The organism is Tardiphaga sp. 839_C3_N1_4 (assembly GCF_051811045.1).
Lineage (GTDB): Bacteria > Pseudomonadota > Alphaproteobacteria > Rhizobiales > Xanthobacteraceae > Tardiphaga.
Map to the genome: position 1 here is coordinate 5,479,175 of NZ_JBPWQD010000001.1, position 56,204 is coordinate 5,535,378.

Genomic DNA, 56,204 nt, shown 5'->3' on the forward strand with positions numbered 1-56,204 from the left:
TGCCGTGAATGCGGAACAGCGTGTCCTTGTTGCCCTGATAGAGATAGAGGGCGCGGGCACCGAGCGGATTATCGACGCCGCCGGGCACCGAGGCCGGCAGGCCTTCGATGCGGGCGTGAATGTCCTTGGTCGGGGTCCACTTCGGCCACTCGGCCATGTTGCCGACGCGCGCAACGCCCGAGAACGCCAGCGCTTCTTCGCCGACGGTCACGCCATAGCGGATTGCTTTGCCGCCGTCCTGGACGAAGTAGAGATAGTGGTTGTCGGAATCGACCACGATCGAGCCCGGTGCTTCCTTGCGGTGGAAGTCGACGATGGCGCGGCGGAACGGCTCGGCGACGGCAACCTTGGCGTAACGCGCCTTGGCGAGCTGCGCCTTGTCATTCGGCTTGAGGCTGGCTTCCGGAGCGGCCTGGAATTGCGTGGCGGTCTGCATGCAGCCCGACAGCATCAGGCCGGCGGCGACAATCAAACCAAGCTTAATCTTGAGCGGCGACATGTCATTGTTCCAATTGCGTGAGGTCCGAATTCAGACAGGCTGGTGCAAGGAAACGCACCCAAAATAGCCTGCGAACGCCACGATTCCGTTAAAGCTACTATCGCTGAAATCCGCTGCAATTCCAGCGGTTAGATGCGCTGCGCATCATGCAGTGCACAACCTGTGTCATATTTGCCGCAGAATTTTCGACCCTCCGGCCAAATCCTGTGCAGAACCGCAACGCCTCGCGAAGCCGTGATGCGCGCGTGACAATTTTGTCAGATCGAGACCATGGAACGCGCGATCTTGCGGGAAAAATTCCCCGGGTTTGGGCGGGGTTGGCGCGCCGCACAAAGGCTGTCATGACGGCTGCATCCGCATCGGTCATGGTCGGTCGCCCCTGCCGATTCTGTCCGGATCGTCCGTATTGCAGTGTCCCGCCTTTTCAATGTCCCGGAGTTGCCATGCTCGCTGTCTTCACCCCTGCCGATCACGCCTTGAGAAAATCCGAGCCGACCGATCTCGAAGCGTTGCCGGACAATGCGGTGTGGATCGACATGGTGAAGCCGTCGCCGGCCGAAGACAAGGCGGTGGAGAAACTGGCGGGGGTGGAAATTCCGACCCGCGAAGACATGCAGGAGATCGAAATCTCCAGCCGTCTCTATATCGAGAACGGCGCCCGCTACATGACCGCGAGCTTGATGTGCGGCTCCGACACGGAGTCGCCGCGGATTACGGCGGTAACTTTCATCCTCACCCGGCAACGGCTGGTGACGGTGCGCTACGACACACCGCGTCCGTTCGCGTCCGTCGAACTGAAGCTTGGCCGCAACGCGCCGCCCGGCGCCAATGGTGAAACCATTCTGCTCGAACTGCTCGACGCCGTGATCGATCGCTGCGCCGACATTCTCGAACGCGTCGGCGCCGACGTCGATCAGGTCAGCCACGACATCTTCGAGCCGGATGAGTCGCTGCGGACCGGCCATGCCAAGCGTTATTCCGAAATTCTCATCACCATCGGTCGCAAGGGCGACCTGACCTCGAAAGTGCGTGAAAGCCTCGTCTCGATCGGCCGCGTCGTCACCTTCATCACGGCGGAAGCCGAAGGCGTGAAGTGGTCGAAGGACATGCGCGCGCAGCTCAAGACCATGCAGCGCGACGTGGTCTCCCTGACCGATCACGCCTCCTATCTGTCGAACAAGATCACCTTCACGCTCGATGCGATGCTCGGTGTCGTCAATCTCGAACAGAACAACATCATCAAGCTGTTCTCGGTCATGGCCGTCGTGCTGATGCCGCCGACATTGATCGCCTCGGTCTACGGCATGAATTTCAAGGCGATGCCGGAACTGCAATGGGATGTCGGTTACCCCATGGCGCTGATCATGATGCTGTTCGCCGCGGTGCTACCCTACATGTTCTTCAAGTGGAAGAAGTGGCTGTAGGGCGCGTAGGAAGGCACTAACCTCTCATTTGTCATTCCGGGATGCGCCCGGCTGGCGTAGCCGGCTGGGGGTAGGCCCGGAATCCATACGCGCGATCGTGGTTATGGATTCCGTGCTCGCGCAAGAGCGCGCCCCGGAATGACAGTCGAGAGGGTAGAACTTAAACATCTTTTCCTGCTCACTATTGGCAATATACCTAGAAGGATTATCCTCCACATATCCGGTTCACGATGGGCGCTTCATGAGGCGTCTTGAAGTGGGGCAGGATGTGGCGCCTGCGGGTGTGGGGTGACGTACCCTGCTCACTCGGGAGGCCTTGGGTAGCCGTCCGGGCCCACTACGGGGCTCTGCCGCTTGCGGCTGGACGGGTGCGGGCAAAGGCGGCGAAAGCTGCCGGATCAGCGAGCCGAGGCTCGTGCCCAGTACCCGGAAGCACGGCCCCGGGGACAGAAAAGCCGCGGTGGCGCGCCTGATGGCGTTGCGTGGTTGCAGCTTCGTCGCCGACGGCGAAGCGGATCGCGAAAATTACCACTATTTGCGCCGTCAGGCGCGCCGCCACCCCTCATGTTTCAGGAGGGGACACCACTTCGACAACCTGGAGCGCTGGCTCGCGGGACCATAAATGCGCGGATGTCTGAATCTTTTTCCAACTATCAAAACGCATTCATGATGCGTGTTCGAAAAGCCCAATGATCATAGGCTTCGCGCGATTCCCGCCACAATTTATCCGGTAAAATTCGAGCGTTCCGCTGAACGGTTGCGCTAATGGTTGCTGTCATAACGCTGTCAGAAGCGATGAGGACAGCAATGGTTGACAAAACAGAAACATCGGGACGGAACGTCGTCGATCTCAGGTGCTATCAACAGGCGCGCATGGCCAACGGTCGGGCGCAGGCGATGTCTGCGCGCACCTGTCGGCATTGTGGTGCCGGGTTGATGGATGGCGAATCCGAAGACGATTGTTCCAGCGCGGGGATCAGCGCGGCTGCGCCGATGCCGCGGAAATTTTACGCGGACTAGAAAATCCCGCGCTTTTCGAGGAGCGCCAGAATGGCGCGGTCCTCAGCATGACTATTTCCCACCCGTTACCGCCGATCAGACGTGCTGGCCGCCATTGATGTGGATCTCGGCGCCGTTCACGTATGAACTCGTTTCCGTACACAGCACATAGATGATCTTGGCGACTTCGTCGGGCGTGCCGAGCCGATGCAGCGGGATCTGCTGATCGACGATGGTCTGCGTGCCCGGCGACAGGATCGAGGTGTCGATCTCGCCCGGCGCGATGGCATTGACGCGGATGCCGAGGCGGCCGAAATCCGACGCCATTTCGCGGGTCAGCGACGCCAGCGCCGCTTTCGATGTGGCATAGGCCGCACCGGCAAACGGATGCACGCGCGAGCCGGCGATCGAGGTGACATTCACCACCGAGCCTTTGGCCGCCTTCAACTGTTCGATCAGCCCGCGGGCCATCATGATCGGCGCGAAAAAATTGACGTTGAAGACGTGGCTCCAGGTTGCGACGTCAGTATCGATGGAACCCATCCGCGCGCCGCCTTCGGCCTTGGGTGAGATCGCGGCATTGTTCACCAGCGCATGCAGCGCGCCGCCGTTCAGCCGTTCCTTGATGTCGTCGATGGCGCGGACAGTGTCGTCATGATCGGCGAGATCGACCTGGATGTGATCTTCGGGGCCGGCATCCCATGGGCAGACTTCCGGAAACGGATGCCGCGAACAGGTGAGCACACGCCAGCCGGCACTGGAAAAGCGCATCACGGTGGCATGACCGATGCCGCGGCTTGCGCCGGTCAGCAGCATGGTGCGCTTGGGCGCGTTCGATCCTGGATGGTTCACGTGTCTGGTTCTCGTCTCGTTGTCGGCGTTCACGGATACAGTCTCACCTTGGTCCAGGACGTATCTGCTGCCGAGTTGTCGCGGCGGAATTCAATGCGGTCGTGCAGGCGGAACGGCCGGTCGTGCCAGAACTCAAAACGAACAGGCGTGATGCGCCATCCGCTCCAGCCTGGCGGACGCGGAACGGCGCCGATCAGGTGCTTGGCGCCTTCCTTGGCGATGGCCTGTTCGAACGCAAAGCGGCTTTCCAGCGGCTGTGACTGTTTGCTCGCCCAGGCGCCGATCTGCGCCTGTTTGGGGCGGGTCGCAAAATACTCGTTGGCCTCGGCATCGGTCACGCGGGTGACGGGACCGCGAATGCGGACCTGCCGGCGCAGCGACTTCCAGTGAAACAGCAGCGCGGCCTTGGGATTGGCGGCGAGCTCCTGACCCTTCTGGCTGGCAATGTGGCTGTAGAACACGAAACCGTCGGCGTCATAGTCCTTCATCAGCACCATGCGGACGTCCGGCAGGCCGTCGGCGTCGACGGTGGCCAGCGCCATCGCGTTGGGATCGTTGGGTTCTGAGGCCTTTGCCTCGGTAAACCACTCGGAAAACAGCGCAAATGGTTCCGCAGCGGCCGTAAAATCACCTGACGTTAACGGAGTTGAGTCTTTGATGGGAGAGGTCGTGTCGGTCATGTCCGGAGTTCCGCTTGCGTTGGCCTGTTGTAGAGAGCTTGCTGCTGCACCTGCATAGGCAAGACCTATATAGGATACGGCAACGCATTGGCCTATCGGCCATCTGCCCGCTCGGTGCGGCTTTGACAGCAATTCTTATCGGCAGCACCCTCGGTGGTTGCAGTATGGGCCGAAACGAGTCCGCGCTGGCCAGGATGGAAGGCGGCGATGTCACCGGCTCCATTTCGCCGGCATCGGTCCAGGCCACCAATTACGAGCCCACCGAAGCCGATCTTGTCCTGACGCGCACTGCGGCCTCCGACGTCCTCACCAAGGGCAGCAAGGATTCCAGCCAGCCGTGGGAAAACCCGTCGACCGGGGCGCGCGGATCGGTGACGCCTCTGTCCAGTGCCTATGTCGCGGAAGGTCGCACCTGCAGGGATTTTCTGGCCAGCTATGTCAACGGCACCAGCGAAAGCTGGATGCAAGGTGCGGCCTGTAAGGGTGAACGCGGCAGCTGGGACGTGCATACGCTGAAGCCGTGGAAACGGAGCTAGTTTTCACCGGCCGGCCGCTTGCGGCCGAGTTGCAAAAATGACACGAAGTCACCAGATGAAGAGAGAGACGGGTTTCGGCCTGCAAATTCAACATGCGGGCCGGTGGCCCGCCTTTTAGTTACCTGAAGGAGAGACGACGGATGCGCGACCCCTATGAGGTCTTGGGGGTGCAGCGGGGCGCCAGCGCTGCGGCGATCAAGAGTGCCTATCGCAAGCTCGCCAAGAAGCATCATCCCGACAGCAACAAGGACGATCCGAAAGCCGCCGACCGGTTTTCGGAATTGAATGCGGCCAACGAGATCATCGGCGACGAGGACAAGCGCAAGCAGTTCGACCGCGGCGAGATCGATGCCGAGGGTAAAGCACGCTTCCAGGGATTTCCGGGCGGCGGCCGCGCGGGCGCGTCGCAGCGTGGCTTTGAGCACGCCTTTCGCGGCGGTCCCGGTGCGCAGCAGGGCTTTCCCGGCGGTGCCGGTGGCGGTTTCGAGGATATCCTCAACAGCATGTTCGGTGGCGCCAGCCCGCGCGGCGCGCGTCCCGGCGCGCAGGGCTTTGAATTCGACACCGGCGGCTATGCCGGCGGGATGCCCGATCTGGATCTGAACGTCGCCATGACGGTGACGCTGGAAGAATCCGTGAAGGGCGCCGAGAAGCGCGTACGGCTGCCGTCCGGCAAGGAATTGAACGTCAAGATACCGGCCGGCGTCACGTCGGGCCAGCAGATCCGGCTCCGCGGCCAGGGCGAAAGCGCGCCAGGACATCGTCCCGGCGATCTGATGATCACGGTCACCGTCGCGCCCCACGCCCACTTCAAGGTGGATGGCAACGACCTGCGCGTCGATCTGCCGATCACGCTGTACGAAGCCGTGCTGGGGGCCAAGGTGCGCGCGCCGACACTCACCGGTGCCGTGGAGCTTTCAATTCCGAAGAACACGTCGAGCGGACGGGTGTTTCGCCTGAAGGGCAAGGGCCTGCCGCTGGCCGGAGGCGCCGCGGGCGATCTCTACTTCACCATCAGGATCATGCTGCTGGACGGCAACGATGCCGAGCTGGAAAAGCTGATGGAGAAGTGGCGCGACGGGCACCCGTATCATCCAAGAAGCGATCTGGGGTGAGGCGAGCAGCGATCAGCTCGCTGTCTCATCCCCCCACCTTCTCCGTCTGATCGTAGATCTGGCGCGCGACGTTGTTGAGCCGGTCCTTGTCGGTCGGGCCTGACACGACATAGCCGACGCCTTTGTCGGCCCAGAACATGGCGCCGTCCTTGTCCTGCGCGGCATAGCGCATCTGGGTGGCGTCGGCTTTCGCCGCACGCGAAGTGTAGAGCGTGTAGCGCTCGCCCGACGGGCTCTCATACATGAAGAAGGCCGCAGGCGCTTCGGGGCCGGGCAGCAAGCGTCCGCCGACCAGCTTCAATCCGGCCGCATCGAGTTCGGGCGCCTTGATCTCATAGCCAACGCGCTTCGATAGCCACTGCTGCAGATGTGCACGTTCATTGCCTGCGACTTCGACGGGATGGCGCACTTCGACCACATAGAGCCGATGCGCACCGAGTGCATCCACGGTGAAATTCTGGAACGCTGAGGGCGAAGCTGATACGCCATGTGCGAGCCAGCCGACGCTGCCACCTGCAACGAAGGCTACCAGCGTTGCGGCGATCGCGCCATAAAGCCATGATCGCGGCTGCTGAACCAGTCGCTCGATCTCCAGCCGCTTTGGCACGGCCTCGTCGGCGATCGCATCGTAACGGGCATGCAGCAGTTCGGCCATCGCGCGCCATGATGCGACGCGCTCGGCATCGTCAGGATGTGTCGCGAGCCAGGCCTCAACATCGGCGCGGCGCTCGGCCGGCAATTCATTGTCGACGAAGGCGTGCAATTCGTCTTCGGTCACGGGAATGTTCGGTCCGGTCATTATCATCTTCCCTTTAAATCATTTGACCGCGCGCAGCGCCGGGCGCTCGCCGTCGAGATAGGCTTTGACATGGGCGCGGGCGCGGGCGAGGCGTGACATCACGGTGCCGATCGGCACGCCCTGGATGTCGGCAACTTCGCGGTAGCTCATGCCTTCGAGCATCACGAGCAGCAGCACCGAGCGCTGCTCTTCGACGAGGGCGGCGAGGGCGCGCGAGATGTCGCGCCCTTCGGCTTCAGTCCCGCTGGCATCCGGATTGTTGTCGAACAGCTCGGTAAAGACGGGTTTGCGTGCCAGCGACCGGCGGCGGTTGCGGTTCAGATTGGTCAGGATCGTATAGAGCCAGCTTCTGAGATCGCCGCCGATGAACAACTTCTCCGAGCGCAGCGCGCGCACGAGCGTGTCCTGCACCAGGTCATCGGCAATGTCGGTGTCACGTGCCAGCGCTCGCGCATAGCGGCGCAGCGCCGGAATCATGCTCTCAACGCTTTCGCGAAAGGCGCTCATTGGGCTCGTGCCATCCGTTGCAATCCTGACGGTATCTTGGGCGGTCCGCAATTGCGCCGCATCTATCATAACACCTTGGCGGACCGTCTATTCCGGCGTTAAGCCCGGACGGTAAACAGCCGCATAACCCGGCTTTTGGGCTGTACCGAACGCAAGTGCTGGTGTACCCCAAGCCCAGATCGGCATGGACTGCCAAGGCTGTCAGCCAAGCAAAACAGGATGCGACATGAGTGAAGTTTCAGGCCTGATGAAGGGCAAGCGCGGCGTTATTCTCGGCGTGGCCAATAATCGTTCCATTGCCTGGGGCATCGCCAAGGCGTGCCAGGCGCAGGGCGCGGAGATTGCGCTGACCTATCAGGGCGATGCGCTGAAGAAGCGTGTCGAACCACTGGCCGCCGAGCTCGGGGCCGAGTTGCTGGGGCATTGCGACGTCACCGACGCAGCCACCATCGATGCGGTGTTCGACCGGGTAAAGGAGAAATGGGGCAAGATCGATTTTGTCGTCCACGCCATCGCCTTCTCGGACAAGGACGAGCTCGAAGGTCGCTATGTCGACACATCGGCCGAGAATTTCAGCAAGAGCATGCTGATCTCCTGCTACTCGCTGACGGCCATCGCACAGCGCGCCGAGAAGCTGATGACCGAGGGCGGCTCCATTGTTACGCTGACTTATTACGGCGCCGAGAAGTGGATGCCGAACTACAATGTGATGGGTGTCGCCAAGGCTGCGCTAGAAGCCAGCGTACGCTATCTGGCGGCTGACCTGGGCGTGAAGGGCATTCGCGTCAATGCGATCTCTGCCGGCCCGATCAAGACGCTGGCCTTCGCAGGGATCGCCGACTCCCGCTATCTGCTGAAATACAACGAGGTCAACGCGCCGCTGCGCAAGAACGTTTCCATCGACGAAGTTGGCCAGAGCGCGGTGTATTTCCTGTCCGATATGTCCACCGGCGTGACCGGTGAAGTGCATCACGTCGATGCCGGCTATCATGTGCTCGGCACCAAGGTGCCGGATGCGCCGGACATCAGCATGAGCGGCAAGGACTGATTGCTGACGTCCATGCCGAAGCCAACCATCTATTATATTCGCCACGGTCAGACCGAGTGGAACGCCGCCGGTCGCTTTCAGGGCTCGAAGGACATCCCGCTCAACGATCTTGGCCGGGAGCAGGCGGCGCATGCCGGCACCGTGCTGAAAGACCTGCTGGCCCGGGACGGGCGCACCAGCGGCGATGTCGCGTTCGTCTCCAGTCCGCTCGGCCGCGCGCGCAACACCATGGAGCTGGTGCGCGGCAAGCTCGATCTGCCGCATGACGACTACGGCCTCGACGATCGTCTACGTGAGATCGGCTTCGGCCACTGGGAAGGATTCACGCTGGCCGAGCAGGAAGCTGCGCATCCCGACATCTTTGCGGCGCGTCTTCTAGACAAATGGAGCCTGCCGGCGCCAGGCGGCGAGAGCTACGCTGAGGTGCAACTCCGCATGCGCGAATGGGTTGAAGGCCTCACGGGCGATACCGTCGCGGTGGCGCATGGCGGCACGGCGCGCGCTCTGATGGTGGCACTGGGCTTTGAGACGCCGGACGGCGTCAGTGAGCTGCCGATCCAGCAGGGCGCGGTTTACGTGTTCGGCGAAGGCGGGTTGGAGAAGTTTAGCTAGAACTCCGTCATGCCCGGCCTTGTGCCGGGCATCCACGTCTTGAGATGGCGTTAAGGCGTGGATGGCCGGGACGCGCCCGGCCATGACGGAGTTTGCGATTCCGGCCACTTGTCGCTACGACAAGTGTCGATTTTGTCTGGTTTTGCGATCCCGGAACTCCCATGTCCCACAACACCTTCGGCCACATGTTCCGTGTCACCACCTTTGGCGAGAGCCACGGGGTAGCGATCGGCTGCGTGGTCGATGGCTGTCCGCCGCTGATCCCGCTGGATGTGGCCGAGATCCAGGCCGATCTCGATCGCCGTCGTCCCGGCCAGTCGCGCTTTACTACGCAGCGGCAGGAAGCTGACGCGGTCAAGATCCTGTCCGGGGTCATGGCGCATCCGGAAACCGGTGTGCAGGTCACGACGGGGACGCCGATTGCGCTCTTGATCGAGAATACCGACCAGCGCTCGAAGGACTATTCGGACATCAAGGACAAGTTTCGGCCGGGCCATGCCGACTTCACCTATGAAGCCAAATACGGGTTGCGCGATTATCGCGGCGGCGGCCGCTCGTCAGCCCGCGAGACGGCGACGCGCGTGGCCGCTGGCGCCATTGCGCGCAAGATCGTGCCGGGCATGACTGTGCGTGCGGCGCTCGTGCAGATGGGACCGCACAAGATCGACCGCGGCAACTGGGACTGGGATGAGGTTGCGCGCAATCCGTTCTTCTGCCCGGACAAGGACAAGGCTGCGTTCTTCGAGGGCTATCTCGACGGTATCCGGAAATCCGGCTCGTCGATCGGCGCGGTGATCGAAGTGGTCGCTGACGGCGTGCCCGCAGGTTTGGGCGCGCCCATTTACGCCAAGCTCGATGGCGATCTGGCAGCGGCGCTGATGAGCATCAATGCGGTGAAGGGCGTCGAGATCGGTGACGGTTTTGGTGCGGCGGAATTGTCCGGGGAAGACAATGCGGACGAGATGCGCATGACCAACCACGGCCCGTCTTTCCTGTCGAACCATGCCGGCGGCATTCTCGGGGGCATTTCCACAGGCCAGCCGGTCGTGGCACGTTTTGCAGTGAAGCCGACATCGTCGATCCTGTCGCCGCGCAAGACCGTCGATCGCAATGGCGCCGATACGGATATCCTGACCAAGGGCCGCCACGATCCCTGCGTCGGCATCCGTGCGGTACCGGTGGCGGAAGCCATGGCCGCTTGTGTGCTTGCCGATCATTTCATTCGGCATCGCGGGCAGGTCGGCTAGACTTGAATGACTGACCGAAGCCCGCGTTCGCGCGAGTTCGAAAGTGCCAGCCGTGTTGCCCGATAAGCTCAGAGAGATCATCGATTGGCTCAGTGACGGTGCGCGATCCGCGCCGACGCCATCGCGCATGATGGCGGAATGTTGTGAACGGCTCGTCGCTGCGGGGCTGCCGCTATACCGCGTGGGCATCTTCATCCGCACCCTGCACCCGGAAATCTTTGGCCGCAATTTCATCTGGCGTCCGGAGACCGGGGTGGTCCTCAGCTCGGTTGATTTCGACATTCAGGAGGCGCCGGAATTCCTCAGCAGTCCGCTTGCGCTGGTCTTCCGTGAAGGTGTCGAGGTTCGCAGTCGACTTCATGAGCCATCAACCACACCCTTTCCTTTTTTCGACGATATGCGCGCTGAAGGCGTTACCGACTATATCGCGATCCCGCTCACCTTCGTCGACAACATGCTCCACGCATCGAGTTGGACCACGAAGCAGCCTGGCGGTTTTACGGATGAGCAGCTGGCCGCCTTGAAAACGGTACTGCCGACATTGGCGCGGTTGATCGAGGTCATCGGCATACGACGAGTGACGGTGACACTGCTCGATACCTATGTGGGCAATCGCGCTGGCGGACGTATTCTCGGTGGTCAGATCCGACGCGGCCATACCGAGACCATGCGCGCAGCGATCTGGTTGTCGGATCTGCGCGGCTTTACGGCGCTGTCGGACCGATTGCCGCCGGAAAGCGTAGTCGAGATTCTCAACCACTACTTCGATTGTCAGGTGCCTGCGATTCTCAAGCATGGCGGCGAAGTGCTCAAATTCATGGGCGATGGTCTGCTGGCCGTGTTTCCTATTGCCGAGGATGATGCGGATCGTTCGACGGTTTGCGGCCATGCGCTGGAGGCCGCGCGTGAAGCCAGCGCTGCCGTCGAAGCGCTGCGCTGGTCGGATGCGACAGGTGCCGAAGAGCGCTTTCGCTTCGGTCTGGCACTGCATGTAGGCAAGGTGCTTTACGGCAATATCGGCGGCGGCAACCGGCTCGATTTCACCTGTATCGGCCCCGCGGTGAATCTCGCCGCACGTCTGGAGAAGATCGCCGGCAAACTGCATCGAACTGTGGTCGCGTCGACCGCTTTTGCTGATGCGACACGCGCCGACTGGGCCGATCTCGGTGAATTTCCCATCGCCGGCTTCGCCAAGGCCGAGCAGGTCTATGGATTGGGCGATGAAACCGCGGTCGCCGGCTGAGATCAGTCGCCGCGCAGATGGGATTGCTTGAGGGCCGCGGTCAGGATCATCAGGGTCACCCAAAGCCGCAGCATCGCGAAGCCGAAGATAAAGACGAAGAAGATCAGGTTTCGGATGAAGGTGTTCGTCGTCGGCGCCTGCCCGTAGATCGCAATCGCGTTGCGAACGAGACCCTGGACAAAACCGAGGCCGAAATAGGCGGCGGTCAGGACCAGAAGGCCCACGCCGAGCCAGGCGCTTCGCCTGGCGAATTCACGGCAAGCCGCGAAGAAACGAACCCTGTTGTCATGGCGTTCGACGCCGACGATCATCAGCAGGATCAGCGTGGCGATGGAGGCATTCCAGATCTTGCCGACCGCCGTCGGCTGATCGAACGCCATGCCATCGATGCCGCCCATGAAGTTCAGGTCCAGCGGCGAGATCCCGAGCGATACAGAGATCATGCTTGCTGCAAGCATCAGCGCGCCGATACGCGCCAGAATGCGCAGCGATAGTCGGAATTCATCCTCGAACGTCATCGCTCCGAGATGGGTCTCGCCGTCGGCAAGTTCGATCGACCGCCGCGCGGTCACCAGAAACGCGAGAAGAACGGCAACCGTGGCGACGAAGATGGCCGGCAAGGCGATAACGCCGCCGCTGAACGCGATCACGCGCATTCCCGCTGCCAACACGAGCCAAGGCAGGCATTCGATGAAGCGTAAAGGCCCGAACGACAATTCCGGCCGGGATACATATTGCTTACGGAGTGCAATCGACATCTGGCGATCTTGCCAGATGCCGCCCAACCTCGGATTGAACCGATCGTTAAATTTTTATCGTTTTGGTGGCTAAAGCAGAAGCGCCGCGTCCTATTCTTCAGGCTCGGTCGTGAACAGAAGCGGATAGCCCTTGGCGCGGCCGGCATCTGTTGCGCGGGTCGCCTTGGTCTCGGCGACGTCACGGGTGAACACGGCGACGACGCAGACGCCGCGCTGATGCGCCGTCATCATTACCTTGGCGGCTTGATCCTCGGACATGCGGAATTCCGCTTTCAGCACCCGCACGACGAATTCGCGCGGCGTGAAGTCATCATTGACGAGGATAACCTTGTACAATTTCGGCCGCTCGACCTTCGGCTTGGTCTTGGTCTGCGGTGCGGTGACACTCTCGGGCATGCACACTCATCCGGACGATCGCGCTCTGTGGCGGCGACGCGACAATGATCAGTCGGCCGGGCAATCCTTGAGGCGTTGCACGGCATCCTGATCGCCGCGCTGCACGGCTATTGGCTTCAGTTTACAGGCTCCGGGGACATCGCGAAACTGCGGGTTCTGCGATAGTTTGAGACCGATCAATGCGGCGAGCGCGTCAGGCTCGCCAAGTTCCGCAGCCTGAATTGCCTCATATAGAACGATGTTGAGCGAAGAGATCTGAACCTGCGGATGGCTGGCCAGCAACCGCAGGGCCTTCAGCCGGGAGTCGTAATCCCAAACCCCGGCAGTGATCAGTAAGTCGATCCCCTTTGGCACGTCGCGTGGCACCAGCTTTCCATCGAGATAAAGCTGGCCGAGCAGGCCACTCGCGCTCGCCTGATGGCGTTGGCTTTGCAAGATCGACAATGCGCGCTTTGGATCGGCCGGGCCGCCTTCGCCATCGAGCAGCATCTGCGCCAGCTCGGTATCGCCTCCCAGATGATCGCGCGCAGCCTCTTCAAATAGTTTGCGGGCGCGCACGGGATCGCTGGGACGCGTGGCTGCAGCCAGCGCCGCCTTGGCGCCAAAGGAGCCGCCTTGGGCGAGACGTTCGAGTAAATCCCGGCCGCGGGTCTGCTCGTCCGGCTGCGGGGATTGCGCGAGAAGCCGGGCAAGCCTGATTTGCTGGTCTGCGCGGGTGACGTTCTCCGGCAGCGGTAACCGAAGCGCGCGCTCGGTCCAGTATCGTTCGGCAGAGGGGTCCCGCTTCACGATGCCGCCACGGCCATAGAGGATTGCGAGCCTGTTTACCGCTGACGAATTGTCCAGTTCGGCTGCCTTGATCAACGCGCGCTGTGCCTCGTCGCGCGCAATCATCTGCGGGCGATCAAGATGATAGTCCCATGAATTGTGCGACTCATAGATTGCGTAATTTGCCTCGCCACCGTTCTGGGCTGCGGCCTCGCGCAACAGTGCGACCGCCTCGGCGCGCCGTTCATACGGCAGCGATTGAGCAAAGGCTACCTTGTTGCGGACGTCGTCCGGAGCTCTAGCGAACGCTTCGCTGCAGGCGGCCTGGCGCATCCGGTAACGCAGCTTTTCTCGTTGCTCGGGGAGGTATTCGGTGGCGTTCCGCAAAAGACGGTGGCATTCGTCGGCTGCGTTTGCGCCGAACGGCCGAATAGGTTCGTCCTGTTCGGCGGCCACTGTCTTGCGCTGTTCGGCGGGTGCTGAAACGAACAAAGCGATCGCTGCGCCGATGCAAGCGAGCAGTACGGCCCACACGATTGCGTGCCGCGCTGTGGGCTGGCGGCCACCGTTCATCGGCGCGTTGAAGGCGGCACTCATCTCGGCCCATTCCGGTCGGCAATGGTGGATGTGGCGTTGGCGACATCCTGCGCTAGCTTTGTCGCGCGAGCGTGCAAACCGTTCAAATCCGGGGCAGGCGCCCGTTAACTCTGCCGCAGCGGCAGAGCCGCCATGACCGGATTGTGAACATGCCCACAGGTTCCTGCTTTGCGGCTCGTCATTTGCATGTCACCATTCGATTCTCAACGGGAGGGCCGCTATGCGCTGGTGTGTCTCGATTGGAGCGGTACTGGTCGCGGGAGCGATGGCCGGCGGCGATGTCGCGAGCATGGCGGCGACGGGCCCGAAAGCGCAGTTTGCCCAGAGCAAGCAGGACCCCGTAGTTGATGTCGAACTGGTGCTGGCGGTCGACGTCTCCTATTCGATGGATATGGACGAGCTGGCGATCCAGCGCGAAGGCTATGCCCAGGCCATCGTCTCCAAGGAATTCCTTACCGCGCTCAAGAGTGGCCCGACAGGCAAGATTGCGGTCACTTATTTCGAATGGGCGGCATCGTCAGACCAGAAGCTGATCATTCCCTGGCGTGTCATCGATGGTCCTGAATCCGCCGACGCGGTGGCATCCGAAATCATGAAGACGCCGATCCGCCGGGCATCGCGGACCTCGATTTCGGGCGCGATCTATTACGCCATGCCGCTGTTCGATGAAAATGCGCTGCACGGTCTGCGCCGGGTCATCGATATTTCGGGTGATGGGCCGAACAACAATGGAGGGCCGGTGACGGTCGCGCGCGACGAGGCAGTCGCGAAAGGCATTGTCATCAACGGCCTGCCGATCATGGCCAAGGAACTGTCCTACTCGACCATGGATATCGAAAATCTCGATCTCTATTACGAGGACTGCGTGATCGGCGGCGCGGGCTCCTTCGTGGTGCCGATCAAGGAGCGCGACAAGTTCAAGGAAGCGATCCGCACCAAACTGGTATTGGAAGTCGCTGGATTGATGCCCGAGCCGCGCGCGATTCCTGTCGCCAACACGACGAAGGAGCCGCGCGTCAATTGCCTGATCGGCGAGAAGATCTGGCAGGATCGCTGGGGGCGGTGAGATTTCTTTTGAATGCAAAGCACCGGCAGCGCACTCCCTCGCCCCGCTCTTGCGGGGAGAGGGTGGGGTGAGGGGCTCTTGCGATCCGCAATTTCTGTTCGTGAGGCTAAGCCATTGCCTTGCCCCTCACCCGGCGCTGCGCGCCGACCTCTCCCCGTAAAGAGCGGGGAGAGGTTAAGACGCTATAAGCTGACCCGCGCAATCGCGTGGAAAAACGTGCCGGTGACACAGCCGCGCCGTCCGCCGCGCTCGGCCATGGGTTCGGCCTGCGCGTTGCGGAGATCGACCAGCGGGTCGTCGCTGCCTGGATCAATCAGTGACGCGTAGTGGAATTCGTGGCCACGGATGAGCGATCGCTTTGGTCCGATAGGGCTGTCGGATAGCAATTGCGCCTCGCGATAGCCGAGATGCAAGCGCCGCTTGTGGAAACTCGTCGTGTGGCTGAGCAGCCCCGTCATCACATGCCGGTTGCCGTCGGCATCCTCCAGGCCTTCGCCGAGCACCATATAGCCGCCGCACTCACCATGGACCGAACGTGTCTGTGCGAAGCGTACCAGCCCGTTGCGGAATTTTTGCGCAGAGGCAAGCGTCGCCACGTGAAGTTCGGGATAGCCGCCCGGCAGCCAGCAGCTATCGCAATCATCTGCCGGTGCTTCATTGGCGAGCGGGGAGAAGCGCACGATCTCCGCGCCCGCATTGCGCCAGCCATCGATCAGGTGCGGATAGATGAAAGTGAACGCGGCATCGACGGCAAGCGCAATACGCTGACCAGGCGGTGGCAATGCTGGCGTGGCATTGAGCGTGGGCTGCCGCTCGATGGGGGCGGCCAGCGCGATGATGGCGTCGAGATCGAGGTGCTTCTCCGCCATGTCGGCGAGAACGCCTATCCGCGTGGAAAGGTCGCCGTGTTCGCCGGCCTGGATCAGGCCGAGATGACGCTCTGGCAGGGCCAGTGCAGCATCCCGAGGAATGGCGCCGACCACGGGGATGCCGAGCGGCGCGATGGCATCCGTGATGAGACGGCGGTGCCGGTCGCTGCCGACGCGGTTCAGGATCACGCCGGCGACAAGCACGTCAGGATGATGACTGGCAAAGCCGCGCACCATGGCGGCGGCGGATTGCGATTGCGCGGTCACGTCGAGCACCAGCAGCACCGGCAGCTTGAAACGCGCAGCGATGCTGGCACTGCTGCCGTCGCGGTCGGCGACGCCGGGCACGCCGTCGAACAGACCCATGACGCCCTCGACCACCAGCATGTCGGCTGCAGTTGTGGCATCGGCCATGAGTGCATGCAGCAGGGCCGGCGGCATCGTCCAGCTGTCGAGATTGATGCAAGGCGCGCCGGTAGCGACCGCATGAAAGGCAGGGTCGATATAATCGGGCCCAGCCTTGGCCGCGCGCAGCACCATGCCGCGCCGCGCCAGTGCCGCGAGCAGGCCGAGCGTGACCGTGGTCTTGCCCGCGCCGGATCGTGCTGCGGAGATCAACAGGCCGGCGGTCATGATGAATGGACGTGCGACATCGCGGCGGATTAGCGCGGCGATTGCGATGCCGCAAGAGCGAGCGCTAGGCCGACGCTTTTTCCTTCTTCGGCCAGTACTTATCGCGCAGGTGCCGCTTCACCAGTTTGCCGGTCGGTGTCCGCGGCAATTCCGGCTCGAAGTCGATGCTCTTCGGACATTTGATCGGCGACAGATGCTTGCGGCAGTACAAGATCAGTTCGGCTTCCAGCGCCTTGCCGGCGCGGCTCATGTCGTGCGGCTGCACGACGGCCTTGACCTCTTCGCCCATCTCCTCGTTCGGCACGCCGAACACCGCAACATCGGCGATGGCGGGATGCGTGATCAAGACGTCCTCGGTCTCCTGCGGGTAGATATTCACACCGCCGGAAATGATCATGTAGGACTTGCGGTCAGTGAGGTAGAGGAAGCCTTCGTCGTCGAGATAGCCGACATCGCCGAGCGTCGACCAGCCGCGCGCGTTATAGGCGCGCTTCGTCTTCTCGGGGTCGTTGTGATAGCTGAATACAGGCGTATCGGCGAAATACACCGTGCCGATTTCGCCGGTCGGCGCTTCCTGGTCTTCTTCATTGACGATCTTGACGCTGCCGACCACAGCCTTGCCGACGGTCCCGCGATGCGACAGCCACTGCTGCGAGTTCGACACGGTGACGCCGTTGCCTTCGGAGCCGGCGTAATATTCGATCAGGATCGGTCCCCACCAGTCGATCATGCGCGCCTTGACGTCGACGGGGCAGGGGGCTGCGGCATGGATCGCGCCGTTCAATGAAGAGACGTCGTATTTCAAACGGACTTCATCCGGCAGCTTCAGCATGCGGACAAACATGGTTGGCACCAGCTGCGACTGGGTGATCTTGTGCTTTTCGACAAGCTTGAGGAATTCCTCGGCGTCGAAATGCTCCATGATCACCGACGTGCCGCCAAGCGTGATCGCCATCATGTTAAAACGTAACGGAGCCGCGTGATACAGCGGCGCCGGCGACAGATAGATCGAGTCCTGTGTCATGCCGCACATGTTCGCGCAGAGCAGTTTCAGGAACGGATTGGGCACGTCGATCGGATTGTTCTCCGAGGCGCGCTTGATGCCCTTGGGACGCCCGGTGGTGCCGGACGAATACAGCATGTCGTAGCCGGCAACCTCGTCGGCAATCGGCGTAGCGGGCTGAGCGGCGAGGACACTATTCCAGTCGCAGAAACCGGTGCGCGAACCGTCAACGATATAGAACATCGGCTCGGCCGCGTTGGTGATCAGCGGCGCAACCACATCGGCGCACTTCTCGGAGGTGATGACGACCCGCGCGCCGCAGTCCTTCACGATATAGGCGATCTCGTCCTGCGTCAGGTAACGGCTGATCGCCGTGTAATACAGCCCGCTGCGCTGTGCAGCCCAGCAGATCTCCATGAAGTCGAGCCGGTTCTCCATCAAAAGCGCGACGTGATCGCCGGCCTTCAGGCCCAGCGAGCGAAACAACTGCGCGCCGCGGTTGGAGCGTTCGTCGAGTTCGCGATAGGTGAGCGCCTGGCCGGAGCCGGCCATGCGGTAGGCAATCTTGTCGGGATTGGTCTTCGCGTGGATCGACGGATGCGTCATGGGCGTTTCCTCTGAAGGCCGGCGGATTTTCCCGCTCGTGGTGTGTCTTTCCCCTCGCCTCCGGACACGGCGTAGCCGCGGCTGGTGGGAGAGGCTGGATCGAACCGCGAAGCGGTTCGAGACGGGAGAGAGGGCACTTCGCCGGAAGCAAAAGCCCTCTCCCGCCTTCGCTTCGCCATAGCCGATGCCTTGCATCGGCGTCTCTTTTTCAAGAACGGCGGCCGGAGGCCGCCTACGCACCCTCTCCCACGGCGCGCTGCTGCGCAGCGCTGGGGGAGAGGGGAAAAATCAGAGCCGCTCCACGATCGTCACATTGGCCATGCCGCCACCTTCGCACATGGTCTGCAGCCCGTAGCGCTTGTTGCTCTGTTGAAGCGCGTGCACCAGCGTGGTCATCAGCTTGGTGCCGGAGCCGCCGAGCGGATGGCCGAGCGCGATGGCGCCGCCATTGATGTTGAGGCGCTTCGGGTCGGCGCCGGTGGCCTTCAGCCAGGCAGTGGGGATCGAGGCAAAGGCTTCGTTGACTTCGAACAGATCGATGTCGTCGATCTTCATCCCGGCCTTTTCGAGCGCGCGCTTGGTGGCGGGCAGGGGCGCTTCCAGCATGATCACGGGATCGCCGCCCATCATGGTCATGTGGTGAATGCGGGCCATCGGTTTGACGCCGAGCTGCTTGAGACCCTTTTCGTTGACGACCATCACACCCGATGCGCCGTCGCAGATCTGGCTGGCTGAGGCGGCGGTGAGCTTGCCGTTCTCGGCGATCAGCTTGACGCCGCGAATGCCGTCGAGCGTCGCGTCGAAGCGGATGCCTTCGTCGATGTGATGCGTATCCGTCGTGCCATCCGCGCGGGTGATCTGCAGCGGGATGATCTCGTCCTTGAAGCGGCCGGCTTCGGTCGCGGCAATGGCGCGCTGGTGGCTTTCATAAGCGTACTGATCGAGTTCATCCTTTGTCAGACCGTATTTCGCGGCGACCATCTCGGCCCCGGTGAACTGATTGAACTGGATGTTGGGATAGCGCGCTTCCATGCCGGGGCTCTTGTAGTGGCCCATGCCGGCCTTGGACGCGAGAATGCTTGGCGAGCCCATCGGCACGCGGGTCATGCTCTCGACGCCGGCGGCAATCACAATGTCCATGGAGCCGGCCATCACGGCCTGGGCGGCAAAATGCAGCGCCTGCTGCGACGATCCGCACTGGCGGTCGATGGAGGTGCCCGGCACGCTTTCCGGCAGCTTCGAGGCCAGCACGGCGTTGCGTGCGACGTTGACGGCCTGCTCGCCACCCTGGCCGACACAACCCATGATGACGTCTTCAACCGAGGCGGGATCGGCGCCGGTGCGTTCAACCAGCGTGTTCAAAACCGAGGCTGCGAGGTCGGCCGGGTGCCAGCCGGCTAAGCGACCGCCTTTGCGGCCACCCGCGGTGCGTGCAGCGGCGACGATATAGGCCTCAGCCATGCGTGATCTCCCTTTGTTTGCCTTGTTTGGCGGCGTTTTTCGTGGCGTTGAATGCGCCGGATTTAAGTGTCCGCGGAGAGTTTAGTCAATCGGTCAATTAACTCTTGAGTGCGGCCGATTGTTCGTATTATCTGCGCTCCGAATGGCACCGAATTTGAACCCCAGCACCTCTGTGAAAACCGCCGCTGCCCGTAATCCGACGGCCGACAAGCTGTTGCTTGCGGCGAGCGAGCTGATGATTGCCAGCAACTCCATCGAGGTGTCGCTGAGCGAGATTGCGCAGCAGTCCGGGGTCAATGCGGCGCTGGTGAAATATCATTTCGGCAACAAGGATGGCCTGCTGCTGGCGCTGCTCGCGCGCGACGCCGCCACTGAGATGACCAATCTCGAATATCTGCTGGCGCAGCCGATCTCGGCCACCGCAAAACTGCGGCTGCACATCGCCGGCATCATCAAGGCCTATTACCAGTTTCCCTACATGAACCGGCTGATCCACTATTTGCTGCACGAAAGCAGCAACGAGGCAGCCGACGAAGTCTCGAAGTTCTTTGTGGGGCCGCTACTCGGCTTCCATCGCCGCCTGCTGGCCGAGGGACTTGAATCCGGCGAATTTCGCAAGGTCGATCCGGTGTTGTTCTACACCAGCCTGATCGGCGCCTGCGACAACCTGTTCTTCAGCCGTCATGCCATGTCGCGCGCCATCGGCGTCGGCCCGGTGACGGATGAAGTCTGCCGCGACTACGTCGCCCATATGGAAGCGATGCTGCTCGGCGGGATTCTAACAAACAAGAAGGCCGCCAAGGCCTGACATCACGAGCTCAGAAGAAACGGCCCAAGGAAAACTGCCAAGAAAATCCAAAAACGTCGGGAAACGCCCAAGGAACTAAATTCAAGAACCAAAAATAAGAAACGCCCAAGGATCAGTTCGCCCAAGGATCAGTTCCAAGAACAACAACCAAGAAAACGCCCAAGGACCACTTCTTCTTTTTCTTCTTCGTCGCGACTCAAAAATTCAAGAAACGATCAGAAACGCCCAAGGAAAGGCTCTATCCATGCAGCTTAAAGACGTAGCCGTATTCATCACCGGCGGTGGCTCGGGACTGGGCGCCGCAACCGCGCGCGCAATGGCTGCCAAGGGCGCCAAGGTTGCCGTGTTCGATCGCGCGCAGGACAATGCCGAGAAGGTCGCCGCCGAAGTGAAGGGCGTTGCCACCGTCGGCGACGTCACCAGCGAGAATGACGTCAAGGCGGCGCTCGCCAAGGCAGCGGCTGCGCATGGTACCGCGCGCGTGCTGGTGAACTGCGCCGGCATCGGCGGTTCGCAGCGCATTGTCGGCAAGCAGGGCGTCTATCCGCTCGAGAAGTTCACCAATGTCATCATGGTCAACCTCGTCGGCACCTTCAACTGCCTGCGTCTGTTTGCCGAACAGCTCGTCACCCAGGACGCCATCGGCGAAGAGCGCGGCGTCATCATCAACACCGCCAGCGTCGCGGCCTATGAAGGCCAGATTGGTCAGATCGCCTATGCCGCATCGAAGGGCGGCGTCGTCGGTCTGACCCTGCCGGCCGCGCGCGATCTGTCGTCGCAGAAGATCCGCGTCAATACGATTGCGCCGGGCCTGTTCCTGACGCCCCTTTTGATGGGCCTCAATGAAGAAGCGCGCGCCAGCCTCGGTGCCCAGGTTCCGCATCCGGCCCGCCTCGGCGACGCCTCGGAATACGGCAACCTCGCGGTCCACATCGTCGAGAACCCGATGCTGAACGGCGAGACCATCCGTCTCGACGGCGCCATCCGCATGGCGCCGCGGTAGTAGTTTTCCTTCCCCTCTCCCCCAGCGCGGCGTAGCTGCGCGCCGCGGGAGAGGGTGCCTGAGCGAAGCGAAGGCGGGAGAGGGCTCGTTGTGGCACCCCTCTCCCAAGCGAGTTTGTTTCTGACTCCTGCGCTGCCCTCTCCCGCAAGGGGAGAGGGCACGGCAACGAGCGTCGGCAAGGCGCCAACGAGTGAAACGGGAGAGCGCTTGTGTCTAATCCACTGCTGATCGAACACGACGACGGCGTGGACCGGGTGACGCTCAATCGCCCGGAGAGTCTGAACGCGCTTGACCCAACTCTCATCGACGCACTGAACGCCTATTTCGAAAGCCTGCAGCGCAATCGCAAGACGCGCGTCGTCGTCCTCAAGGGCGCCGGCGCCAACTTCTGCGCCGGGCTCGACCTCAAACATGCGATGGCCGCGCGCTCCGGCCAGAACGCACCGCGCACCATCACCGAATCCCTGGATTCTCAGCGCCGCATCGCCGACATCGTGATGCTGATGCGCCGCTGCCCGCAGCCGATCGTGGCGTTGGTGCAGGGTGCCGCTGCTGGCGGCGGTTTCGCGCTGGCGCTGGCCGCAGATATCCGTATTGCCGCAAAGTCGGCGCGGATGAACTGCGCCTTCATCAAGCTCGGCCTCGGCGGCTGTGACATCGGCTCCAGTTATTTTCTGCCGCGTCTCGTCGGCGTGTCCGTTGCGTCCGAATTGATCCTCACCGGCCGCTTCATTCACGCCGATCGTGCGCTTGCCGTTGGGCTGGTGTCCGAAGTGGTCGATGACGGCCAGCTCGGGGCCGCCGCCGCGCCCTATGTCGAGGCGATGATGACGGCGTCGCCGGTTGGGCTTCGGCTGTCGAAGGAATGCATCAACATGTCCGTCGATGCCGGCTCCATCGAAGCCGTTATCGCGATGGAGGATCGCAATCAGGTGTTGTGCAGCCGCTCGGAAGATTTCGAGGAAGGCATCCGCGCATTCATCGAGAAACGAAAGCCGGTTTACGTCACACGTTAAAGCGTGATCTCACGCAACGAACACAAGGTCCGACAAACGAGACCATGGTTCGACAAGAACGGTTTTGGGAGAAACCACATGAACGCCCAGGCTGCCGCGGTGCTGACAAAGCCCGCCTTCCGCAAGATCCACTGGATGGAGCGCGACATCGATGTCGAGCGCCGGCCGGATGGTGTCATCGTCATGAAGTCGCTGATACCGTTGATGGCTTATGAGACGCATCTGCCGGCGTCGCTGGCGAAGTGGGCCAAGGAACGTCCCGATCACACCTGGCTGGCGCAGCGCGCCGGTGCGGACCGTCAGTGGCGCAATCTCAGCTACGCCGAGGCCAAGCGCACGGTGGATTCGCTGACCCAGGCGCTGCTCGACATGGAGCTGGAGGCGGATCGCCCTATCGCAATTCTCTCGGGCAATTCCATCGAACACGCGCTGATGACCCAGGCTGCGATGCAGGCGCGCCATCCGGCAGCACCCGTGTCGCCGGCCTATTCGCTGATGAGCCAGGATCACGCCAAGCTGAAATATCTGTTCGACCTCATCAAACCCGCCGTGGTGATGGTGCAGGACGGGCCGAGCTTCCAGAAGGCGCTCGATGCGCTGGATCTGACGGATATCAAGATCGTGCATGTCGGGCGCCCGCCCGAAGGCATCGCCAGCATCGCTTATGCAGACATGGCCGCCACCAGGGTGACGCCTGCGGTCGATGCCTCACTTGCGCAGATCACGCCGGACACCGTCGGCAAGCTGCTGTTCACCTCCGGCTCCACCGGGATGCCGAAAGCCGTGATCAACACCCAGCGGATGATGACCGCCAATGCCGCGATGATGATGCAGACGCGCCCGCGTGATGCGCATGCGCAGCCGCCGGTCTATCTCGACTGGATGCCGTGGAACCACACCATGGGTGGCAATGCGCTGTTCCACCCGCTGCTGATCGAAGGCGGCACGCTCTATATCGACGACGGCCGGCCGATGCCCGGCATGATCGATGAGACGCTGCGCAATCTGCGCGAGATCTCGCCGACCTATTACGCCAATGTTCCCGCCGGTTATGCTGCCATCGCTAGCGCGATGGAGAAAGACGATGCGCTGGCGCGCTCCTTCTTCAAGAACCTGAATCTGATGGCCTATGGCGGCGCGCGTCTCCCGGACGATCTTTATGACCGTATGCAGGCGCTGGCCGTACGCGCCACCGGCGAGCGCATCGTGTTCTATACCGGCTGGGGCTGCACCGAGACGTCGCCGACCTCGACCGGCACCTATTGGGACACAGAGCGCGTCGGCCTGATCGGTCTGCCATTTCCTGGCGTCGAGCTGAAGATGGTGCCGGTGGATTCGAAATACGAATTGCGGCTGCGCGGCGTCAACGTGATGCCGGGCTACTATCGCCAGCCGGACCTGACCAAGGCGGCCTTCGACGAGGAAGGCTTTTACAAGATCGGCGACGCCGGCATTTTCGTCGACGACAATGACCCCCTGCAGGGCCTGATCTTCTCCGGCCGCGTGGTGGAGGACTTCAAGCTGACGACCGGCACTTTCGTGCATGTCGGCTCACTGCGCACCGACGTTATCGCCGCGGCGACACCGGTGGTGCAGGATGCGCTGATCACCGGACAGGATCGGCCATATATCGGCGTGCTCGCCTGGCCCAACCTGCCGGCCTGCCGAATCATGATCGGCGAGCCCGAGGCGACATTTGCCGATGTGGTGAAACATCCTGCGGTTCTTGCCTGTCTGAAGAAGGGGCTGCAGGCACATAATGCGTCGTGCGAAGGCGCCAGCAGCCGGCGCATCGCGCGCGCGATGTTCATGGTCGAGCCGGCCTCCATCGACGGCAACGAACTCACCGACAAGGGCTACATCAACCAGCGCGCCGGCCTTGAACGCCGCGCGGCACTGGTCGCCCAGCTTTACGCCGAGCACCCCGGCGAAGACGTCATCATCCTCAACTAGACTTTCATCGATCAGAACAGAGTACACCGCCATGAACTTCGATTTCTCCGACGACCAGAAGCAGCTCCGCGATGAGGCCCGGCGTTTTCTCACCGAGAAGTGCCCGCCGAAAGCCGTGCGCGCCGTGATCGACGGCAAGGCGCCGTATGATCGCGAGCTCTGGAAGGGCTTGGCTGACATGGGCTTCCTCGGCGTCGCCATCCCGGAAGCCTTTGGCGGCTCGGGTGCCGGTCATCTCGAACTCTGCGTGATCGCCGAGGAAATGGGCCGTGCACTCGCGCCGGTGCCGTTCTCGTCCACGGTTTATCTCGCCGCCGAAGCGCTGTTGCTCGCCGGCTCCGATGCGCAGAAGCAGAAGTGGCTGCCGGCGATCGCGCAAGGCAATGCCATCGGTACGCTGGCGCTGTTCGAGGGCTCAGGCAATCCGTCGCCGAAGGCGATCAAGCTCACGGCGGCCAATGGCGTGCTCAACGGCACCAAGAAGCCGGTGGCCGATGGCGCTATCGCTGACTTCGCCATCGTCGCCGCACGTACCGGCTCGACGGGCCGCGACAGCGACATCGCGCTGTATCTTGTCGATCTTACCAGCGAAGGCGTCGAGGCCAAGGCGCTGACCTCCATCGATCCGTCGCGCAATCAGGCCGAAATCTCCTTCAAGAACGTCAAGGCCGAGTTGCTCGGCGCCGCCAATGAAGGCTGGAGCATCCTCTCGCAGGTGCTCGATCGGGCCGCGGTACTGATCGGCTTCGAACAGGTCGGCGGTTCTGACCGTGCGCTGGAAATGGGCCGCGACTACGCCCTCGACCGTATCGCCTTCGGCCGCCAGATCGGTTCGTTCCAGGCGGTCAAGCACATGCTCGCCGACATGTATGTCTCGGCGACGCTGGCGCGCTCGAATTGCTATTACGGCGCATGGGCGCTTTCGACCAACGCTTCCGAACTGCCGGAAGCCGCCGCTGCAGCACGCATCAGCGCGACGCAGGCGTTCCAGCACTGCTCCAAGAACAACATCCAGGTTCATGGCGGCATGGGCTTCACCTGGGAGTTCGACTGCCATCTCTATTATCGCCGCTCCAACGCCGTCGCGGTGGGGCTTGGCTCGCTGTCCTATTGGGAAGATCAGTTGATCGAGCGCATGCGCCAGAAGAATGCGGCGTAGGGATCAATCGCGATGAATTTCGATGACACCCCGCAGGAGGCTGCGTTTCGCGCCGAGGCGAAAGCCTGGATTGCGGCCAATGCGCCCAAGCAATACGAAGACGAGCTGAAGAAGGCCGCGCTCGGCCGCATCCAGCTCAAGAGCGCGAATATCCTTGAAGTCGCAAAAGCCTGGCAGAAGAAGAAGGCCGATGCCGGCTGGGCCGTACCGCACTGGCCGAAGGACTATGGCGGCCGCGGCGCCTCGCCGATCGAGCGCGTGATCTGGCAGCAGGAAGAGGGCGTGTTTGGCAAGCTCGGCGCGCTGTTCATCATCGGTCACGGCATGTGCGGCCCGACCATGATGGCCTACGCCGCCGAGGAGCATAAGCGACAGTATCTTCCACCGCTGGCATCCGGCGAGAAGATCTGGTGCCAGCTGTTTTCCGAACCGGCAGGGGGATCCGACGTTGCCGGCCTGCGCACCCGTGCGGAGAAGGACGGCGATGACTGGGTGATCAACGGTCAGAAGATCTGGACCTCCGGTGCGCATTATTCCGACTATGGCATCCTGATCACCCGCACCGATCCCACCGTGCCGAAGCACAAGGGTCTCACCATGTTCTTCCTGGACATGAAGAGCCCAGGCGTCGAGGTGAAGCCGATCAAGCAGGCCAACGGCCAGGCCGAATTCAACGAGGTCTATTTCACCGACGTGCGGATTCCCGATGCACAGCGGCTCGGTGCCGTCGGTGACGGCTGGAACGTCTCGCTCACCACGCTGATGAACGAGCGCATGGCGATCGGCGCCAATGTCGCCACCGGCTTCCCGGAACTGTTCGAGTTCTGCAACAGCCTGATGCTGGAGGACGGTCCGGCGATCGACGATCCCGCCGTGCGCTCCAAGCTTGCCAACTGGGCGGTGCGCGCCAGCGGGCTGCGCTACACCGCGTTTCGCTCGATCTCGGCGCTGTCGCGCGGCGAGCGGCCGGGGCCTGAAAACTCCATCGGCAAACTCGTCGCCGGCGCGATGCTGCAGGACGTCGCGACATACGCGCTCGACCTGCAGGGTGCGGCCGGCGTGCTGAACGGGCCGGAGGACGCGGAAGTCGCTGGCAAGTTCCAGGCGATGCTGCTGCGTTCGCCTGCGACGCGGGTCGAGGGCGGCACTGATGAGATCCTGCGTAACATCATCGCCGAGCGCGTGCTCGGCCTGCCGGGCGACATCCGCGTCGACAAGGACGTGCCATTCAACAAGATCCCGACCAAGGGACGATAAGTCAGCCTGTAGGATGGGTAGAGCGCAGCGAAACCCATCAATGTCCGCGCAAGCCCATTGATGGGTTTCGCAAGGGCTCTACCCATCCTACGCTTTCTTTTCTCATTAAGGACGACTGCCATGAATTTCGATGACACGCCGCAGGAAGCCGAATTCCGCGCTATCGCGCGCAAGTGGATCGATGCCAATGCGCCCAAGCATCTGGAAGCCGAGCTGACCAAGCCGTCAGCCAAGCGCGCCAGCGAAAAGCGCGACGCGATGCTCGATGTCGCCAAGGCCTGGCAGAAGAAGAAGGCCGATGCCGGCTGGGCCTGTTTGCATTGGCCGAAGGAATATGGCGGCCGCGGCTCGACGCCGATCGAACGCGTGATCTGGCAGCAGGAAGAGGGCGTCTATGACAAGCTCGCGCGGCCCTTCGCCATCGGGCAGGGCATGTGTGGCCCCACCGTGATGGCCTATGCCTCCGAAGACCAGAAGCGCAAATATCTGCCGCCTCTGGCCTCTGGCGAGAAGGTCTGGTGCCAGTTGTTCTCCGAACCCGCCGGTGGTTCGGACGTCGCAGGTCTGCGTACCCGCGCGGAGAAGGATGGTGACGACTGGATCGTCAACGGTCAGAAGATCTGGACCTCCGGCGCGCATTACTCGGACTACGGTATTCTCATTACCCGCACCGACCCGAATGTGCCCAAGCACAAGGGTCTCACCATGTTCTTCCTCGACATGAAGAGCGAAGGCGTCGAGGTGAAGCCGATCAAGCAGGCCAATGGCATGCAGGAATTCAACGAGGTGTTCTTCACCAATGTGCGGATTCCGGATAGCCAGCGACTCGGCGCTGTCGGCGACGGCTGGAACGTCTCGCTGACCACGCTGATGAACGAGCGCATGTCGATCGGCTCGCGCGTCGCGACGGGTTTCCCGGAGCTGTTCGAGTATTGCAGCAATCTGATGCTGGAAGACGGCCTCGCCATCGACGATCCCAATGTGCGTTCGAAGCTGGCGGGTTGGGCGGTGAAGAATTCCGGCCTGAAATACACCAGCTATCGTTCGATCTCGGCGCTGTCGAAGGGTGAGCGTCCGGGCCCGGAGAACTCCATCGGCAAGCTGGTCTCGGGCATGATGATGCAGGATATCGCGATGTTCGCAGCCGACCTGCAGGGCGCCTCCGGAGCCTTGGTCGGCGCCGATGCGGAAGCGGCCGGCGAATTCCAGGCGACGATTCTGGGCTCGCCGTCGATGCGTATCGCCGGCGGTACCGACGAGATCCTGCGTAATATCATCGCCGAGCGTGTGCTGGGTCTGCCCGGCGATGTTCGCGTCGACAAGGACGTGCCGTTCAACAAGGTCCCGACCAAGGGACGGTAAGGTTTGCAATGACTGCTCCCATCGATACGCTCGAAACTCTTCTGGCGTCACGTTACTCCTGCCGTGCCTACAAGACCGAGCAGGTGCCGCGCGCCATCATCGACCGCATTCTCAATGCCGCGCAGAAGACCGCGTCCTGGTGCAACAGCCAGCCATGGCAGGTGACGATCACGTCGGGTGAAGCCACCAAGAAGTTTCGCGACGTGCTCTATCCTGTCGCGGCCGCGGGCACGCCGAATTCGGGCGACTTCCCGTTTCCGCGCGAATATCGCGGGGTCTATCTGGACCGCCGCCGCGAAAGCGGCTTCCAGCTCTACAATACGCTAGGCATCGCGCGCGGCGACAAGACGGCCTATGCCGAGCAGGCGCTGCAGAACTTCAACTTCTTCGGCGCGCCGCATGTGGCGATCGTCACGTCGGATGAAGCGCTCGGCGTCTATGGTGCAGTGGACTGCGGCGGCTATGTAAACAATTTCATGCTGGCTGCGCAGGCGCTCGGCCTCGCGACCGTGCCGCAGGCGGCGTTGGCGTTTCACTCGGCCGTGGTGCGCCAGCATTTCGGCATGAGCGACGACCGCCGCGTCGTTTGCGGCATCTCGTTCGGCTATCCGGACCGCGAGCACAAGGTCAATAGCTACCGAACCAACCGCGCGCAGTTGGACGACGTCGCGACGTTTGTGGAGTGATCCCAGGCTGTCATTCCGGGGCGCCGGAATGCGGCGAAGCCGCATGCAGGCGAACCCGGAATCTCGGCATGGCTGAACATTTCGGGATTCCGGGTTCACGCGAGCAAGAGCTCGCGCGCCCCGGAATGACGAGTAAGGCCTAAAACCTCGGTGCCCGTTTCTCCGCGAACGCCTTCGTCCCTTCCTTGATCTCATCGCCCCGCATGCTGTCCCGCGCGCGCTGATCGGCGGCAGCCTCATCCAGTTCACCGCGGGCGAATTCGTTGATCGCCTGCTTCATGCCGCTCATGGCGATCGGGGCGTTGGCGGCCAGAATCATGGCGAGCTTGTCGACTTCCTCGTCCAGCGCCTCGGCCGGCACCATGGCGGTGAGGTAGCCGATCCGCAGCAGTTCGCTGGCTTCCAGCTTCTGCGCGGTGAGAAACAATCGCTTGGCGTTGTCGACCCCGAGCCGGCTCACATAGCGTTTGATACCGCCTTTGTAATAATGAAGGCCGAGCCGGGCGGCCGGCATGAACATCTCGCAGGTGTCGACGCCGACCCGGAAGTCACAGGCCAGTGCCAGGTCGGTCGAACCGCCATAGACGCCGCCGTTCAGCCGGCAGATGGTCGGTACGCCCAAGTCCTCCAGCCGGTTGGCCACGGCCTCAAAGGCCGATCCGGACGAACCTTCGGCCACGGGCTTGGGCACGCTGGCAGCCCGTTCGGAGATCGCATTGAGATCGAAGCCGGCGCTGAAAGCGCGGCCGGTGCCGGTCAGCACCAGCACCCGGACGTTGCGATCGGCTTCTACGCGATCGAACAGCTGCATCAGGGTGTCCAGGTCGAGCTGGGATAGTAGGTTCAGCTTCTGGGGGCGGTTCAGGCGGATGGTGGCGCGGGGGCCGTCGATGGTCAGAACGGGTGGCGAGGACTGATCTGACGCGGTTTCCGTCGTTTCCGACATGTTGTTCTCCTTTGGGGCGGGAGCGACGGTGCCCGCACCGGCGGATCGCGTCAATCTGCGCACGACTCCGTGATTTTTGCGGGTTGCAACACGGGCTATTTTAACCAGATGGGCTATATTGCGGCTGCAAAGGCCCGGTCATTCGCGCTTCATAGTCGCGGAGGACGGTGCGGCCGTTCCTGGAAACCCGGTTTGCTCCCATGGATATGTCCTATCTCCATCACTTTGGCAGCGCCGCAGCCACGATCTTCGTGGTCGCGACCGCCACGATGCGGACGATGATTCCGCTGCGGGTCTTTGGCATCATGGCCAATGTCCTGCTAATCGCGATCTCGATCCCGACCCACAACTATCCGACCATGGCACTGCATGCGGTGCTGCTGCCACTCAACATCTACCGCCTGCGCCAGATGCTGCAATTGGTCCAGGATGTGAAAAAGTCGGTGAATTCGGACCTGTCGATGGAATGGCTGAAGCCGTTCATGACCAAGCGTCCCTGTAAGGCCGGTGAGGTGTTGTTCTACAAGGACGAGAAAGCCGAAGACATGTTCTATATCGTTAGTGGCCGCTACCGTCTCGTCGAATCCGGGATCGAATTGCCGGTCGGCGCCATTGTCGGTGAACTCGGCATGCTGTCGCCCTTGAACGAACGCACCCAGACGTTGGAATGTATCGAGCCCGGCATGGTGCTCAGCGTCAGCTACAGCCAGGTCGAAGAGCTGTACGTGCAGAACCCGGAATTCGGTTTCTTCTTCCTGCGTCTCGCCAGCGCGCGATTGTTCGAGAATATCGACAAGCTGGAAGCGCGTCTGATGAAGCAGGACGCGCCCGCATTGCCCATGGCGCCGCAGCACGCATAAGCATCAGGACGTCCCGTGGCAGGTTTCATCAACGTCATCCGCTCCACGCTCGCCGAGCTGGCGAACAGGAGCGAACCTGCAGCGCCGGTTTTGCCGGTGGGGCTGCCGGCTACGGTGCGTCCTGTGGCGGAAGATGGCGTGGCCCTGTTGATCAACTATCAGAGCGCAGTCTACGCGCAGCTCTACAGCGACCGGCTGCGTCGCTTTGTCGGACGGCGCAACGTCAGCGACGAACTGTTTAGCGAGATTGCGCGGCTGCTCGCGATGCGCATGAGCTATCACGATCCGATCCGCATCGCGCAGCTCAAGCTGCAGGAGCCCGTGATGCCCGGCCGGCCGCCGGTCGTCGACAGGCGGCGTTTTCGCCTCGACGAGTTGGTGTCGGCATTGCCGGAGATCGTCGGCGATCCCCTGATGTGGGCGCTCGAGCGCATCTATTGTGCGCATCGCACGGTGCCGATCCGTTTCAGCAAGGCGAGCATCTGGGGCATCAAGCGCCTTGAGTTCGAATCCTGGCTGCGACGTTGGCGCCTGTTGTCGACGCGTTATGAAACCGAGCGGGTCTGGGTCGAACGCTGGCTGCACATGATTGATCGGGCACTGACCAAGCAGCCGGACGCGGCAATGGCCATCGTGCAGACGGCAACTATGATCGAAGGTTACGGCACGGGCTATCGGCAGGGCATGGCCGCCTGGCATCAGATCATCGACGGACTGGCCAAGCCGGCTTTCGATGGGACGCTGGTTATCAACGATCTGGCGGACGCGATCACGCGTGCCCGTGCGGTGCCGCGCGACCCGAAGGGTGACCAATTACGCAAGGCGATCGGTGAGCTCCGCGCGCATGCCGTCCTGAACTAGCGAGAAAGTGGAACGTGCGCGGTGTTTTCCCGACCAGGCTGGCTCTGCAGGAAGCGGTGGGTTTTCGGTTCCGCGGCGTGCATTCCCGGTTTCGGAGTGTCATAAATAGGGCGAGTGATCGGGCCGGCTGAGGGGCCAGCCTGTCGTGACCGGTGAGAGGGACGTCAGCTTGTTGTTTCCTGCAATGTCGTCGTCGATTGCTCTGGGCGGGCTCGTCGGGTGGATGCTCGTCCTCACCGTCAAGCACGTGATAGCTGATTTCCTGCTGCAAAACGCCTGGATGGCGATAGGCAAGGATCAACGGACCGGATGGGCGCTGCCGCTGCTGGCGCATTGCGCGATCCATGGTGTGCTGACGACGCTGTTCATTGCCGTTGTACAACCCAAGCTCTGGTTCCTGGGACTGGTCGACTTCGCGATCCATATCACCATCGATCGGCTCAAGGGCATCTGCGTCTCGCATTTCGGTGTGACGCAGGGCCATCGCTGGTTCTGGTGGCTGATCGGCATCGATCAGGCACTGCATCACCTGACCGACTTCTTCCTGGCCATCTTCATCGTCGCCAACAGCTGATGCGCGTTTGAACGCATCGAGTTCCAATGTGGCGGTAGCAGGGCACGGCTGCCACATTTCAAACTGTTACTCAAGAGTCGCACGCGGCCATTAAGGCTGTTGGTTAACCCTGCGTTAGGAAATTCAACCGCATCCTCATTAACGAGGAGAAACCCCATGCGGTCCAGCCGTCAAGCTTTTGAGAACGATTTTTGCCCCGTCGAGGAAGATCTGCTCGGTGCAATGTATCGTGCAAATGAAAATGGCCTGCCCCATCTCGTGGCCAGCGTTTCATCCGATGTCCGCGCGATGCTGGCTCTGTTCTGCTATCGCCGCAGTCATCTTCACGCTTTGGCAATCTCGATTGCATCGAGCTGCAGCGAGCGTGAGCTGATCGAATTCGGTGGCCGCGTTGGTTCCACGCTCTACGCGCTGTCACACGACACCGCCGTGGCGCGTCCTTCTGTGTCGGCCTATCACAACCGCAAGGCCATCACGCTGTCGACCAAGCCGCTCTCGACGCTGGCGCCGATGGATGATGATCTCGACGACGAGCTGGATGACAAGGAATTCGCTCACGCCGTCACGGCGTAAGCTGACATCAACTACTCTGCGGCTGCCAGAATTGGCAGCCCGTGCCGGCGCCGCGCCATGGCGCATTCGGGATCGCCAGGCATGCAGGTTCGGCACACGTCCGGCCTCACAGCATAAATCCCGCAGGCTGTTGCCTCTCCAACCTTTCCGGTCAATGCGCTGCAGCGGTCTCCGTCGCAGCGCATTCCCGATTCACGATCGTTGACATATTTGGCCGGGATCAGATCGAGATCGGCGTCGTCCTCGATGGTGAAACGCGGCCAGTTGCTGGAATACGAACAGCACGCGCCACATGCCTGGCACGGGCTGGCTTCGCTGATCGTGGCTGCGTCACTTGTCATGCCGCGGTTTATCGCGATCGGGCGGGTTTCACCAGCGGCGTAGATGCAGGCTCGGCTGTTTCAGGTATCCTGTGGCCGCTCCCAGCTCAGCGTCTTGCGCCATTTGCTGCGCAGCGTTTCACGTCGTTCCGGGTACTTCTCATCGAGGAAATGTGCCTCGATCGCTCGGTCGGTTCGAAAACTGCGGAAATCCTTGCGAAGCTCGCACCACGCCGCCAGCAGCCGCACGGCTTCCAGATAACCCACCGCGATCGGCCAGACGATGCGCTCGCTGTTGCGACCGGCTTCGTCCCGGTAAAGCAGCCGGACCTTCTTGCCCGCATGAATATGCGCGCGCATCTGCACCATATCCATACTGTCGGCGGCGCCGTGGAAATCCGGCCGCGCCCGGCTCGCGGGTTCGAGCACGAAGGGGCGCAGGCGCTCGGGCACGGTGTCCGCGATCTTCGCGATGAGATCCTGTGCCGCCTTGGCCAATGCCGGATCGGCGTGCCCCATCACCCATTGTGCGCCGAGCACGGCGGCTTCGATCTCGTCGGGCGTCAGCATCAGCGGCGGCATGTCGAAGCCGCGTTCGAGGATATAGCCCATGCCGGCTTCGCCGCGGATCGGGACGCGTTGCGCCATCAGTGTCGCGATGTCGCGATAGATCGTGCGCTTGGACGTTTCCAGTTCGGCGGCAATGGCATCCGCCGTCAGCGGCTTCCGCGTGCGCCGGAGTACCTGAATGATCTGAAACAGGCGGTCTGCGCGTCTCATCGTCGTCTCTCTGTCCGTGTTGGTCCGCTATCGATGCTGACAGCATGTTGGCAGCAGGGGGCAGTCATACAGGACCCAGGTTCAAACGAACGAAGGATTCTGCAATGACCGCTTTCGATAGCCTCGAGGCATTTTCGCATGATGACCGGCTCTGGCGCATCCGGGCATGGCTCCTGGAACGCGCCATTCTCGCCCTGTCGGGCGACCTCCGCTGGGCCCTGATCGGGCTCGGCTGGCGCATGGTCTCCACCGCGGCGGTCCAGGCGCGCGCTTGGGTCGCCAGCGTCATCCGGCGTGACGGCTGCTGACACCACGGTGGCAGCAGCAACTGCCTAGTCTCTTGTCCTTATCACTTGGAGAAACCACATGATCGTCCTTCACGGCGCAGGCGCGGGCTTCGGCCTGCCGGAAATCAGCCCTTTCGTTACCAAGACGGAAGTCCAGCTCAAGATGGCCGGCTTGCCCTATCAGAAGCAACCGGCACGGCCGCAGGATTCGCCGAAAGGGCAGATGCCCTATATCGACGACGGGGCTGAATGCATTGCCGATTCCACATTTATCCGCGCTTACATCGAACGCAAATATGACGTCGATTTCGATAAGGGCCTCGATCTGGCGCAGCGGGCGCAGGCCTGGGCCATCGAGCGGATGATCGAGCATCATCTCTACTGGTCGCTGGTCGGCGTTCGCTGGGTCGATGCCGATAATTTCGCCAAGGGACCGTCGCATTTCTTCGACGGCATTCCCGAAGCGCAACGCGACGAGATCCGTGCATTCGCGCGCAAATCCGTCATTCAGAACCATCTGGCGAACGGTCTCGGCCGGCATCCTGCCGATGAAGCGCTGCAACTCGCGGATCGTTCGCTGATGGCGCTATCGGTGCTGCTGGCCGGAAAGTCTCACCTGATGAGCAACCGCCCGGCCGGTGTCGATGCGACCGCGTTCGGCGTTCTGGCCGGGATCATGTCGCCGTTGTTTCCGTCGCCCCTGCAGCGTCAGTTGCACCGCTACGGCAACCTCATCACCTACGTGGATCGGATGATGGAAGAGTATTATCCCGAACACGTCTGGCAGTGCAGCGTCGCTGCCTGACGCTGCGTGGCCTTCAATGCGGCGACGCTGAGTCCTTCAGCGTCGCCAGCTCGGCTTCAAGCTCCGTAATCCGCGCATCGCGCGCTGCCAAGGCTGCGGCGACATCGGCGGCATCGAATTTCTGCGGGATATGCTGCGGACAATTGGTATCCCATGCAGCGATCGTGAACAGGATGACCTGCTCTGGCTTCGCACGATAACCTTGTGGCATCAGCGATCGCATCAAGGCCGGGTCGTCCTCGACCACCCGCGCGGTGCCCCAGAGCTTGACCCGGCGGCGATGCGCGTAATCCATGATGAAGATGTTGGCCTTTGGATTCTCGGCCAGATTGCCCTGGGTGATGTATTGCCGGTTGCCGTTATAGTCCGCGAAGGCCAGCGTCTGTTTGCCGAGCACCTTCACGAACCCCTTCGGTCCGCCGCGATGTTGCATATAAGGCTGGCCGTCAGCGCTGGCGGTAGCCAGAAAGAAGCTGTTCGCCTCGGCGAGAAACGCTGCGAGATTGTCGTCGACCTCGGTGCGCCAGCCGCCGTTTTCCTCGACATGCGCATAGCCGGAACGCGACCCCTTGCGGGTCTGGATCGCCTTGACGGTCGGCGTGAAGGCAATGTCGCTGGAATAGGTGTGGATGTCTGACATGACTTACTCCCTGATTGGAGCTCGGAACGGGATACGTCCCCGCTAGCCCTAAGTTGGCTCTCTCCTCGCATAAGAACAATCATCGGAATTGACACTTCATTGTTGCGGGATATGAAATGGTTCGATGGATCGCATCGAAGCCATGACCATCTTCGTCGCCGTGGCGGACCTGCGGGGGTTCGCGCCCGCGGCCCGCAAGCTCGGACTCTCCGCGTCGGCGGTCACCCGCATGGTGGCGGCGCTGGAGGAGCGTCTTGGCGCCCGCCTGCTGCAGCGGACCACGCGCTCAGTTATGCTGACCGATGTCGGCGCGCGCTATCTGCAACGGGCGCGCCAGATTCTCGCGGATATCGAGGAGGCCGAAGGCTCCGCGCAGGCCGAACGGGCCCAGCCGAGCGGGCGTCTGGTTGTCTCCGCACCGGTTGGCTTCGGACGCCTGCATGTCACGCCGCTGATCTCGGCCTATCTGCAGCGCTACGCGGACGTATCCGGCGAATTGCGGCTGACCGATCGTATGGTCAGTCTGGTTGAGGACGGGATCGATGTCGCCGTCCGGATCGGTCATCTCCCCGATTCTAGTCTGGTGGCGCGCCAGGTCGGCAGCATGCCGCGCGTCGTTGTGGCGTCGCCGGATTATCTGGCGCGACGCGGCCAGCCAAAGACGCCGGACGACATCGCGAAGCACGATACGATCCAGTTCGGTGCCATCGCATCAGCGCCGGAATGGCGCTTCGTGCGGGATGGCGACGACATTCGCGTCACGCATATGCCGCGTTTCACGACCGATGTTGCCGATGCTGCCATTTGGCATGCCGAGCATGGTGGCGGCCTGACCCGTGTGCTGGCCTATCAGGCGGCAGACGCGTTGGCGGCCGGGCGCCTCAAGCGCGTGCTCACGGAGTTCGAGCCGCCGGCGGTGCCGATCCACATCGTCTATCCGACCTCGCGACTGCTGTCGGCGAAAGTGCGCGTCTTCATCGATCTCGCCGCCGAAACCAGCCAGTGGGATTTTAGCAAGCGGTAGCCGCCACTAAGTCTTTGGTGGTGCCACGCTGAACGTGCCATTCGCTCGGGCGCAAGGTTCGCCATCCGCCGTGATCAGCGCCTGCGCAAAGCAAAGGCGCTTGCCGGTCTTGATGACCTCGGGCTCGATCTGCAGCCATTGTCCGATCTGCGCGGAGCCGAGAAAATCGGCGGACAGATTGACAGTCACCAACCGCGTGCCGCCACCCAACACATGGCCGCAGCTCAGGCCCATCGCATTATCAGCCAGCGCGGTGATCAGCCCACCATGCGCCATGCCCCGCGAATTGGTGTGCGCTTCGGCGATGTGGAGACCGAGGATGACATTGGTGTCGGTCACCTTGGAATAGATCGGCTCCCAGGGGGCGGTGAGGGGGCTCTTGCGATGGTGCGGCGTGAAGCCGTCGGGGATAGCGGTGTCGGTCATGGCGCACTCAAACCCGAAATGCGGGCGAAGGACAGACCAACAATGTTTTAAACGGGGGCTGGCAGGATGTTTAAAACAGGCGCGATGGCGGCAATGACTATAACACTGTCATTGCCGGGCTTGACCCGGCAATCCATCTTCTGCACAGGCGCGGGCAAAAATGGATACGCGGGTCAAGCCCGCGTATGACGTCCGAATGTGGGAAGGTTTAGTCAAGCTTCGCCTCAGTAAGGCAATCCGACATAATTTTCCGCCAGCGACGCCGTCGCGACATCCGAATGTACGACATAATCCAGCTCGGCCTGCTGCAGCTTGGTCCCGAAACCGTCATTGTCGGGGAAGCGATGCATCATCGAGGTCATCCACCACGAGAAGCGCACGGCCTTCCAGACCCGCTTCAGCGCGACCGCTGAATAGAAGTCGAGACCGCTCGAGGATTTCTCATCGTAGAATTCGCGCAGCGCCATTGACAGGTAATGGACGTCGGAGGCCGCAAGGTTGAGCCCCTTGGCGCCGGTCGGCGGCACGATGTGGGCGGCGTCGCCGGCCAAAAAGAGCCTGCCGAAGCGCATCGGCTCCGCGACAAAACTACGCAGCGGCGCGATGCTCTTTTCCAGCGATGGGCCGGTGATAAGGCTTTCGGCGGCCTCCGTGTCGAGGCGGCGGCGCAGCTCGTCCCAGAACATGTCGTCGGTCCAGTTCTCGACTTTTTCGTCGAGGGAACACTGGACGTAATAACGGCTGCGCGTCATCGAACGCATCGAGCACAGCGCGAAGCCGCGTTGGTGATTGGTGTAGATCAGCTCATGCGACACTGGCGGCGTATCCGAGAGCAGGCCGAGCCAGCCGAACGGATAGACGCGCTCGAAGGTCTGTACGGCGGAGGCCGGAACGCTCTGGCGCGAGACACCGTGGAACCCATCACAGCCGGCAATGAAGTCGCAGGCGATCTCGTGGCTTACGCCGTCCTTGACGTAGCGGACGCGGGGGCTTGTGCTGTCGAAATCATGCAGGCTGACATTGTCGGCATCATAGACCGTGGTCAGCCCGGCCTTGTCGCGGGCGTCCATCAGGTCGCGGGTGACCTCCGTCTGGCCGTAGACTGTAACGACCTTACCGCCGGATGCCTTCTTTAGGTCGAGGCGGTGGCGAATTCCGCCGAACAGAAGTTCGATCCCGTCATGGACCAGGCCTTCGTGATGCAGGCGCTCGGTAATCCCCAGCTTTTCCAGCAGGCCAACGGTGCCCTGTTCGAGCACGCCGGCGCGGATGCGGGCGAGGACATAGTCCCGATCCTTGCGCTCCAGAATGACGTTATCGATCCCATAGGCATGCAATAGTTGCCCTAGCAACATTCCAGCCGGACCAGCTCCAATGATGGCAACTTTTGTTCGCAACGCTTGCTCCCGCGGTTGATATAGGCTCTGTCGTCCGACTGAGTTGACAAGTCAAGCGGGGTCGCGACACTGGCTCCGCAACGCGTGCGATCGCACCGCTTGCAAGGATGATTATAACATATAACAATATTCGCAAAGGGCCATTCAAGGTCCGGTGAACAAGTTCGATAGAACACGTTCGAGAGAACACGTCCAAACGGACGTTAGAGGGAGAGACAATGAGGAAAGCAATTCTCGCATTGCTGGCGGCTGGCTGCATCATGCCAGTACTCACGCCCGCGCAGGCGCAAGACAAAACCGTCAATATGAAGGTATCGCTGTGGGTGCCGCCGGCGCATCCGCTGGTGCCGGCCACGCAGGCCTGGGCCGCCGATATAGAGAAGGCCTCGGGCGGCAGCATCAAGATGTCGGTGTTCCCTTCGGAACAGCTCGGCAAGGCGTTCGACCATTACGACATGGCGCGCGATGGTATCGCCGATATCACTTACGTGAATCCCGGCTATCAGCCCGGCCGTTTCCCCATCGTGGCCGCAGGCCAGCTGCCCTTCGTGTTCTCAGACGGCAAGAAGGGCACCCTCGCGCTCAACGAGTGGTATCAGAAATACGCCAAGACCGAGATGAAGGACACGAAGCTGTGCTTCGCTTTCATCCACGATCCCGGATCGATCCACGGCAAGAAGAAGATCGTCGTGCCGTCCGACCTCAATGGCGTGAAGGTCCGCCCGGCGCAGAGCACCATCGGCGAAATGGTCAAATTGTTCGGCGGCACCAATGTGCAGGCCTCGGCGCCGGAATCGCGCGATGCGATCGAACGCGGCGTGGCGGACGAGATTGCGTTCCCGTGGGGCTCGATCTTCCTGTTCGGCATCGACAAGGTGGTCAAGTATCACATCGACGTGCCGCTCTATTCGACGGTGTTCACCTACAACATCAACCTCGCCAAGTATAATTCCATGTCCGCGGCGCAGAAGAAGATCATCGACGATCACTGCACGCCGGAATGGGCCTCCAAGGTCACCGATCCCTGGGTCGACTTCGAAGCCAATGGCCGCACCAAGATGAAGGCGCTACCGGACCACGAAGTCTACAAGCTCACGCCCGAGCAGCTCGCCGAGTGGAAGAAAGGCGTCGCGCCGCTCAACGCCGCCTGGGCTGCGGCTGTGAAGAAGGCTGGCGGCGATGCCGATGCCATCGATGCAGACCTCAAGGCGATGCTGAAGAAGCACGACGCGGGGCTGTAGCTTTCCGCCGAGTCCGTTGATCGCACGGACCTCTCACCACGTCATGGCCGGGCTTGACCCGGCCATCCACTTTCCTTCGCCACCCAGAAGATGAATGCCCGGGTCATCTAGTGAAGTTCGCTTCGCGCTGCCCGGGCATGACGATCGAGAGGGCGGAGGCTGGCTTCTCCTCTTGAGCATTGTGACATCGACGATGACCGCCACGTCCGAAATCTCCCAATCCAGCGCCCTCGGCATTCCGCCGGATCCGCCCCGCAAGAACGTAATGGATCGCTTCATCGATTCCATCGAGTGGATCGCCGCGTTCTTTGTCGGCATCGTCGCACTGAACACTTTCATCGCGGTGTTCATGCGCAAATTCTTCGCGGTCACAATCCCCGATTACTACAATATCGGCCAGTTCATGCTTGGCGTGCTAATCTTCTGGGGCATCGCCGCGACGTCCTATCGCGGTGCACACATCACCGTCGATCTGGTCTGGGCCAATGCCACGCCGAAATATCAGCGCTGGATCGATGTGTTCGCAACCTTGGTGCTGCTTTTCGTCGTGACCGTGCAGACCTACACGCTGTTCGACAAGGTCGTGGACACTTATTCAAGCCACATCGTCACCATGGATCTGCAACTGCCGGTCTGGCCGTTCTTCCTGTTGTCATGGATCGGCGATGGCGCTGCAGTGCTGTTGATTGCGATCCGCACCTACCGGCTGATCTTCCATCCGGAAGAGATGCATGAACCCGAAATCAAGACGGCAGAGTAAGTCGCATGGATCTCAGTAACGAAGCGGTTGCCGTCATCGGCTTTGTCAGCCTGTTCGTGTTGATGCTGTTGCGCGTGCCGGTGGGCATGGCGATGGGGCTCGTGGGCATCACGGGCTTTGGCTATCTCACTGGTTTTGCGCCAGCGCTCAAGCTGGTCGGCCAGACCACCATGCGCACGGTGACGGACTATTCCTTTGGCGTGATCCCGATGTTCCTCCTGATGGGTGCCTTCGTCTCGGTGTCGGGTATCAGCCGTGAACTGTTTCGCGCCGCCAACACCTTTGTCGGCCACTGGAAGGGCGGCTTGGGCATCGCGACCATCGCAGCCTGCGGCGGCTTTGCCGCGATCTCCGGCTCGTCGGTGGCGACAGCCGCGACATTCTCTGCCGTTGCCTATCCGGAAATGCGGCGCTTCAATTATCCGCAGAGCTTCGCCACCGGCGTCATCGCCGTGGGCGGCACGCTCGGTGCGATGCTGCCGCCGTCCACGGTGCTGGCGGTTTACGGCATCATTACCCAGCAGGACATCGGCAAGCTGTTCATCGCCGGCATCGTGCCGGGCCTGCTCGCTATCGTCATGCACATGATCACCATTGCGATCATCGGCGTGGTCAAGCCGGGCTTCTTGCCGGCTGGCCCGAAGGCGTCATGGCGTGAGCGCGCCGCGGCGATCCGCGATGTCTGGTCGCCGTTGTTGCTGTTCGTCTTCGTGATTGGCGGCCTTTATGGTGGCTTCTTCATCCCGACCGAAGCCGGTGCGGTCGGCGCGGTCGGTGCCTTCATCATCGGCGTGCTGCGCGGCAAGCTGAACAAGGACGGCATCCTGCAATCGCTGTTGCAGGCGACGCGCACCGCAGCGGCTGTCTTCACTGTGCTGATAGGCGCGCTGTGTTTCGGTTATTTCCTCACCATTACGCAGACGCCGCAGCACGTCACTGAATTCCTTACCGGTTTGGGCATCGGCCCCTATGGCGTGCTCGCGCTGATCCTCCTGATGTATCTGGTGCTGGGCTGCCTGATGGATGCCATGGCCATGGTGATCCTCACCGTGCCGATCGTGTTTCCGGTGATCATGGCGCTTGGTTTCGATCCGATCTGGTTCGGCATCGTCATCGTTATGACCGTCGAACTCGGCCTGATTCACCCGCCGGTCGGTATGAACGTCTTCGTCATCAAGAGTGTGATCAAGGACGTCAGCATGTCGACGATATTCAAAGGCGTGCTGCCATTTGTGGTTACCGACCTGATCCGTCTCGTGCTGCTGATCCTGTTCCCGCTAATTGCCACCTGGCTGCCGATGCGGATGATTGGATGACATCATGACGACACCGCAGCTTGCGACGAAACATGTCTTCAGCCTGTCGATCAAGGTCGGCACGCCGATCGTGGCCGGCGATCTCGGACATGGCATCCGCCGGGTCATCCCGGTCCTTGGCGGCACCGTGCAGGGCGAGGGCATCAAAGGTACGATCCATTCGGGCGGCGCCGATTTTCAGATTATCCGCCCGGATGGCTTTACTGAGCTTGAAGCGAAATACACGTTCGAACTCGATGACGGCGCTGTTGTCTATATCGAGAATATCGGCGTCCGCTTTGGCCCGAAGGACGCGCTTGATCGCATCGCTCGGGGCGAGGCCGTCGATCCCGCTCTGATCTATTTCCGCTCGGTGCCGAAATTCGAGACAGGGCATCCCAAGTATCGTTGGTTGATGCAGAACCTGTTCATTGGCGTCGGCGCACGGCATCCCGACCGTGTCGAGCTTGCGGTACATCAGGTGCTGTGAGGCCTGCGCAGTCGGACCGCGCTTACTTTCTCCAACTTCGTGTTGTTAACTCCGGCTGACCGGCAAAAAGCCGGCGCATATCGGGAGGATACAACATGCTGAAAGCTTGCGTGCTTGGGTGTTCGATTTCCGTGTTAGCGGTCATTTTGCCTGCTTATGCGCAGGACTGGACCAAATCGAAATGGGGGCCGAACGACGAGATCGGCGCCGCGAACTACATGAAGCCCGACCTCGTGAAGTCTGCCGCGCAGCTGGTGAAGACCGGCAAGACCTATGCACTCGGCATTCCGGTAGGCGCGGACACGCCGGCCTATCCGCCCCGCGGTTTCAAGATCACCGTGGTACAGCCCGGTCAGGCCGGCAATCCCGGGCTCGGTCCCAATCACGCGACCTATAACGACGACATGCTCAACGGCTGGGTCGGCGTCGGCAGCCAGATGGACGGGCTTGGCCATCTCGGCGTCAATCACGTCTACTATAACGGCAACAAAATTGCAGACTTCGGTGATCCCACTGGCCTTAAGAAGCTCGGCATCGACAAGGTGCCGCCGCTGGTCACCCGTGGCGTGCTGCTGGACATGGCGGCCTACTACAAGACCGACGTGGTCAAGGAAGGCACTGCTTTCAACGTCAAGGAAATCGAGGAGGTCGCCAAGGCGCAGGGCGTTGAGATCAGGCAAGGCGACGTGGTGCTGTTCCACACCGGTTGGCTCAGCCTCCTTGGCAAAGACGATAAACGCTACAATGCCGGTGAGCCCGGCCTTGGCGCCGAGGGCGCCAAATATCTGACCAGCAAGGGTGTGGTTGCGGTCGGCGCCGATACCTGGGGCGTCGAGGTGCTGCCGTTTGAAACCGCGAATGTGTTCGAGGTCCACCAGATACTTCTCGCGATGAACGGGACCTATATCCTCGAAAACATGGACACGTCCGAACTGGCCAAGGACAAAGGCTACGAGTTCCTGTTCGTGCTCGGTCAGCCCCGCTTCAAGGGGGGTGTACAGAGCATGATCAACCCGGTGGCGATCCGCTAACCATCGTAGGAGAGGCGATCCGGTCTGTTCTGCGGGGCAGGCGAGACCGGATCGCTGTCGCACCGGAATACCTGACCTTATGCAGGACGAGATCAACCTATTGCACCGCAAGATTGACTCATGCGCTATTCGTTATAAGATATAATTATTCTAGCCAGGACCTAATCGCGCTCATGAACCAAGCCGTCGCCGCTACCGCTGCCATGCTCCAGATCGAAACCCAAGGCCGCGTGCTAATCGTGGGCCTGAACCGCCCCGCCAAGCGCAACGCGCTGAACGATGGACTGATCCTGGAGATCGAGCGTTGCTTCGCGTCGCTGCCCGAGGAAATCGGTGCCGTCGTCGTCCACGGCATCGGCGGGCATTTCTCCGCCGGCCTCGATCTTTCCGAACTCACCGAGCGTGACGCGACCGCTGGGCTGATGCATTCGCGGATGTGGCACCGCGTGTTCGACATCATTCAGCATTGCCGCGTGCCGGTGATTGCGGCGCTGCAGGGCGCCGTCATCGGCGGCGGCCTCGAGCTTGCTTGCTCCGCGCATATCCGTGTTGCCGATCCGTCGGCCTATTACGCGCTGCCGGAAGGCAGCCGCGGCATTTTCGTTGGTGGCGGCGGTTCGATGCGCCTGCCGCGCCTGATCGGCGTGCACCGGATGGCCGACATGATGCTTACCGGCCGCGTCTACAAGGCGGAGGAGGGCGTGGCGCTCGGCTTCGCGCAGTATCTGACGGAAGCCGGCGGCGCCTTGCCCAAGGCCATAGAGCTTGCCGAGCGTGTCGCACAGAACGCGCCGTTGACAAACTTCGCCGTGCTGCAAGCCTTGCCGCTGATCGCCGAAGCTAGTCCGCAGACCGGGCTGATGCTGGAAGCACTGATGGCCTCGGTGGCGCAGAGCGATCAGGAGGCGAAGAATCGCATCAGGGATTTTCTGGAGCGCAAGGCCGGCAAGGTGAAGCCCGGCTGACCCGGCAAGACGACAACGAACAAAAATAAAAGCAACAATCGGGACGAATACACAGGGCGGTAACAATGTCTGCAAGTGCCGACAAAATCGATCAGACAAAGCGAGCGATAACCGCGCATCCGCTGCGGCCGATTTCCTATGGCGACCCCGCGGTCACCATCGAGCGTCATGACGACGGCACGATCTATCTACGCCCGACCAACTCCATCGGCGACTATCCGGAGCGCGTCACGGACTATCTGCATCACTGGGCGAAGGAGGCGCCGGATCGCGTCTTCATGGCCGAGCGCGCGGAAGGTGGCGGCTGGCGCGAAGTCACTTACGCGCAGATGCTGGATGCAGCGCGCCATATCGCCTCGGCGCTGTTGTCGCGCGGGCTATCCGCCGACAAGCCCATCGTTATCCTCTCTGGCAATTCCGTCGATCACGCGTTGATCGCTTTCGGTGCGCTCTATGCCGGTATCCCCTATGCGCCGGTGTCGCCGGCCTATTCGCTGGTATCGAAGGACTACGGCAAGCTCGGCTATCTCATGAAGCTGCTGACGCCGGGGCTGGTCTTTGTCGATGACGCCAATGCGTTCACGAACGCTATTCACTTCAATGTGCCCGAAGGCACTGAAGTCGTTGTAAGTACTGGCTCCCTGCCGGACCGGCCCGTGACCAAACTCTCCGATCTGCTCGTGACGCCGGAGGCAGCCAATCTCGACGCTGCGAACGCAGCCATCGGTCAGGATACGATCGCCAAATTTTTGCTGACTTCGGGCTCGACCGGCAATCCGAAGGCCGTGATCAACACCCAGCGCATGATGTGCGCCAACCAAATCATGCTGCGCGATACGCTGGCCTTTCTGAAGGACGAGCCGCCGGTGATTATCGATTGGTTGCCATGGAATCACACCTTTGGCGGCAATCACAATATCGGGCTGACGCTGTTCAATGGCGGTTCGATGTATCTCGACGACGGCAAGCCGACGCCCGCGGGCATCGAACAGACCATCCGCAATCTCCGCGAGATCTCGCCGACGGTCTATTTCAACGTCCCCAAGGGCTATGAATCGCTACTGCCCTATCTGCGCGAAGATGCGGTGCTGCGCGAAAAATTCTTTGCACGACTGCATGCGATGTTCTTTTCAGGGGCAGCGCTGTCCGCCTATGTCTGGGACAGTCTTGACGAACTGTCGGTGCAAACCACGGGCGTGCGAGTACCCATGCTCACAGGGCTCGGGGCCACGGAAACCTCGCCATTCTTCATGTGCGTCAATCCCGTGACCAGCCGCTCCGGCCATGTGGGTCTTCCCGTCCCGGGCAACGATGCCAAGCTGGTGCCGAACAACGGCAAGATGGAAGTGCGCGCCAAGGGGCCGAACATCACGCCGGGCTATTGGCGCGAGCCGGAACTGACCGCGAAGGCGTTCGACGAGGAAGGCTATTACATCTTCGGCGATGCGCTGAAGGCCGTCGATCCCGATGATCTCTCCGCTGGCTTCGATTTCGACGGCCGCATCTCCGAGGATTTCAAGCTTGGCAGCGGCACCTGGGTTAGCGTCGGCCCATTGCGCGCACGCTTTGTCGGCACCTGCGCGCCACTGGTCCGCGATGTCGTCATCGCTGGCATCAACCGCGATGAACTGGCGGCTCTCGTAATCCTCGATCTCGATGGCTGCCGTGTCATCAATCCTGACTTGCCGGCTGGCGATCTTGCCGCGGCTGCCAATGATCCGATCATCCGCGACGCGTTCCGTGAACGCCTCGCGCGTTTCATGGCTGGCGCGACGGGGTCATCCACGCGGATTGCCAAGGCGGTGCTGCTCGGCACACCGCTGTCCATCGATCGCGGTGAAGTCACGGACAAGGGCTCGGTCAATCAGCGCGCGGTGCTGGAGCATCGCGCCAAGTTGATCGACGATATTTATGGGAATCCGGAAGTCGCGAAAGTGATCGCGATCTAGTTGAAAGCCGCCAATGAACGGCAGAGACATCGAACAGGGGAGGACATCATGCAATTGAAGAACCAGGCCGCTATCGTCACGGGTGGCGCTTCCGGCCTCGGCGCCGCGACCGCCCGCAGGCTTGCCGCGCAGGGCGCGAAAGTCGCGCTCCTCGATCTCAACACCGCCCTCGCCGAAACCGTTGCCAAGGAAATCGGCGGTGTTGCCATTTCCTGCGACGTGTCCGACGCGGCCTCCGCCGAAGCCGCGGTCGCCGCCGCCGCCAAGGCGCACGGCCCGGCGCGTGTGCTGGTGAACTGCGCTGGCATCGGCGTCGCCAAGCGCGTGATCGGCCGCGATGGTCCGATGGCGCTCGGCGATTTCGACAAGGTGATCCGCATCAACCTGATCGGCTCGTTCAATATGATCCGCCTGGCAACGGACCCGATGTCCAAGCTGGAGCCGCTGGAGACCGGCGAGCGCGGCGTTGTGATCTCGACGGCCTCGGTGGCGGCCTATGATGGCCAGATCGGCCAGTCCGCCTATTCGGCCTCCAAAGGTGGCATCGTCGGCATGACACTGCCCATCGCCCGCGAGATGGCCCAGTTCGGCATCCGCGTGCTGACCATCGCGCCGGGCCTGTTCATGACACCGCTTTTGGCCGGCCTGCCGCAGGAGGCGCAGGACAGCCTCGCCGCGGCGATCCCATTTCCGCGCCGGCTCGGCCATGCCGACGAGTTTGCGTCTCTCGCACTGCACATGATCGACAATCCGTATCTCAACGGCGAGGTGGTCCGGCTCGACGCCTCGCTGCGCATGGCGCCGCGTTAAGCCTGCGGCAAAGCATCAGTGCGCCAGCCCTTTACCGGTACGGGCGCACTGACCTAAAGAAGGGGCTGATAAGCCAGCCGAACTTTGATTTAGCTGACGACATAAAAAATGACCCTGAGGGAGAGACCCATGACCAAGCATCACTTGGCGATCGCGGTTGTTGCCGCCTCGCTGGCACTCGCCGCACCGGCTTTTGCCCAAACCTCCGACATCACCATCGGCATCACAACGTCAACCACGGGCCCCGCGGCCGCGCTGGGCATTCCCGAACGCAACGCGCTGGAATTCGTGCCCAAGGAAATTGGCGGCGTACCGCTCAAGATCATTGTGCTCGACGATGGCGGGGATCCGACCACCGCGACCACCAATGCCCGCCGTTTCATGACCGAATCCAAGGCCGACATCATCATGGGCTCGGCGGTGACGCCAACCAGCATTGCGGTGTCCAATGTGGCCAACGAAGCTGGTATCCCGCATTTCGCTCTGTCGCCGCTGCCGATCACGCCGGAACGTGCCAAGTGGTCGGTGGCCATGCCGCAGCCGGTGCCGATTGTCGGTAAGGTGATGTACGACCATATGAAGTCGAAGGGCATCAAGACCATTGGCTATATCGGCTATTCGGATAGCTATGGTGATCTGTGGTTCAACGATCTCAAGACGCAGGCGGTGCCGATGGGCATCAATATCGCCGCGGAAGAGCGTTTTGCCCGTCCGGATACGTCGGTCACTGGCCAGGTGCTGAAGCTGATCGCCGCCAATCCTGACGCGATCCTGGTCGGTGCCTCCGGCACCGCGGCAGCGCTGCCGCAGACCGAACTGCGCGACAAGGGCTACAAGGGCCTGATCTATCAGACCCACGGCGCCGCCTCGATGGACTTCATCCGCATCGCCGGCAAAGCCGCCGAAGGCGTGCTGATGGCCTCCGGCCCGGTGATGTATCCGGAAGGGCAGGCCGATACGGCACTGACCAAGAAGCCCGGCATGACGCTCAACACCGCCTATGAGGCCAAATACGGTCCCAACAGCCGCAGCCAGTTCGCCGGTCATTCCTATGACGCCTTCGAGGTGCTCAAGCGGGTGGTTCCGACGGCGCTGAAGACCGCAAAGCCCGGTACCCCCGAGTTCCGCGAGGCGATCCGGCAGGCGCTGCTCACCGAGCGTGAAATTGCCGCCACCCAGGGCGTCTACAACTTCACCGAAAAGGATCGTTACGGCCTCGATGAGCGCTCGCGCATCCTGCTGACGGTGAAGGACGGTAAATACGTTCTCGCCCAGTAATGCAGATCTGACGGAGGGCAGGGGCGCGAAGCGCCTTTGCTTCGCCGGCATTTTTCGATAACAAGGCCGGCCCTCGCCAGAGGGCCGGCTTTTTGCTGTGCGCGAGGCTTCGCGCGGTCACAACCAGCGCCACGTCTGCCGGTATCGCTGCCGCTTTCGGCGCTCTCCGCTTCCACACGAGAAAGATACGACATGTCCAAGCTTCATCTGGCGATCGCGGCTGTTGCCGTCTCGCTGGCCATTGCCACCCCCGCCGAAACCCAGACCGCCGAGATCACCGTCGGCATCAGCATCTCCACCACCGGCCCTGCCGCCGCGTTGGGCGTGCCTGAGCGCAACGCGCTGGAATTCGTGCCGAAGGACATCGGCGGCGTGCCGTTGAAGCTGATTGTGCTCGACGATGGCGGCGATCCGTCCATCGCCACCACCAATGCGCGCCGTTTCGTGTCGGAATCCAAGGCCGACATCATGGTCGGCTCGTCGATCGTACCGTCGTCGGTCGCCATGTCGGCGGTCGCCAATGAAGCCGGCGTGCCGCATTTCAGCCTGTCGCCGATGTCGTTCACGCCGGCGCGCGTGAAATGGTCGGTGGACATGCCGCAGCCGGTCGAGATCGTCGGCAAGGTCATGTACGACCACATGAAGGCCCATGGCGTGAAGACCATCGGCTATGTCGGTTACTCAGATAGCTATGGCGACCTGTGGTTCAACGACCTCAAGGCCCAGACATCAGCGATGGGCATGTCCATCGTCGATGACGAGCGTTTCGCACGTCCGGATACGTCGATCACCGGTCAGGCGCTGAAGCTTATTGCTGCCAATCCCGATGCGATCCTGATCGGCGCCGCGGGTACTGGCGCCGGCATGCCGCAGTCCGAGCTGCGTGACCGCGGTTACAAGGGCCTGATCTACCAGACCCACGGCGCGGCCTCGAGCGATTTCATCCGGATCGCCGGCAAGTCCGCCGAAGGCGTGCTAATGGCCGCCGGTCCCGTGATGTATCCGGAAGGTCAGCCGGATAGCGCGTTGACCAAGAAGCCGGGCATCGAACTGAACACGGCCTATGAAGCCAAATACGGCGCCAATAGCCGCAGCCAATTCGCCGGTCATGCCTATGACGTGTTCGAAGTGCTCAAGCGCGTCGTGCCCGTGGCGCTGAAGACCGCCAAGCCCGGTACCCCGGAATTCCGCGAAGCCATCCGCCAGGCGCTGATGAGCGAGAAGGAAATCGCGGCTACCCAGGGCGTCTACAACTACACCGAAAAAGACCGCAACGGCGTCGACGATCGCTCGCGGATTTTGCTGACCGTGAAGGATGGCAAATACGTTCCGGCGAAATAAACTGGAGCACAGCTCAAACAAAAGCCGGCTGTCGCGAGACAGTCGGCTTTTTCATATGATCGAGATCAGATCGCGCTCTCGCCTTCGTGCTGAAAGCCAAGATAGCTCGCGACCACGCGTTGGTTACTGGCGATGTCGCTGGCGTTTCCGTCGAGGATGAACTCGCCAAGCTCCATCACATAAGCGCGGTCGGCGATCTTCAGTGCCGCCTGCGCATTCTGCTCGACCAGCAGCACCGAGACGCCGGCTGCTCTGAGCTCGCTGACGATGCGGAATATGTCGGCGACGATGATCGGGGCGAGGCCGAGGCTCGGCTCGTCGAGCATCAGCAGTTTCGGCGCTCCCATCAGCGCACGACCCATGGCGAGCATCTGCTGTTCGCCGCCGGACATCGTGCCGGCCAGCTGCTTGCGACGTTCCTTGAGGCGCGGAAATAGCGTGTAGACTCGCTCGAACGAACGCGCGGCCGTTGCCTTGTCAATGCGGAAGGCACCGAGAAGCAGATTGTCTTCCACATTCATGGTGGCGAATAATTCGCGATGTTCGGGGACGAGGCTCAGGCCAGCGGCGACACGATCCTCGATATCAAGTTTGGATAGATCCTGTCCCGCGAATGTCACGCCGCCTTTCAGCGGCAGGATTCCCATCGTCGCATTCAGCAATGTCGTCTTGCCGGCACCATTGGCGCCGATGATGGTGACGATCTCGCCTTCGCGAACCTCGAGATTGACCGCACGGACCGCCTCGACCTTGCCATAGGCGACATGCGCATCGGTAACCGTCAATAACGCGCTCATGCGACCGCTCCCAGATAGGCCTTGATGACGTCGGGATTGGTCTTGATGTCAGCCGGTGTGCCCTCGGCGATCTTGGTGCCGAAATCGAGCACCACGATGCGGTTGGCGAGATTCATCACGAAGCCCATGTCGTGCTCGACCAGCAGCACCGACATGCCGCCGTCGCGCAGTTGCCGCAAAAGCGCTGCGAGCTGCTGCTTCTCCATGTGGCGCAGGCCGGCCGCGGGCTCGTCGAGCAGCAGCAGCATCGGATCGACGCAGAGTGCGCGGGCGATCTCGACGATGCGCTGCTGGCCGAGAGACAGGGATCCTGCGAGCTGGTTCATCTGGTCGCCGAGGCCGACGCGTTCGATCTGCTTGGCGGCTTCTGCCAGCAGCTTAGCTTCGTCGGCGCGGTCGAGCCGCAGCATGCTCGCGATGGCACCCGAACGTCCGCGCAGATGTGCACCGAGGGCGACGTTTTCCAGCACGGTCATGTCGGGCACCAGCTTCACATGCTGGAAGGTACGGGCAATGCCGAGCTTGACAATCTCCTGCGGCGGCGCGCCGGACACACTCTTGCCGAGTACTACGACCTTGCCGGCGGTCGCGGCCAGTACGCCGGTGATGAGGTTGAAGGTCGTGCTCTTGCCGGCGCCGTTGGGGCCGATCAAAGCGACGATCTCACGCGCCTGCACGTTGAATGACACGTCGTTGACTGCGACCACGCCGCCGAACTGCTTGCGTGCCTTGTCGACCTGCAGCAATACGCCGGTATCCGGACGGTGGTCATTGCGGGCGGGCAGTGCATCGGCTGGCGCGGGGCGCTTGCGGCTGTCGCCAGACGGCAGCCACGCGGTCAGCCACGGCCACATGCCGGTCGGCGCGAGCTGGAGCAGCGCGACGAGTAGGATGCCGAACACGATGGTTTCGAGCTGGCCGCCGCCGCCGAAGATCAGCGGCAGATAGCTTTGCAGTACTTCCTTGAGGATCACGACCACGGCCGCACCGAGCACACCGCCCCAGACATAGCCGGCGCCGCCGACTACCGCGATGAATAGATATTCGATGCCGAGATGCGGTCCGAATGGCGTCGGATTCGCCGCGCGCTGGAAATGCGCATAGAGCCAGCCGGACAGGCCGGCGAGAACTGCTGCGTATATGAAGACCAGAAGCTTCGCACGCGCAGTCTGCACGCCGAAGGCTTCGGCCGCGATATGGCCACGGCGCAGCGCGCGGATGGCGCGGCCGGTGCGCGAGTCCAAAAGATTCATCGAGAGCAGCGCGCAGATGATGACCGCGATCCAGATTACGAAATAGATCGAGCCCGGATCGAGCATCTTCCAGGTGCCGATCGACAGCGGCGGAATGCCTGAGATGCCGTCGTTACGTCCGAGGAATTCCAGCTTGCTGAACAGGTAAAAGAGGCTGATGCCCCAGGCAATGGTGCCGAGCGGAAGATAATGGCCCGACAGACGCATGGTGATGATGCCGAGCAGCACCGCGGCGAGGCCTGAGACGATCAGCGACATCGGCAGCGTCAGCCACGGCGACATGCCGTAGGCGGTCGTGAGATAGGCCGTCGTATAAGCGCCGAAACCGCAGAACGCTGCTTGGCCGAATGAGGTCAGGCCGCCGACGCCGGTGAGCAGCACGAGGCCCATGGCGACGAGCGCGGCGAGGCCGATATTGTCGAGCAGCACGATCCAGAATGGAGGCACGCCGGGCACGAACGGGATCGCGGCCATCACCAGCGCGAAGACGAGAATGGGAAGGAGACGCTGTTGCATGGCGCTTAATCCTTCTCTTCTTCGACTGCGGGTGCGGCGAGCGAGCGCAGCACCAGAACCGGAAGGATCAGCGTGAAGACGATGACCTCTTTGTAGTTGCTCGCATAGAAGGACGAGAATGCCTCGACGCAGCCGACCAGGATTGCGGCGGCAGCCGTCAGCGGATAGCTGACGAGGCCGCCGATGATCGCGGCGATGAAGCCCTTAAGGCCGATCAGGAAGCCGGTGTCGTAATAGAGCGTGGTGATCGGGACGATCAGAATACCTGAGATGGCGCCGATGACCGAGGCCAGCAGGAACGCGATCTGACCCGACAGTGAGGTGCGGATGCCGGCGAGGCGGGCGCCGAGGCGGTTTACCGCCGTGGCGCGTAGCGCCTTGCCATAAAGCGTGTAGCCGAAGAACAGCCACAACCCGACGATCAACGCGATGGTGATGCCGTAGACGGCGATGCTCTGGCCGGTGAAGCGCAGCGCGCCGATGGTGATGGCATCAGAGGAGATCGCCGGGCCGCGCTGGCCTTCGGCGCCAAAGAAGACGAGGCCAAAGCCCTGTAACGCCAGGTGGCAGCCCACCGAGGCGATCAGCAGCACCAGCACCGAGGTGTGGGCAATCGGCTGGAACGCGATGCGATAGAGATAAAGACCGATGGCGGCGACGATCAGCAGCGACAGAGCGATGTTGAGGGCGATATTCCCCGGCCGTCCACCCAGCGCCCACATCACGCCCCAAATCGCCAGCGGGAACACGATATTGACCGCAATCGAGCGCAGTACGCGCTTGGCATGGAGCGCCTTGCGGAAGGTGAAGAGATCGAAGGCAAAGGCCACGACGCCCATGGCAACGGCGAGCTTGATGGTGCCCGGCATCTGGCCGGCCGAGAGGCTGGCATAGGTCAGCGCGCCAAAGGTGATGAATTCGCCCTGGGGGATCAGGATGATGCGTGTAACCGCAAAGACCAGCACCAGGGCCAGCCCTAGCAGCGCATAAATCGCGCCATTGGTGATGCCGTCCTGCAAAAGGAACAGCAAAATCGTCGTATTCAAAGCCGCGCGCTCCCCCACACTGTCTGCGCCGGATACCACAGGCGCGGGACGATCAACAATGGCGGTTGAAACCCGCCGTCTATTTGATATATCTCATAACGATTATCTAACATAATCTCAAGGCCCGTCGCACTTCGATCGGGTGTTTCATTCAAGCTGCCGGCTACCGCGGAAAGCGAGCAATGACTGTTTCAAAGACGTCGTCTCAGGATCAAGCCAAGCAAGTCGCGCTCGTCGGGTTCGATGAGGAGGGTGGTGCGCTGCAGCTCGGCGAACTCTCTGAACTGTTGGGCTATTCGTTGAAACGCGCGCAGTTGAAGGTGTTCGAAGACTTCCTGCGCTGCATGGCGCCGCTGCAGCTGACGCCGGCGCAGTTCTCGGTGCTGCTGTTGCTTGACAAGAACCCCGGCCGCAACCAGACCGAAATCGCCAATACGCTCGGCATTCTCCGTCCGAATTTCGTTTCGCTGCTCGACGCTCTGGAGAGCCGCGATTTGCTGACGCGGATGCGCTCGCCGAGCGATCGCCGCTCCCATGTGCTGATGCTCACGGACAAGGGGCGTGCCACGCTGGCCCGCGCCAAGAAGCTGGTGGCGACGCGGCATGAAGCGCGGCTGATCGAGGTGTTGGGGCCGGCCGAGCACAAGGCGCTGCTGGGCATGATGGCGAAGATTGCTAGGGAGTTTTAGCCAATCACCCGTCATTCCGGGGCGGGACCGGCGCCGCAGGCGACGGGACCGAGCCCGGAACCTCGACATGTTCATCACTCCTGGATTCCCCGCTACTCCAAGTGGAGTGGCTGAGGTTCGCGAGCGCCAAGTGGCGCCCCGTGTCCCGGAATGACGGTGTAGCTCAATCCACCAAAATTACCCTGACGTCATTTACATTGGTCAGCGTCGGCCCCGTGTGCAGCAGGTCACCGGTCGCGGTGAAGAACGTCGTCGCGTCGTTATTCGCCAGCGTTGCCTTCGCATCGAGCTTCTGTGCACGCATGGCCTCGAACGTACGCGCATCGATGATCGCACCGGCTGGATCGTTGGCGCTGCCGGCGCCGCCATCGGCGCCGTCGGTGTCACCGGCGAGCGCGACGATGCCGCTGGTGTCCTTGAAAGCATCCGCGAGCGCCAGCGCGTATTCCTGGTTCGGGCCGCCGCGGCCATTGCCGGTCACGGTCACCGTCAATTCGCCACCCGAGAGGATCGCGAGTTTCTTGCCGTCGGCCCTGGCCTTTAATGCGAGCTTCGCGTGGTCAGCGGCAACCTCGCGGGCTTCGCCTTCGAGGTCGGCACCGAGATCGATGATCTCGTAACCTGCGTCCCTGGCAATCTTGATCGCGGCATCGAGCGACTCGCGCGGCCGGGCGATCAGCTCGAAACGCGCACGTGCGAATGCCGGGTCGTTCGGCTTCACGCTTTCATTGGCGCTGTCGTCAAGCGCCGCCCGTACTGCGTCGTCGATGGCGAGATTGAATTTCGCGATGATGGCACGGGCATCGGCCAGCGTTGTTGTATCCGGCACCGTCGGTCCCGATGCGATCACCGCCGGATCGTCATGCGGCACGTCGGAAATCGCAAGCGTGACGATCTCGGCCTTCTGCCCGGCGCGGGCGAGACGGCCGCCCTTGATACGCGACAGATGCTTGCGCACCGTGTTGATCTCGCCGATCACGGCGCCAGAGCGCAGCAGCGCGCGGTTGAGCTGCTGCTTCTGCTGGAAGGTGATGCCCGCCACTGGCGCGGTCCAGTTGGCGGAGCCGCCGCCGGAGATCAAGACCAGCAGGAGGTCGTCCGCGGTGGCATCCGCTGCGAGTTTGAGGCTGTCGTCGGCACCCTTGAGGCCCGCTTCATCGGGCACGGGATGGCCGGCCTCAACCACACCGATGCGCCGTGTCGGCACGTCATGGCCATGGCGCGTGGTGGCGATGCCGGTGAGGCGCGCGGGATCGAGTTTCAGCGTGTCGAGATAGTGCTTTTCCGCGGCGGCAGCCATGGCGGCGGCTCCCTTGCCGGCGGCGAGGCAGATGATGCGGCCCTTCGGCGGCGCCGGCAGGTGGGCGCTGAGGATGACATCGGGATGGGCCGCAGCAACTGCGGCATCGAAAATTGCGCGGAGCAGGGGGCGTTTATCGGTCATGCCCGGGGTTATGCCGCTCATTGAGGGAGGCGGCAAGCGCTTCTCCTCGCCCCCGGACGCGGCGCAGCCGCGGCTGGTGGGAGAGGGGGCTTCGCTTAAGAAGCAAGGAGCCCTCTCTCGCCTTCGCTTCACTCAGGCACCCTCTCCCGCGGCGCGCAGCTTCGCTGCGCTGGGGGAGAGGGGAAGTAAGAGCTAACCGCCCTTGCCGCTTTCGCCGAGTTCACCGGTCAACACGTCGCCGAACAGTTTCCAGTTCTCGCCCTCGAAACGCATCAGCTGCATCTGCTCGATGGGCGAGAAGTCGGTTGGCGAGGTATTGACTTTCACGCCCGGGAGCAGCGTCGACTGCTGGACGTCTTTCAGGTTCGCCGCCTGCTTCATCACATTGGCGCGGGTGAGATCGTCGCCGCACTGTTTGAGCAGGATCGCCATGGTCTCGGCGATGTTGTAGCCGGACATCAGCGAACTGTCGGCCGGGTTGCCGTCCGGGACATATTTGGCCAGGAACTCACGGTAGGCCTTGATGCCCGGATCGTCCTTCCACTGCGGGTCGGTGGCGTCCTTGGAGTAATGCGCGGAGAGCAAGCCCTGGGCGTTCTCGAAGCCTGCGGGACGCAGCACCTGACCGATCGATACGCTGACGCCCGGAACGATCATGGTCGGCTTCCAGCCCAGTTCGGCGATCTTCTTGATGGTCTGTGCGGCGAATTTCGGGGTTGCGAAGATGATCACCACGTCGGGATTGAGCGACTTCATCTTGACGATGTGGGAATCCACGGTCGGCTCGGTGAGCTCGTAGCTCTCCTCGATCACGATCGACGAGGCCTTGTCGCCGAGGCCGTCC

At 62.0% G+C, this 56,204-nt stretch carries 56 protein-coding genes (2 of these 56 running past the window's edge); 34 read left to right on the forward strand and 22 right to left on the reverse strand.

Annotation, left to right across the window (positions count from 1 at the left end):
• A protein-coding gene (locus tag AB8A38_RS26260; protein WP_315843350.1) for a L,D-transpeptidase crosses the window boundary here: on the reverse strand, positions 1-499 show its 5' portion. 188 nt of this gene lie to the left of the window's left edge; only the first 499 of its 687 coding nucleotides appear in the window; the start codon lies at positions 497-499; its stop codon lies beyond the left edge, outside the window.
• A 443-nt stretch (positions 500-942) separates the two neighbouring features.
• On the opposite strand from AB8A38_RS26260, the gene AB8A38_RS26265 reads away from it, so the two are divergent.
• Entirely contained in the window at positions 943-1,923 is a 981-nt protein-coding gene (locus AB8A38_RS26265; RefSeq protein ID WP_089265493.1) for a magnesium transporter CorA family protein, read from the forward strand.
• Between the two features lie 1,095 nt (positions 1,924-3,018).
• Here the strand turns inward: AB8A38_RS26265 and AB8A38_RS26270 are convergent.
• Positions 3,019-3,738 (reverse strand): SDR family NAD(P)-dependent oxidoreductase, encoded by a 720-nt coding sequence (locus AB8A38_RS26270; RefSeq protein ID WP_089265492.1) that lies wholly within the window; start codon positions 3,736-3,738, stop codon positions 3,019-3,021.
• Positions 3,739-3,803: 65 nt separating this feature from the next.
• On the reverse strand, positions 3,804-4,454 hold the full coding sequence (gene pdxH / locus AB8A38_RS26275; protein WP_439087913.1) for a pyridoxamine 5'-phosphate oxidase: 651 nt from the start codon (positions 4,452-4,454) through the stop codon (positions 3,804-3,806).
• A 164-nt stretch (positions 4,455-4,618) separates the two neighbouring features.
• Here pdxH and AB8A38_RS26280 point away from each other — a divergent pair, with 164 nt between their 5' ends.
• Positions 4,619-4,990 (forward strand): RT0821/Lpp0805 family surface protein, encoded by a 372-nt coding sequence (locus tag AB8A38_RS26280; RefSeq protein ID WP_439087914.1) that lies wholly within the window; start codon positions 4,619-4,621, stop codon positions 4,988-4,990.
• A gap of 140 nt (positions 4,991-5,130) precedes the next feature.
• Positions 5,131-6,105 (forward strand): DnaJ C-terminal domain-containing protein, encoded by a 975-nt coding sequence (locus tag AB8A38_RS26285; RefSeq protein WP_315843347.1) that lies wholly within the window; start codon positions 5,131-5,133, stop codon positions 6,103-6,105.
• A 25-nt stretch (positions 6,106-6,130) separates the two neighbouring features.
• Here the strand turns inward: AB8A38_RS26285 and AB8A38_RS26290 are convergent, their stop codons facing one another.
• A complete protein-coding gene (locus tag AB8A38_RS26290; RefSeq protein ID WP_439087915.1) occupies positions 6,131-6,904 on the reverse strand; it encodes an anti-sigma factor family protein in 774 nt (257 codons plus the stop codon).
• An 18-nt stretch (positions 6,905-6,922) separates the two neighbouring features.
• Positions 6,923-7,411, reverse strand: coding sequence for a sigma-70 family RNA polymerase sigma factor (locus AB8A38_RS26295; protein ID WP_439087916.1), 489 nt, complete (start codon positions 7,409-7,411; stop codon positions 6,923-6,925).
• Positions 7,412-7,637: 226 nt separating this feature from the next.
• Between AB8A38_RS26295 and fabI the strand changes: the two genes are divergently transcribed.
• The 4 genes from fabI (at position 7,638) to AB8A38_RS26315 (ending at position 11,561) form a co-directional block, all read left to right on the forward strand.
• Entirely contained in the window at positions 7,638-8,459 is an 822-nt protein-coding gene (gene fabI, locus AB8A38_RS26300; protein WP_439087917.1) for an enoyl-ACP reductase FabI, read from the forward strand.
• Positions 8,460-8,471: 12 nt separating this feature from the next.
• Positions 8,472-9,071 carry a histidine phosphatase family protein gene (locus tag AB8A38_RS26305; protein ID WP_439087918.1) on the forward strand — a complete coding sequence of 200 codons (600 nt, stop codon included), beginning with the start codon at positions 8,472-8,474 and terminating at the stop codon, positions 9,069-9,071.
• A gap of 161 nt (positions 9,072-9,232) precedes the next feature.
• Positions 9,233-10,318 (forward strand): chorismate synthase, encoded by a 1,086-nt coding sequence (gene aroC, locus AB8A38_RS26310; RefSeq protein ID WP_092145082.1) that lies wholly within the window; start codon positions 9,233-9,235, stop codon positions 10,316-10,318.
• 52 nt (positions 10,319-10,370) lie between these two features.
• A complete protein-coding gene (locus AB8A38_RS26315) occupies positions 10,371-11,561 on the forward strand; it encodes an adenylate/guanylate cyclase domain-containing protein (protein ID WP_439088612.1) in 1,191 nt (396 codons plus the stop codon).
• Between the two features lie 2 nt (positions 11,562-11,563).
• Here AB8A38_RS26315 and AB8A38_RS26320 read toward each other — a convergent pair whose 3' ends face one another.
• The 3 genes from AB8A38_RS26320 to AB8A38_RS26330 form a co-directional block, all read right to left on the reverse strand.
• Complete coding sequence (locus tag AB8A38_RS26320; RefSeq protein ID WP_439087919.1) at positions 11,564-12,319, reverse strand: hypothetical protein; 756 nt, start codon at positions 12,317-12,319, stop codon at positions 11,564-11,566.
• Positions 12,320-12,409: 90 nt separating this feature from the next.
• Complete coding sequence (gene clpS, locus AB8A38_RS26325; protein WP_089265483.1) at positions 12,410-12,715, reverse strand: ATP-dependent Clp protease adapter ClpS; 306 nt, start codon at positions 12,713-12,715, stop codon at positions 12,410-12,412.
• 48 nt (positions 12,716-12,763) lie between these two features.
• The gene (locus tag AB8A38_RS26330) at positions 12,764-14,080 is read right to left on the reverse strand and encodes a tetratricopeptide repeat protein (RefSeq protein ID WP_439087920.1); all 1,317 of its coding nucleotides are present in this window, start codon (positions 14,078-14,080) and stop codon (positions 12,764-12,766) included.
• A gap of 220 nt (positions 14,081-14,300) precedes the next feature.
• On the opposite strand from AB8A38_RS26330, the gene AB8A38_RS26335 reads away from it, so the two are divergent.
• Complete coding sequence (locus tag AB8A38_RS26335; protein ID WP_092145074.1) at positions 14,301-15,146, forward strand: DUF1194 domain-containing protein; 846 nt, start codon at positions 14,301-14,303, stop codon at positions 15,144-15,146.
• A gap of 182 nt (positions 15,147-15,328) precedes the next feature.
• Here the strand turns inward: AB8A38_RS26335 and AB8A38_RS26340 are convergent, their stop codons facing one another.
• The 3 genes from AB8A38_RS26340 to AB8A38_RS26350 form a co-directional block, all read right to left on the reverse strand.
• Positions 15,329-16,648, reverse strand: coding sequence for a cobyrinate a,c-diamide synthase (locus tag AB8A38_RS26340; protein ID WP_439087921.1), 1,320 nt, complete (start codon positions 16,646-16,648; stop codon positions 15,329-15,331).
• Positions 16,649-16,712: 64 nt separating this feature from the next.
• A complete protein-coding gene (locus AB8A38_RS26345; protein WP_439087922.1) occupies positions 16,713-18,257 on the reverse strand; it encodes an acyl-CoA synthetase in 1,545 nt (514 codons plus the stop codon).
• Between the two features lie 288 nt (positions 18,258-18,545).
• Complete coding sequence (locus AB8A38_RS26350; protein WP_439087923.1) at positions 18,546-19,718, reverse strand: acetyl-CoA C-acetyltransferase; 1,173 nt, start codon at positions 19,716-19,718, stop codon at positions 18,546-18,548.
• A gap of 142 nt (positions 19,719-19,860) precedes the next feature.
• Here AB8A38_RS26350 and AB8A38_RS26355 point away from each other — a divergent pair, with 142 nt between their 5' ends.
• The 8 genes from AB8A38_RS26355 to AB8A38_RS26390 all read left to right on the forward strand — a co-directional run bounded on the left by AB8A38_RS26355 (position 19,861) and on the right by AB8A38_RS26390 (position 28,962).
• On the forward strand, positions 19,861-20,526 hold the full coding sequence (locus AB8A38_RS26355) for a TetR family transcriptional regulator (protein ID WP_439087924.1): 666 nt from the start codon (positions 19,861-19,863) through the stop codon (positions 20,524-20,526).
• A gap of 244 nt (positions 20,527-20,770) precedes the next feature.
• Positions 20,771-21,529 carry an SDR family NAD(P)-dependent oxidoreductase gene (locus AB8A38_RS26360; RefSeq protein WP_315843336.1) on the forward strand — a complete coding sequence of 253 codons (759 nt, stop codon included), beginning with the start codon at positions 20,771-20,773 and terminating at the stop codon, positions 21,527-21,529.
• A gap of 209 nt (positions 21,530-21,738) precedes the next feature.
• Positions 21,739-22,545, forward strand: coding sequence for an enoyl-CoA hydratase/isomerase family protein (locus tag AB8A38_RS26365; RefSeq protein ID WP_439087925.1), 807 nt, complete (start codon positions 21,739-21,741; stop codon positions 22,543-22,545).
• A 78-nt stretch (positions 22,546-22,623) separates the two neighbouring features.
• Positions 22,624-24,498: an AMP-binding protein gene (locus AB8A38_RS26370; RefSeq protein ID WP_439087926.1), complete on the forward strand. Its 1,875-nt coding sequence runs from the start codon at positions 22,624-22,626 to the stop codon at positions 24,496-24,498.
• 31 nt (positions 24,499-24,529) lie between these two features.
• Positions 24,530-25,657 (forward strand): acyl-CoA dehydrogenase family protein, encoded by a 1,128-nt coding sequence (locus AB8A38_RS26375; protein ID WP_439087927.1) that lies wholly within the window; start codon positions 24,530-24,532, stop codon positions 25,655-25,657.
• Positions 25,658-25,669: 12 nt separating this feature from the next.
• Positions 25,670-26,914 (forward strand): acyl-CoA dehydrogenase, encoded by a 1,245-nt coding sequence (locus AB8A38_RS26380; RefSeq protein ID WP_439087928.1) that lies wholly within the window; start codon positions 25,670-25,672, stop codon positions 26,912-26,914.
• Positions 26,915-27,034: 120 nt separating this feature from the next.
• The gene (locus AB8A38_RS26385) at positions 27,035-28,276 is read left to right on the forward strand and encodes an acyl-CoA dehydrogenase (RefSeq protein WP_439087929.1); all 1,242 of its coding nucleotides are present in this window, start codon (positions 27,035-27,037) and stop codon (positions 28,274-28,276) included.
• An 8-nt stretch (positions 28,277-28,284) separates the two neighbouring features.
• The gene (locus tag AB8A38_RS26390) at positions 28,285-28,962 is read left to right on the forward strand and encodes a nitroreductase (RefSeq protein WP_315843332.1); all 678 of its coding nucleotides are present in this window, start codon (positions 28,285-28,287) and stop codon (positions 28,960-28,962) included.
• Positions 28,963-29,101: 139 nt separating this feature from the next.
• On the opposite strand, the gene AB8A38_RS26395 is transcribed toward AB8A38_RS26390, so the two are convergent.
• A complete protein-coding gene (locus AB8A38_RS26395; RefSeq protein WP_439087930.1) occupies positions 29,102-29,908 on the reverse strand; it encodes an enoyl-CoA hydratase/isomerase family protein in 807 nt (268 codons plus the stop codon).
• A 200-nt stretch (positions 29,909-30,108) separates the two neighbouring features.
• Between AB8A38_RS26395 and AB8A38_RS26400 the strand changes: the two genes are divergently transcribed.
• The 4 genes from AB8A38_RS26400 (at position 30,109) to AB8A38_RS26415 (ending at position 32,776) form a co-directional block, all read left to right on the forward strand.
• A complete protein-coding gene (locus AB8A38_RS26400; RefSeq protein ID WP_089265467.1) occupies positions 30,109-30,768 on the forward strand; it encodes a Crp/Fnr family transcriptional regulator in 660 nt (219 codons plus the stop codon).
• Positions 30,769-30,783: 15 nt separating this feature from the next.
• Positions 30,784-31,629, forward strand: coding sequence for a DUF6537 domain-containing protein (locus AB8A38_RS26405; RefSeq protein ID WP_315843330.1), 846 nt, complete (start codon positions 30,784-30,786; stop codon positions 31,627-31,629).
• A 169-nt stretch (positions 31,630-31,798) separates the two neighbouring features.
• Entirely contained in the window at positions 31,799-32,203 is a 405-nt protein-coding gene (locus tag AB8A38_RS26410) for a DUF3307 domain-containing protein (RefSeq protein WP_068735395.1), read from the forward strand.
• A 156-nt stretch (positions 32,204-32,359) separates the two neighbouring features.
• Complete coding sequence (locus AB8A38_RS26415; RefSeq protein ID WP_068735003.1) at positions 32,360-32,776, forward strand: hypothetical protein; 417 nt, start codon at positions 32,360-32,362, stop codon at positions 32,774-32,776.
• A gap of 11 nt (positions 32,777-32,787) precedes the next feature.
• Here AB8A38_RS26415 and AB8A38_RS26420 read toward each other — a convergent pair whose 3' ends face one another.
• Together AB8A38_RS26420 and AB8A38_RS26425 are read right to left on the reverse strand one after the other, a co-directional pair.
• Positions 32,788-33,117, reverse strand: coding sequence for a YkgJ family cysteine cluster protein (locus AB8A38_RS26420; RefSeq protein ID WP_315843329.1), 330 nt, complete (start codon positions 33,115-33,117; stop codon positions 32,788-32,790).
• Positions 33,118-33,177: 60 nt separating this feature from the next.
• Positions 33,178-33,876, reverse strand: coding sequence for a helix-turn-helix transcriptional regulator (locus tag AB8A38_RS26425; protein WP_068735007.1), 699 nt, complete (start codon positions 33,874-33,876; stop codon positions 33,178-33,180).
• Between the two features lie 104 nt (positions 33,877-33,980).
• Between AB8A38_RS26425 and AB8A38_RS26430 the strand changes: the two genes are divergently transcribed.
• The gene (locus AB8A38_RS26430; RefSeq protein WP_439087931.1) at positions 33,981-34,184 is read left to right on the forward strand and encodes a hypothetical protein; all 204 of its coding nucleotides are present in this window, start codon (positions 33,981-33,983) and stop codon (positions 34,182-34,184) included.
• Between the two features lie 58 nt (positions 34,185-34,242).
• On the forward strand, positions 34,243-34,968 hold the full coding sequence (locus AB8A38_RS26435; protein ID WP_315843327.1) for a glutathione S-transferase family protein: 726 nt from the start codon (positions 34,243-34,245) through the stop codon (positions 34,966-34,968).
• A 13-nt stretch (positions 34,969-34,981) separates the two neighbouring features.
• Here the strand turns inward: AB8A38_RS26435 and AB8A38_RS26440 are convergent, their stop codons facing one another.
• Positions 34,982-35,608 (reverse strand): pyridoxamine 5'-phosphate oxidase family protein, encoded by a 627-nt coding sequence (locus AB8A38_RS26440; protein ID WP_439087932.1) that lies wholly within the window; start codon positions 35,606-35,608, stop codon positions 34,982-34,984.
• 124 nt (positions 35,609-35,732) lie between these two features.
• Between AB8A38_RS26440 and AB8A38_RS26445 the strand changes: the two genes are divergently transcribed.
• Positions 35,733-36,632: a LysR family transcriptional regulator gene (locus tag AB8A38_RS26445; RefSeq protein ID WP_439087933.1), complete on the forward strand. Its 900-nt coding sequence runs from the start codon at positions 35,733-35,735 to the stop codon at positions 36,630-36,632.
• 6 nt (positions 36,633-36,638) lie between these two features.
• Here AB8A38_RS26445 and AB8A38_RS26450 read toward each other — a convergent pair whose 3' ends face one another.
• Both AB8A38_RS26450 and pobA read right to left on the reverse strand, forming a co-directional pair.
• Positions 36,639-37,058: a PaaI family thioesterase gene (locus AB8A38_RS26450; protein WP_439087934.1), complete on the reverse strand. Its 420-nt coding sequence runs from the start codon at positions 37,056-37,058 to the stop codon at positions 36,639-36,641.
• Between the two features lie 224 nt (positions 37,059-37,282).
• The gene (pobA, locus tag AB8A38_RS26455; RefSeq protein WP_315843323.1) at positions 37,283-38,455 is read right to left on the reverse strand and encodes a 4-hydroxybenzoate 3-monooxygenase; all 1,173 of its coding nucleotides are present in this window, start codon (positions 38,453-38,455) and stop codon (positions 37,283-37,285) included.
• A gap of 218 nt (positions 38,456-38,673) precedes the next feature.
• Here pobA and AB8A38_RS26460 point away from each other — a divergent pair, with 218 nt between their 5' ends.
• The 10 genes from AB8A38_RS26460 (at position 38,674) to AB8A38_RS26505 (ending at position 49,615) form a co-directional block, all read left to right on the forward strand.
• On the forward strand, positions 38,674-39,696 hold the full coding sequence (locus AB8A38_RS26460) for a TRAP transporter substrate-binding protein (RefSeq protein WP_315843322.1): 1,023 nt from the start codon (positions 38,674-38,676) through the stop codon (positions 39,694-39,696).
• 265 nt (positions 39,697-39,961) lie between these two features.
• Complete coding sequence (locus tag AB8A38_RS26465; RefSeq protein ID WP_315844212.1) at positions 39,962-40,456, forward strand: TRAP transporter small permease; 495 nt, start codon at positions 39,962-39,964, stop codon at positions 40,454-40,456.
• Positions 40,457-40,461: 5 nt separating this feature from the next.
• Entirely contained in the window at positions 40,462-41,772 is a 1,311-nt protein-coding gene (locus tag AB8A38_RS26470) for a TRAP transporter large permease (protein WP_089265454.1), read from the forward strand.
• Positions 41,773-41,776: 4 nt separating this feature from the next.
• Positions 41,777-42,241: a DUF3237 domain-containing protein gene (locus tag AB8A38_RS26475; RefSeq protein WP_439087935.1), complete on the forward strand. Its 465-nt coding sequence runs from the start codon at positions 41,777-41,779 to the stop codon at positions 42,239-42,241.
• 95 nt (positions 42,242-42,336) lie between these two features.
• Positions 42,337-43,272 (forward strand): cyclase family protein, encoded by a 936-nt coding sequence (locus AB8A38_RS26480; RefSeq protein ID WP_315843320.1) that lies wholly within the window; start codon positions 42,337-42,339, stop codon positions 43,270-43,272.
• A gap of 173 nt (positions 43,273-43,445) precedes the next feature.
• Complete coding sequence (locus AB8A38_RS26485; protein WP_315843319.1) at positions 43,446-44,237, forward strand: crotonase/enoyl-CoA hydratase family protein; 792 nt, start codon at positions 43,446-43,448, stop codon at positions 44,235-44,237.
• Between the two features lie 65 nt (positions 44,238-44,302).
• Complete coding sequence (locus AB8A38_RS26490) at positions 44,303-46,186, forward strand: feruloyl-CoA synthase (protein ID WP_439087936.1); 1,884 nt, start codon at positions 44,303-44,305, stop codon at positions 46,184-46,186.
• 48 nt (positions 46,187-46,234) lie between these two features.
• On the forward strand, positions 46,235-46,996 hold the full coding sequence (locus tag AB8A38_RS26495; protein WP_315843317.1) for an SDR family NAD(P)-dependent oxidoreductase: 762 nt from the start codon (positions 46,235-46,237) through the stop codon (positions 46,994-46,996).
• A 129-nt stretch (positions 46,997-47,125) separates the two neighbouring features.
• Positions 47,126-48,274, forward strand: a complete 1,149-nt coding sequence (locus AB8A38_RS26500) for an ABC transporter substrate-binding protein (protein WP_439087937.1) — start codon at positions 47,126-47,128, stop codon at positions 48,272-48,274.
• 192 nt (positions 48,275-48,466) lie between these two features.
• The gene (locus AB8A38_RS26505) at positions 48,467-49,615 is read left to right on the forward strand and encodes an ABC transporter substrate-binding protein (RefSeq protein WP_439087938.1); all 1,149 of its coding nucleotides are present in this window, start codon (positions 48,467-48,469) and stop codon (positions 49,613-49,615) included.
• Positions 49,616-49,680: 65 nt separating this feature from the next.
• Here the strand turns inward: AB8A38_RS26505 and AB8A38_RS26510 are convergent, their stop codons facing one another.
• The 3 genes from AB8A38_RS26510 to AB8A38_RS26520 are packed head-to-tail and all read right to left on the reverse strand — an operon-like array spanning position 49,681 to position 53,227.
• Positions 49,681-50,412: an ABC transporter ATP-binding protein gene (locus tag AB8A38_RS26510; RefSeq protein WP_439087939.1), complete on the reverse strand. Its 732-nt coding sequence runs from the start codon at positions 50,410-50,412 to the stop codon at positions 49,681-49,683.
• Positions 50,409-52,181, reverse strand: a complete 1,773-nt coding sequence (locus AB8A38_RS26515; protein WP_439087940.1) for a branched-chain amino acid ABC transporter ATP-binding protein/permease — start codon at positions 52,179-52,181, stop codon at positions 50,409-50,411. The genes AB8A38_RS26510 and AB8A38_RS26515 overlap by 4 nt, the downstream gene beginning before the upstream one ends.
• Before the next feature lie 5 nt (positions 52,182-52,186).
• Positions 52,187-53,227, reverse strand: a complete 1,041-nt coding sequence (locus AB8A38_RS26520; RefSeq protein WP_439087941.1) for a branched-chain amino acid ABC transporter permease — start codon at positions 53,225-53,227, stop codon at positions 52,187-52,189.
• Between the two features lie 182 nt (positions 53,228-53,409).
• Between AB8A38_RS26520 and AB8A38_RS26525 the strand changes: the two genes are divergently transcribed.
• Positions 53,410-53,916: a MarR family winged helix-turn-helix transcriptional regulator gene (locus tag AB8A38_RS26525; RefSeq protein WP_439087942.1), complete on the forward strand. Its 507-nt coding sequence runs from the start codon at positions 53,410-53,412 to the stop codon at positions 53,914-53,916.
• A gap of 163 nt (positions 53,917-54,079) precedes the next feature.
• On the opposite strand, the gene AB8A38_RS26530 is transcribed toward AB8A38_RS26525, so the two are convergent.
• Complete coding sequence (locus AB8A38_RS26530) at positions 54,080-55,360, reverse strand: glycerate kinase type-2 family protein (protein ID WP_439087943.1); 1,281 nt, start codon at positions 55,358-55,360, stop codon at positions 54,080-54,082.
• A 192-nt stretch (positions 55,361-55,552) separates the two neighbouring features.
• Positions 55,553-56,204, reverse strand: the 3' portion of a protein-coding gene (locus AB8A38_RS26535; RefSeq protein ID WP_439087944.1) for an ABC transporter substrate-binding protein. 590 nt of this gene lie beyond the right edge of the window; the window shows 652 of its 1,242 coding nt (coding positions 591-1,242); its start codon lies beyond the right edge, outside the window — the gene reads right to left on this strand; its stop codon occupies positions 55,553-55,555.

Coding starts and splice junctions, on each gene's coding strand:
- AB8A38_RS26265 (WP_089265493.1), top strand. CDS start 943: ATGCTCGCTGTCTTCACCCCTGCCGATCACGCCTTGAGAAAATCCGAG.
- AB8A38_RS26270 (WP_089265492.1), bottom strand. CDS start 3,738: ATGCTGCTGACCGGCGCAAGCCGCGGCATCGGTCATGCCACCGTGATG.
- pdxH (WP_439087913.1), bottom strand. CDS start 4,454: ATGACCGACACGACCTCTCCCATCAAAGACTCAACTCCGTTAACGTCA.
- AB8A38_RS26280 (WP_439087914.1), top strand. CDS start 4,619: ATGGGCCGAAACGAGTCCGCGCTGGCCAGGATGGAAGGCGGCGATGTC.
- AB8A38_RS26285 (WP_315843347.1), top strand. CDS start 5,131: ATGCGCGACCCCTATGAGGTCTTGGGGGTGCAGCGGGGCGCCAGCGCT.
- AB8A38_RS26290 (WP_439087915.1), bottom strand. CDS start 6,904: ATGACCGGACCGAACATTCCCGTGACCGAAGACGAATTGCACGCCTTC.
- AB8A38_RS26295 (WP_439087916.1), bottom strand. CDS start 7,411: ATGAGCGCCTTTCGCGAAAGCGTTGAGAGCATGATTCCGGCGCTGCGC.
- fabI (WP_439087917.1), top strand. CDS start 7,638: ATGAGTGAAGTTTCAGGCCTGATGAAGGGCAAGCGCGGCGTTATTCTC.
- AB8A38_RS26305 (WP_439087918.1), top strand. CDS start 8,472: ATGCCGAAGCCAACCATCTATTATATTCGCCACGGTCAGACCGAGTGG.
- aroC (WP_092145082.1), top strand. CDS start 9,233: ATGTCCCACAACACCTTCGGCCACATGTTCCGTGTCACCACCTTTGGC.
- AB8A38_RS26320 (WP_439087919.1), bottom strand. CDS start 12,319: ATGTCGATTGCACTCCGTAAGCAATATGTATCCCGGCCGGAATTGTCG.
- clpS (WP_089265483.1), bottom strand. CDS start 12,715: ATGCCCGAGAGTGTCACCGCACCGCAGACCAAGACCAAGCCGAAGGTC.
- AB8A38_RS26330 (WP_439087920.1), bottom strand. CDS start 14,080: ATGAGTGCCGCCTTCAACGCGCCGATGAACGGTGGCCGCCAGCCCACA.
- AB8A38_RS26335 (WP_092145074.1), top strand. CDS start 14,301: ATGCGCTGGTGTGTCTCGATTGGAGCGGTACTGGTCGCGGGAGCGATG.
- AB8A38_RS26340 (WP_439087921.1), bottom strand. CDS start 16,648: ATGACCGCCGGCCTGTTGATCTCCGCAGCACGATCCGGCGCGGGCAAG.
- AB8A38_RS26345 (WP_439087922.1), bottom strand. CDS start 18,257: ATGACGCATCCGTCGATCCACGCGAAGACCAATCCCGACAAGATTGCC.
- AB8A38_RS26350 (WP_439087923.1), bottom strand. CDS start 19,718: ATGGCTGAGGCCTATATCGTCGCCGCTGCACGCACCGCGGGTGGCCGC.
- AB8A38_RS26355 (WP_439087924.1), top strand. CDS start 19,861: ATGGCACCGAATTTGAACCCCAGCACCTCTGTGAAAACCGCCGCTGCC.
- AB8A38_RS26360 (WP_315843336.1), top strand. CDS start 20,771: ATGCAGCTTAAAGACGTAGCCGTATTCATCACCGGCGGTGGCTCGGGA.
- AB8A38_RS26370 (WP_439087926.1), top strand. CDS start 22,624: ATGAACGCCCAGGCTGCCGCGGTGCTGACAAAGCCCGCCTTCCGCAAG.
- AB8A38_RS26375 (WP_439087927.1), top strand. CDS start 24,530: ATGAACTTCGATTTCTCCGACGACCAGAAGCAGCTCCGCGATGAGGCC.
- AB8A38_RS26380 (WP_439087928.1), top strand. CDS start 25,670: ATGAATTTCGATGACACCCCGCAGGAGGCTGCGTTTCGCGCCGAGGCG.
- AB8A38_RS26385 (WP_439087929.1), top strand. CDS start 27,035: ATGAATTTCGATGACACGCCGCAGGAAGCCGAATTCCGCGCTATCGCG.
- AB8A38_RS26390 (WP_315843332.1), top strand. CDS start 28,285: ATGACTGCTCCCATCGATACGCTCGAAACTCTTCTGGCGTCACGTTAC.
- AB8A38_RS26395 (WP_439087930.1), bottom strand. CDS start 29,908: ATGTCGGAAACGACGGAAACCGCGTCAGATCAGTCCTCGCCACCCGTT.
- AB8A38_RS26400 (WP_089265467.1), top strand. CDS start 30,109: ATGGATATGTCCTATCTCCATCACTTTGGCAGCGCCGCAGCCACGATC.
- AB8A38_RS26415 (WP_068735003.1), top strand. CDS start 32,360: ATGCGGTCCAGCCGTCAAGCTTTTGAGAACGATTTTTGCCCCGTCGAG.
- AB8A38_RS26420 (WP_315843329.1), bottom strand. CDS start 33,117: ATGACAAGTGACGCAGCCACGATCAGCGAAGCCAGCCCGTGCCAGGCA.
- AB8A38_RS26425 (WP_068735007.1), bottom strand. CDS start 33,876: ATGAGACGCGCAGACCGCCTGTTTCAGATCATTCAGGTACTCCGGCGC.
- AB8A38_RS26430 (WP_439087931.1), top strand. CDS start 33,981: ATGACCGCTTTCGATAGCCTCGAGGCATTTTCGCATGATGACCGGCTC.
- AB8A38_RS26435 (WP_315843327.1), top strand. CDS start 34,243: ATGATCGTCCTTCACGGCGCAGGCGCGGGCTTCGGCCTGCCGGAAATC.
- AB8A38_RS26440 (WP_439087932.1), bottom strand. CDS start 35,608: ATGTCAGACATCCACACCTATTCCAGCGACATTGCCTTCACGCCGACC.
- AB8A38_RS26445 (WP_439087933.1), top strand. CDS start 35,733: ATGGATCGCATCGAAGCCATGACCATCTTCGTCGCCGTGGCGGACCTG.
- AB8A38_RS26450 (WP_439087934.1), bottom strand. CDS start 37,058: ATGACCGACACCGCTATCCCCGACGGCTTCACGCCGCACCATCGCAAG.
- AB8A38_RS26460 (WP_315843322.1), top strand. CDS start 38,674: ATGAGGAAAGCAATTCTCGCATTGCTGGCGGCTGGCTGCATCATGCCA.
- AB8A38_RS26465 (WP_315844212.1), top strand. CDS start 39,962: ATGGATCGCTTCATCGATTCCATCGAGTGGATCGCCGCGTTCTTTGTC.
- AB8A38_RS26470 (WP_089265454.1), top strand. CDS start 40,462: ATGGATCTCAGTAACGAAGCGGTTGCCGTCATCGGCTTTGTCAGCCTG.
- AB8A38_RS26475 (WP_439087935.1), top strand. CDS start 41,777: ATGACGACACCGCAGCTTGCGACGAAACATGTCTTCAGCCTGTCGATC.
- AB8A38_RS26480 (WP_315843320.1), top strand. CDS start 42,337: ATGCTGAAAGCTTGCGTGCTTGGGTGTTCGATTTCCGTGTTAGCGGTC.
- AB8A38_RS26485 (WP_315843319.1), top strand. CDS start 43,446: ATGAACCAAGCCGTCGCCGCTACCGCTGCCATGCTCCAGATCGAAACC.
- AB8A38_RS26490 (WP_439087936.1), top strand. CDS start 44,303: ATGTCTGCAAGTGCCGACAAAATCGATCAGACAAAGCGAGCGATAACC.
- AB8A38_RS26495 (WP_315843317.1), top strand. CDS start 46,235: ATGCAATTGAAGAACCAGGCCGCTATCGTCACGGGTGGCGCTTCCGGC.
- AB8A38_RS26500 (WP_439087937.1), top strand. CDS start 47,126: ATGACCAAGCATCACTTGGCGATCGCGGTTGTTGCCGCCTCGCTGGCA.
- AB8A38_RS26505 (WP_439087938.1), top strand. CDS start 48,467: ATGTCCAAGCTTCATCTGGCGATCGCGGCTGTTGCCGTCTCGCTGGCC.
- AB8A38_RS26510 (WP_439087939.1), bottom strand. CDS start 50,412: ATGAGCGCGTTATTGACGGTTACCGATGCGCATGTCGCCTATGGCAAG.
- AB8A38_RS26515 (WP_439087940.1), bottom strand. CDS start 52,181: ATGCAACAGCGTCTCCTTCCCATTCTCGTCTTCGCGCTGGTGATGGCC.
- AB8A38_RS26525 (WP_439087942.1), top strand. CDS start 53,410: ATGACTGTTTCAAAGACGTCGTCTCAGGATCAAGCCAAGCAAGTCGCG.
- AB8A38_RS26530 (WP_439087943.1), bottom strand. CDS start 55,360: ATGACCGATAAACGCCCCCTGCTCCGCGCAATTTTCGATGCCGCAGTT.